At 43.9% G+C, this 57,671-nt stretch carries 48 protein-coding genes (2 of these 48 cut by a window edge); 31 read left to right on the top strand and 17 right to left on the bottom strand.

The window, feature by feature from the left end; translation table 11 throughout:
* On the top strand, positions 1–71 hold the final stretch of the coding sequence (gene ispD / locus WCM76_02715; protein MEI6764524.1) for a 2-C-methyl-D-erythritol 4-phosphate cytidylyltransferase. The gene continues 601 nt to the left of window position 1, outside the view; the window shows 71 of its 672 coding nt (coding positions 602–672); its start codon lies off the left edge, out of view; it ends in the stop codon at positions 69–71.
* On the opposite strand, the gene WCM76_02710 is transcribed toward ispD, so the two are convergent.
* Positions 66–1,217 (bottom strand): glycosyltransferase, encoded by a 1,152-nt coding sequence (locus WCM76_02710; GenBank protein MEI6764523.1) that lies wholly within the window; start codon positions 1,215–1,217, stop codon positions 66–68. The genes ispD and WCM76_02710 overlap by 6 nt on opposite strands.
* Positions 1,214–2,230, bottom strand: coding sequence for a lysylphosphatidylglycerol synthase domain-containing protein (locus WCM76_02705; protein ID MEI6764522.1), 1,017 nt, complete (start codon positions 2,228–2,230; stop codon positions 1,214–1,216). The genes WCM76_02710 and WCM76_02705 overlap by 4 nt, the downstream gene beginning before the upstream one ends.
* A 15-nt stretch (positions 2,231–2,245) precedes the next feature.
* Here WCM76_02705 and ruvC point away from each other — a divergent pair, with 15 nt between their 5' ends.
* Together ruvC and WCM76_02695 are read left to right on the top strand one after the other, a co-directional pair.
* The gene (ruvC, locus tag WCM76_02700) at positions 2,246–2,803 is read left to right on the top strand and encodes a crossover junction endodeoxyribonuclease RuvC (GenBank protein ID MEI6764521.1); all 558 of its coding nucleotides are present in this window, start codon (positions 2,246–2,248) and stop codon (positions 2,801–2,803) included.
* Positions 2,804–2,815: 12 nt separating this feature from the next.
* Positions 2,816–3,892 (top strand): phosphatidylserine/phosphatidylglycerophosphate/cardiolipin synthase family protein, encoded by a 1,077-nt coding sequence (locus WCM76_02695; protein MEI6764520.1) that lies wholly within the window; start codon positions 2,816–2,818, stop codon positions 3,890–3,892.
* Here WCM76_02695 and WCM76_02690 read toward each other — a convergent pair.
* From WCM76_02690 to WCM76_02680, 3 genes are all read right to left on the bottom strand, one after another.
* The gene (locus WCM76_02690) at positions 3,876–4,772 is read right to left on the bottom strand and encodes a DMT family transporter (GenBank protein MEI6764519.1); all 897 of its coding nucleotides are present in this window, start codon (positions 4,770–4,772) and stop codon (positions 3,876–3,878) included. The genes WCM76_02695 and WCM76_02690 overlap by 17 nt on opposite strands.
* An 87-nt stretch (positions 4,773–4,859) precedes the next feature.
* Positions 4,860–5,285, bottom strand: coding sequence for an Hsp20/alpha crystallin family protein (locus WCM76_02685; protein MEI6764518.1), 426 nt, complete (start codon positions 5,283–5,285; stop codon positions 4,860–4,862).
* Between the two features lie 375 nt (positions 5,286–5,660).
* Positions 5,661–6,263, bottom strand: a complete 603-nt coding sequence (locus WCM76_02680) for a hypothetical protein (GenBank protein MEI6764517.1) — start codon at positions 6,261–6,263, stop codon at positions 5,661–5,663.
* 168 nt (positions 6,264–6,431) lie between these two features.
* Here WCM76_02680 and WCM76_02675 point away from each other — a divergent pair, with 168 nt between their 5' ends.
* The 4 genes from WCM76_02675 (at position 6,432) to WCM76_02660 (ending at position 15,506) form a co-directional block, all read left to right on the top strand.
* Positions 6,432–7,445, top strand: coding sequence for a WYL domain-containing protein (locus WCM76_02675; GenBank protein ID MEI6764516.1), 1,014 nt, complete (start codon positions 6,432–6,434; stop codon positions 7,443–7,445).
* A 286-nt stretch (positions 7,446–7,731) separates the two neighbouring features.
* A complete protein-coding gene (locus WCM76_02670; GenBank protein MEI6764515.1) occupies positions 7,732–13,902 on the top strand; it encodes a gliding motility-associated C-terminal domain-containing protein in 6,171 nt (2,056 codons plus the stop codon).
* A 69-nt stretch (positions 13,903–13,971) separates the two neighbouring features.
* Positions 13,972–14,637 (top strand): HD domain-containing protein, encoded by a 666-nt coding sequence (locus WCM76_02665; GenBank protein MEI6764514.1) that lies wholly within the window; start codon positions 13,972–13,974, stop codon positions 14,635–14,637.
* Positions 14,638–14,759: 122 nt separating this feature from the next.
* Positions 14,760–15,506, top strand: coding sequence for an outer membrane beta-barrel protein (locus WCM76_02660; GenBank protein ID MEI6764513.1), 747 nt, complete (start codon positions 14,760–14,762; stop codon positions 15,504–15,506).
* Between the two features lie 87 nt (positions 15,507–15,593).
* Here the strand turns inward: WCM76_02660 and WCM76_02655 are convergent, their stop codons facing one another.
* The 3 genes from WCM76_02655 to asnS all read right to left on the bottom strand — a co-directional run bounded on the left by WCM76_02655 (position 15,594) and on the right by asnS (position 19,231).
* A complete protein-coding gene (locus WCM76_02655; GenBank protein ID MEI6764512.1) occupies positions 15,594–16,205 on the bottom strand; it encodes a hypothetical protein in 612 nt (203 codons plus the stop codon).
* Positions 16,206–16,226: 21 nt separating this feature from the next.
* Positions 16,227–17,738 carry an RNA polymerase factor sigma-54 gene (gene rpoN, locus WCM76_02650; GenBank protein MEI6764511.1) on the bottom strand — a complete coding sequence of 504 codons (1,512 nt, stop codon included), beginning with the start codon at positions 17,736–17,738 and terminating at the stop codon, positions 16,227–16,229.
* A 95-nt stretch (positions 17,739–17,833) separates the two neighbouring features.
* The gene (gene asnS / locus WCM76_02645; GenBank protein ID MEI6764510.1) at positions 17,834–19,231 is read right to left on the bottom strand and encodes an asparagine--tRNA ligase; all 1,398 of its coding nucleotides are present in this window, start codon (positions 19,229–19,231) and stop codon (positions 17,834–17,836) included.
* Between the two features lie 158 nt (positions 19,232–19,389).
* Between asnS and dxs the strand changes: the two genes are divergently transcribed.
* From dxs to WCM76_02630, 3 genes are all read left to right on the top strand, one after another.
* Positions 19,390–21,279 (top strand): 1-deoxy-D-xylulose-5-phosphate synthase, encoded by a 1,890-nt coding sequence (gene dxs / locus WCM76_02640; GenBank protein ID MEI6764509.1) that lies wholly within the window; start codon positions 19,390–19,392, stop codon positions 21,277–21,279.
* A 60-nt stretch (positions 21,280–21,339) separates the two neighbouring features.
* Positions 21,340–23,088 (top strand): amino acid permease, encoded by a 1,749-nt coding sequence (locus WCM76_02635; GenBank protein MEI6764508.1) that lies wholly within the window; start codon positions 21,340–21,342, stop codon positions 23,086–23,088.
* Positions 23,089–23,152: 64 nt separating this feature from the next.
* Positions 23,153–23,713, top strand: coding sequence for a C40 family peptidase (locus WCM76_02630; GenBank protein ID MEI6764507.1), 561 nt, complete (start codon positions 23,153–23,155; stop codon positions 23,711–23,713).
* A gap of 109 nt (positions 23,714–23,822) precedes the next feature.
* On the opposite strand, the gene WCM76_02625 is transcribed toward WCM76_02630, so the two are convergent.
* Complete coding sequence (locus WCM76_02625; protein ID MEI6764506.1) at positions 23,823–24,893, bottom strand: CapA family protein; 1,071 nt, start codon at positions 24,891–24,893, stop codon at positions 23,823–23,825.
* Positions 24,894–24,968: 75 nt separating this feature from the next.
* Positions 24,969–25,937, bottom strand: a complete 969-nt coding sequence (locus WCM76_02620) for a M23 family metallopeptidase (protein ID MEI6764505.1) — start codon at positions 25,935–25,937, stop codon at positions 24,969–24,971.
* 233 nt (positions 25,938–26,170) lie between these two features.
* Between WCM76_02620 and WCM76_02615 the strand changes: the two genes are divergently transcribed.
* The 13 genes from WCM76_02615 to WCM76_02555 all read left to right on the top strand — a co-directional run bounded on the left by WCM76_02615 (position 26,171) and on the right by WCM76_02555 (position 43,072).
* Positions 26,171–26,995 (top strand): KilA-N domain-containing protein, encoded by an 825-nt coding sequence (locus WCM76_02615; GenBank protein MEI6764504.1) that lies wholly within the window; start codon positions 26,171–26,173, stop codon positions 26,993–26,995.
* 68 nt (positions 26,996–27,063) lie between these two features.
* Positions 27,064–29,670 (top strand): alanine--tRNA ligase, encoded by a 2,607-nt coding sequence (alaS, locus tag WCM76_02610; GenBank protein ID MEI6764503.1) that lies wholly within the window; start codon positions 27,064–27,066, stop codon positions 29,668–29,670.
* A 45-nt stretch (positions 29,671–29,715) separates the two neighbouring features.
* Entirely contained in the window at positions 29,716–30,987 is a 1,272-nt protein-coding gene (gene serS / locus WCM76_02605; GenBank protein MEI6764502.1) for a serine--tRNA ligase, read from the top strand.
* Between the two features lie 10 nt (positions 30,988–30,997).
* Positions 30,998–31,603, top strand: coding sequence for a hypothetical protein (locus tag WCM76_02600; protein ID MEI6764501.1), 606 nt, complete (start codon positions 30,998–31,000; stop codon positions 31,601–31,603).
* Between the two features lie 150 nt (positions 31,604–31,753).
* Entirely contained in the window at positions 31,754–33,574 is a 1,821-nt protein-coding gene (locus WCM76_02595; protein MEI6764500.1) for a tetratricopeptide repeat protein, read from the top strand.
* Between the two features lie 3 nt (positions 33,575–33,577).
* Positions 33,578–34,372, top strand: a complete 795-nt coding sequence (gene rsmA / locus WCM76_02590; protein MEI6764499.1) for a 16S rRNA (adenine(1518)-N(6)/adenine(1519)-N(6))-dimethyltransferase RsmA — start codon at positions 33,578–33,580, stop codon at positions 34,370–34,372.
* A gap of 223 nt (positions 34,373–34,595) precedes the next feature.
* A complete protein-coding gene (gene yidC, locus WCM76_02585; protein MEI6764498.1) occupies positions 34,596–36,596 on the top strand; it encodes a membrane protein insertase YidC in 2,001 nt (666 codons plus the stop codon).
* Positions 36,597–36,666: 70 nt separating this feature from the next.
* Positions 36,667–37,572: a DMT family transporter gene (locus tag WCM76_02580; GenBank protein MEI6764497.1), complete on the top strand. Its 906-nt coding sequence runs from the start codon at positions 36,667–36,669 to the stop codon at positions 37,570–37,572.
* 98 nt (positions 37,573–37,670) lie between these two features.
* Positions 37,671–39,986, top strand: coding sequence for a two-component regulator propeller domain-containing protein (locus WCM76_02575; GenBank protein MEI6764496.1), 2,316 nt, complete (start codon positions 37,671–37,673; stop codon positions 39,984–39,986).
* Positions 39,987–40,043: 57 nt separating this feature from the next.
* Positions 40,044–40,769, top strand: coding sequence for a DNA repair protein RecO (gene recO / locus WCM76_02570; protein MEI6764495.1), 726 nt, complete (start codon positions 40,044–40,046; stop codon positions 40,767–40,769).
* Positions 40,770–40,806: 37 nt separating this feature from the next.
* The gene (nadD, locus tag WCM76_02565) at positions 40,807–41,412 is read left to right on the top strand and encodes a nicotinate (nicotinamide) nucleotide adenylyltransferase (protein MEI6764494.1); all 606 of its coding nucleotides are present in this window, start codon (positions 40,807–40,809) and stop codon (positions 41,410–41,412) included.
* Positions 41,413–41,529: 117 nt separating this feature from the next.
* On the top strand, positions 41,530–41,784 hold the full coding sequence (locus WCM76_02560) for a hypothetical protein (protein MEI6764493.1): 255 nt from the start codon (positions 41,530–41,532) through the stop codon (positions 41,782–41,784).
* A 64-nt stretch (positions 41,785–41,848) separates the two neighbouring features.
* Positions 41,849–43,072 (top strand): S-adenosylmethionine:tRNA ribosyltransferase-isomerase, encoded by a 1,224-nt coding sequence (locus tag WCM76_02555; protein ID MEI6764492.1) that lies wholly within the window; start codon positions 41,849–41,851, stop codon positions 43,070–43,072.
* 20 nt (positions 43,073–43,092) lie between these two features.
* On the opposite strand, the gene tgt is transcribed toward WCM76_02555, so the two are convergent.
* Positions 43,093–44,223: a tRNA guanosine(34) transglycosylase Tgt gene (gene tgt, locus WCM76_02550; protein ID MEI6764491.1), complete on the bottom strand. Its 1,131-nt coding sequence runs from the start codon at positions 44,221–44,223 to the stop codon at positions 43,093–43,095.
* A gap of 238 nt (positions 44,224–44,461) precedes the next feature.
* Here tgt and WCM76_02545 point away from each other — a divergent pair, with 238 nt between their 5' ends.
* The 5 genes from WCM76_02545 (at position 44,462) to WCM76_02525 (ending at position 50,137) form a co-directional block, all read left to right on the top strand.
* Positions 44,462–45,610, top strand: a complete 1,149-nt coding sequence (locus WCM76_02545) for a glycosyltransferase (GenBank protein MEI6764490.1) — start codon at positions 44,462–44,464, stop codon at positions 45,608–45,610.
* Entirely contained in the window at positions 45,601–46,209 is a 609-nt protein-coding gene (locus WCM76_02540; protein ID MEI6764489.1) for a sigma-70 family RNA polymerase sigma factor, read from the top strand. Before WCM76_02545 ends, WCM76_02540 begins: the two co-directional genes overlap by 10 nt.
* Before the next feature lie 62 nt (positions 46,210–46,271).
* Positions 46,272–47,657 carry an aldehyde dehydrogenase family protein gene (locus tag WCM76_02535; protein ID MEI6764488.1) on the top strand — a complete coding sequence of 462 codons (1,386 nt, stop codon included), beginning with the start codon at positions 46,272–46,274 and terminating at the stop codon, positions 47,655–47,657.
* A 75-nt stretch (positions 47,658–47,732) separates the two neighbouring features.
* Positions 47,733–48,962: a sigma-54 dependent transcriptional regulator gene (locus WCM76_02530; protein ID MEI6764487.1), complete on the top strand. Its 1,230-nt coding sequence runs from the start codon at positions 47,733–47,735 to the stop codon at positions 48,960–48,962.
* Between the two features lie 32 nt (positions 48,963–48,994).
* On the top strand, positions 48,995–50,137 hold the full coding sequence (locus WCM76_02525; protein ID MEI6764486.1) for a glycosyltransferase family 1 protein: 1,143 nt from the start codon (positions 48,995–48,997) through the stop codon (positions 50,135–50,137).
* On the opposite strand, the gene rlmH is transcribed toward WCM76_02525, so the two are convergent.
* Entirely contained in the window at positions 50,128–50,601 is a 474-nt protein-coding gene (rlmH, locus tag WCM76_02520; protein ID MEI6764485.1) for a 23S rRNA (pseudouridine(1915)-N(3))-methyltransferase RlmH, read from the bottom strand. The genes WCM76_02525 and rlmH overlap by 10 nt on opposite strands.
* Positions 50,602–50,872: 271 nt before the next feature.
* On the opposite strand from rlmH, the gene WCM76_02515 reads away from it, so the two are divergent.
* From WCM76_02515 to WCM76_02505, 3 genes are read left to right on the top strand one after another with little or no spacing between them, the layout of a single operon-like run.
* Positions 50,873–51,286 (top strand): DUF4783 domain-containing protein, encoded by a 414-nt coding sequence (locus WCM76_02515; protein MEI6764484.1) that lies wholly within the window; start codon positions 50,873–50,875, stop codon positions 51,284–51,286.
* A 49-nt stretch (positions 51,287–51,335) separates the two neighbouring features.
* The gene (gene nadC, locus WCM76_02510; GenBank protein ID MEI6764483.1) at positions 51,336–52,187 is read left to right on the top strand and encodes a carboxylating nicotinate-nucleotide diphosphorylase; all 852 of its coding nucleotides are present in this window, start codon (positions 51,336–51,338) and stop codon (positions 52,185–52,187) included.
* Positions 52,188–52,205: 18 nt separating this feature from the next.
* On the top strand, positions 52,206–53,162 hold the full coding sequence (locus tag WCM76_02505; GenBank protein MEI6764482.1) for a YihY/virulence factor BrkB family protein: 957 nt from the start codon (positions 52,206–52,208) through the stop codon (positions 53,160–53,162).
* 3 nt (positions 53,163–53,165) lie between these two features.
* Here the strand turns inward: WCM76_02505 and WCM76_02500 are convergent, their stop codons facing one another.
* From WCM76_02500 to WCM76_02480, 5 genes are all read right to left on the bottom strand, one after another.
* Positions 53,166–54,323 carry a hypothetical protein gene (locus WCM76_02500; GenBank protein MEI6764481.1) on the bottom strand — a complete coding sequence of 386 codons (1,158 nt, stop codon included), beginning with the start codon at positions 54,321–54,323 and terminating at the stop codon, positions 53,166–53,168.
* A gap of 1 nt (position 54,324) precedes the next feature.
* Positions 54,325–54,990, bottom strand: coding sequence for a hypothetical protein (locus WCM76_02495; GenBank protein MEI6764480.1), 666 nt, complete (start codon positions 54,988–54,990; stop codon positions 54,325–54,327).
* Positions 54,991–55,039: 49 nt separating this feature from the next.
* A complete protein-coding gene (locus WCM76_02490; protein MEI6764479.1) occupies positions 55,040–55,819 on the bottom strand; it encodes a hypothetical protein in 780 nt (259 codons plus the stop codon).
* Positions 55,820–55,955: 136 nt separating this feature from the next.
* Positions 55,956–57,008 carry a glycosyltransferase family 9 protein gene (locus WCM76_02485; protein MEI6764478.1) on the bottom strand — a complete coding sequence of 351 codons (1,053 nt, stop codon included), beginning with the start codon at positions 57,006–57,008 and terminating at the stop codon, positions 55,956–55,958.
* A protein-coding gene (locus WCM76_02480) for a glycosyltransferase family 2 protein (GenBank protein MEI6764477.1) crosses the window boundary here: on the bottom strand, positions 56,974–57,671 show its 3' portion. 64 nt of this gene lie beyond the right edge of the window; the window shows 698 of its 762 coding nt (coding positions 65–762); its start codon lies beyond the right edge, outside the window; its stop codon occupies positions 56,974–56,976. The genes WCM76_02485 and WCM76_02480 overlap by 35 nt, the downstream gene beginning before the upstream one ends.

Here is a 57,671-nt window from a genome sequence, read left to right as displayed (position 1 = left end):
CGCCCGAAAATATTAAAATTACCACTCCTTCCGATTTGAAATTTGCACAAGCTATTTTGGAGCAATTATAATTTTCGCCCCTTCCAGGAGTACCTTCCGAAAATGCCGCCCAATGCTACAACCACTATATATACGGGGTAAAGAAGCTGCATGGGCAGGTAGAACAAAAGTAATTTCTTTTGACCAAAATATGTTGTAATGCTTGCCATCAGCGGAATGTCAACAATTAATTTTAGTATGAATAACGCTGACGCAGCATAAAACAAGGGAGCGAAAAACATTCCGGCCGCAGCAAAGAGTAAAATTTCCAGCGAATACGCAAATACTGCAACACTTGTCAGCAGGCTGATAATATCATGATAGCCCTTTGATTTAGATGCCCAACGGACACGCTGATTGTAAAACGCTCTAAGGCTTGGTTGAGGCGCTGTTACTACAATGGCTTCTTTATTATTTGTAAATTGCACAGAAGAATTGCCGTATGCTTTTTTAATGTTGTGCAGCAAAAAAACGTCATCGCCCGATGCATAGCCATCTGAATCGGAATATGCGCCGGTTTTATAAAATGCCTCTTTTCTGAACGCCATGGATGCTCCGTTGCACATAAACGGAAAACCTGCGCCCGAGGCGCCTGCACCCGATGCAACAAGACTCATGAACTCCAGTGACTGAAGTTTGGAAAACCATTTTTTATCTGTTGAAAAACAAACCATCCCGCAAATCATCATTACTGTTCTTTCGCTAAAACCGTTTGCCATTGCTCTTATCCAGCCGGAAGCAGGAATACAATCAGCATCCGTAACTGCAATAATATCAAATTGAGTAAGCTGAATTCCTAAGCTGAGTGCTGCTTTTTTTGACGTTGCTGAACGGTATTTTTCCGGCAAGGAAAATAGTTGGGTCCTGATTTCCTTATGTGCTTTAATAAACTCATGAACAATTTGCACCGTATGATCTGTGGATGCATCATCAATAATAATAATTTCGAACTTATCGGTGGGATAACCTTGTGAAGCTAGTGCTGTAAGGCATGCAGAGATATTATTTTCTTCATCTCTTGCGGCAATAACAATTGAAATATTGCTTGATTGTGTCTGAGATGCTGTTCTGTTTTTATTTTTTCTGAACCATCCGAACGTAAAAAGGGAGATAATGAAAACATAGACCGTCCCTATCGTGCCAACAAAAAATACAAGGAAAATTATTGCTGGATTCATGATTCGTTTTTTCTAAAAAAGCGTAAGCGAAATACAAAGATACTGCCAACAAGCGCAGGAATAACAAGGTTTATAAGCCAGATAAAAGCGGCGGCCGAGCCTGCTCCTGCTGTAAGAGCATCAGACATCGATGAACCAGACCAGGCGGCAGTGGTTGCTATTGCCAGGCTGCCCCTGACGCCCAATTCACTCAGTGCAACCGTGGGAATGGCGGCCATAATAAAATAAATAACGGCGGTAACAATGAAGGAATCGACAAGTGGAATCGGCACCGAAAACAATCTGAACAGCATAAAAAATTGCAACGAAAACACCAGATAACGTGCTCCGCTGAGCAATATTACTACTCCAAGTTCCTTCCCTGAGTATGACGCAAAAACTTTTATATGCTGTTGCATACGGATGAAGCGCTTTTTGAAAAGCCTGCCAAGCAGCGGTGTGAGAATATGAATATTGAAAAAGAAAAAGATTGCCAGTGCATTGAGCAAAACAGTAAGAAAAATGAGTGAAGTAAACCACGGGCGACTCATATTCAGTATAAATCCCGGATGCGCTTCCATAAAAAATAATGTGGCGAATGAGCCTGCAACAAGGGTAACAAGCAGTTGTCCGAGACTTCCGGTGATGGTTGCAAAAGTGCCTTCCCACAGGCTTGCTTTTTTTAAAATAAACGAGCGCCCGAATAATTCACCAATTCTGTTGGGCGTAAAAGTGCTTACGGTAATTCCTGCCCACACAGCTTTGAATGCACTGAAAAAAGTAACGCTTTCAATCTTCCGGATTAGGTATTTCCACTTACAGGCTTCCAATGCCCAGTTGACAAGCATCAATATTACAACCGCGCATAAGCCTGCAATGAAGCTGCCACTGCCAATCGATGCGCGAAAAATGCGGTATCCTTCGCTTAAGGTGTTTCTATTTCCAATCTGCACATAAAGATATCCGTAAGACGCGATAACAATAGCGAATTTGATAAGCAGATTCAGAGTTTTCTTTACCTTTGTTACAGACATAATCAAAAAACAAAATTGGCAACAGACCGCATCATACTTGGCATCGACCCCGGAACAAACATTCTTGGTTACAGCGTGATTCATAACAAAGGAGCACAGCTGGAACTGATATTGATGGATGTATTACGGCTCGAAAAGATTACAGATCCGGCATTAAAACTAAAAAGAATTTTCGAGACTTCGCTCAGACTTATTGAAACCTACCGTCCCGATGAGCTTTCCATTGAAGCGCCTTTTTTCGGAAAAAATGTGCAGTCTATGCTGAAACTGGGGCGTGCACAGGGAGTTGCAATTGCTGCAGCCTTGTATAAATCAATTCCGGTATTTGAATATTCGCCGCGTAAAGTGAAGATGGCCATTACCGGAAAAGGCAGCGCCTCTAAAGAACAAGTGGCTGCTATGCTTCAACGATTGATGAAATTTGAAGAAATGCCGAAATATTTTGACGCTACGGATGCATTGGCAGTTGCCGTTTGTCACTATTTTCAGCGGAATTTGCCCCAGACAGGTACAGGAGCCACCAGCTGGAAAGCATTTCTGACCAGTAATCCGAAACGTGTTGTAAATAAATAATGGCCTTTTGCTATGGTAGAACCATCGCCGGTTAGTGCTGAAATTTTTGATGATCCGTTGCGCTATTTCAGTGCGATGCTTGGTGACATCGAAAAAGCAAAAAAGTACATTTATTTGGAGATTTACAAATTCTCCGATGAATCTGTGGGCACGAAATTCCGCGACCTGCTTACGAAAAAAGCGAAGCAGGGTGTTGAAGTCCGCTTGCTGATTGACTCCTGGGGTGCCTTGTTTTCTTCTTCGTTTTTTGCAGAGTTCACTAAGAATGGCGGGCAGTTGCTGTTTTTCAAAAAATTGAAGTGGACTTTCGATGCCTTTACCAAGCATCATCGGCGGAATCACCGTAAAATTCTCGTAATCGACGACCATATTTCATACATCGGCTCTGCTAACATTACCGATTATTCAATGAACTGGAGGGAGTTGGCAATCCGCCTCGAAGGAAATATAGCACGGATTTTCCGTCGGGCTTTTTTAGGCAGTTGGTTTATACACGACAAAGTTGTGTTCAATATCAAGAAACATACTAGAACGTTGGCATACGGCGATTTTAAATTAATACGCGACATTCCTTCAATCCGTAAACAGCGCATTAAAAAGAAATTTGAAGAACTTATTAAAAATGCCAAAAGAGAAATTATTATTGAAACGCCGTATTTTCTTCCGGGATTTTTACTGAGAAAACACCTTATGGATGCCGGGAAACGCGGTGTAGATGTTAAAATTCTTACTCCTGATAAGTCTGATGTGGCTATGGTTGATGTGCTTCGGAGTAAATACCTTGGCATGTTGTATCACAACAGTGTGAAGGTGATTTTTTACAAACCATACAACCTCCATGCAAAAATGCTGCTCGTTGACGGAGAAGTATTTTGCGTTGGTTCGGCAAATTTTGACTACCGGAGTTTTCGTTATATGCACGAGATAATGCTGATTGGACGCGATTCGCAGATTATTGCGGCCCTGCAGCAGCATGCCAAAGAAACGATTGCGGAATGTGTGGAATTTAATTACGAGAAGTGGCTTCGTCGTCCCGTAATTCATAAACTGTTTGAACAAATTCTGGTGCCGTTCAGGCACTTGCTTTAGGCCTTCGGTTAACAAGATATACGCCCGCAAAAATCATCACCGCAGCTATTATTTTTGCTGCGGTTAAATGTTGCTGGTACATGGTGATTCCGATGATGACCACAAGAATAGGCTGAAAGTAAGAGTAAAATCCTACAACGGTAGCGTCAAGAGACTTAAGGGCAATGCTTGTTAAAAGATATGCCAGAAATGTTGTTCCTGCCACGACATACAGCAACGAAAGCCACGCTGCCTGCGGTAAAGACTGCCATTGTATCTGCAGTACATCATGAAGAGTAAACGGGATTACCATCGCAAACCCAAATGTAAATACCCATGCCATGACCGTGGCTGTCGGATATTTTTTCAGCAATGGCTTCATAAGAACCATATACAGCGCATAAACCAGCGTGTTAATGACGATGAAAATATTTCCGGTAACGTGGTCGGAATCAAAGGCGGTATTGCTTCCGTAAAGCACAATAATTAGGGCACCGGCTGCACCTGTGAATACACCGAGAATTTTAAGCAGTCCAACTTTTTCGTGAATAATAATTGCTGCAAATACCATAACTGCCAGTGGATTCAGTACGCCAATAATTGAAACATCAACCGGTGAGCTGAGTGCAAGCCCATGAAAAAAGAACATTTGATTGAGCGTAACACCCAGCAATCCGCAAAGTATCATTTTATAAATATCGCGGCGTTCAATTTTTTGTTTGACTGAAAATGCATAAAACAGCCAAAAGAGTGCAACACTTCCGGTGAGTCTCAGAAAAACAATTTGGGAAGGCGAAAAATAATCGGGCATCATGCCTTTCGCTATCCAGTAATTGGCCCCGAAAAGCATGGTGGCGGCCGCCAAAGCGAAATGCGCATTCAGGTGTTGAAGTTTCCTCACGCGGCAAAGGTAAGCGAACAAAAAACGGTGCGCACCTGATGGAACGCACCGTTGTAAACAATAACATGTTAATTAAGCACCGCCGGATTATGCAACTGTGATTTCTTTTTTCGGTTGTGCTTTTGCTTCTTCTTTTTTAGGAAGCATAACATGCAACACTCCATTGGTGTAAGCTGCACTAATGGCATCCGTGTCGATACTGCGTGGTAATGTGAACGACCTGCTGAACGATCCGTAAACAAATTCCTTACGGGTGAAATTTTTCTCGGGTTGCTCTTTTGTTTCTTCTTTTTCAGATGAGACCGTCAGTACATTGTTCTCAACAGAAAGTTTGAAGTTGTCTTTGTCGATTCCGGGAACGGCGAGTTCGAGTTCAAATCCGTTTTCGGTTTCTGCAATGTTGGCTGCCGGGCTAAATCCACAGCGTGCAGGCAGAAAGTTGTAATTGTCGTCAAAGAAATTTTGCATCAGTCCTGAAAACACGGGTTCGTTGTTCCATTTAATAAGTTTCATAATTTGTTCCTCCTATTTTTTGTTTGTTAGTTTAAATTTGAGTGTACGGTCCGTTGTTTTCAAACGGAGTGCCATTTATGCATTAATTATTTTTATTATTTTTTGTAATATTTTACAAGAAGCTAAAAATCAGCGGTGTAAATGTGTTATTGCTCATTTTTTAGAATGCATAAACACATGACGAAATGGCTGGTTGTTAAATTTATAAATGACAAAATGGCGCATGTGGATATCTGCTGATGCAAAATAATGGCGTAAAAATAAGGGAGCAACAGTATGAAAATACTGTGCTCCCGGTTTCCGTCGTTGTTGCTATTGTGACAGAAAGTGTGTTTGATTTTTGACTTTGTACTAACTATTTTTTACAAAGTTTTTTCAAACAAATATCAGGCGTTGGTGTAATTTATCGGGTGCGGAAATCCACCTCAAATGTGAGTCGCTGAGTTTTTCAGGATTGATGCCAAAATCCCGTATAGCCGGCTTACCGCTTATTTTGTTGATGGTTCCCAAGGTGAGGCTCGTTGCTTTGAGTATTCTTAATGCATTTTTCAATTCTTTCATGGTATCAAAGGCAACGGGCACTTCAGCATTTTCCGGCTGAGCGGTGTTGCGTATAGTAACCTCATGTTTTTTGGAATGCGGGTACGTAAATATCCCGATTTGCTGCAGCACTACTTCACGCAGCCGGCGCATGATGTGTTCGGGCGAAAGCTCATTTGTGTCAAGCACCGGTATGTTTTTGAGGGTCTCGTCATTATGCATTATGCGGCTGAATTCCTGCCATTGCGATTGACCGGTATATTCTGTATCGACCACTACGCAGAAGCAGGGTACATTAAAAATATCGTTTGATCCGGGCTCGCTGTGGAAAATCTTTTTTCCGAAGATTGCACAGAATTCAATCATTTGGTTCTTTAGTTCCTCGTTGTAGGATGCGAAAAGAACAGTGTTACTCCAGGTATACATTTCAGGGCACATAGTTTTAAGTATTGATCAGAGTACAAAATAAAAACATCACTCCGTAATTTATTTACGGAGTAAATGATTATTTTTGAAAAAGAATAAAATTGAAGTATCCGCATGGTTGAGCTGAAGTAGTATTATTTATAATTTTTAATTATTCATTTTTAATTATTCATTCCTGGTATGCCCATTACAAAAAAGCAGTACCGCCGTTTTCTGGTTATCGATGCCTGCCTTCGAAGCGAAGCTTCACCATTTCCAACGCGAGAAGAAATCATTGATAAGATTGAACAGGCACTCGATGAAAAAATTTCCTTATCAACATTTGAAAAAGATTTGTATGCCATGCGCGAATTGCCTGAGCCCGGATTCTATGCGCCTATTGGCTTTGACCGTTATCATCATGGCTATTTTTATTCGGATAAAAACTATTCTATTGCCAACTTCAAATTAAAAGATGAAGATATTGATGCCATAGAAATTGCTACAGCCATGCTTTGCCGGTTCAGCAATGTGCCTGTGTTGAATAAATTTCCGGGCGCCATAGAAAAAATAATGAGTGTTGTGAATGCACGAAAAATTTTAAACGAAGAAGATTTCAACCGTTACCTGCAACTTGAGGAAATTCCTCCAACGCGCGGCAATGAATATATTGAGACCTTGCTTAAAGCCATTCGCGGTAACAATGTATTGAGGGTTCATTATCAGGCATACCGGGGCGAACAATCGGGTATTGATTATCTTGTGCATCCATACCTTTTAAAGGAGCACGATAATCGCTGGTATCTTGTGGGAATGGCCGAACATGCCAGGCAGATTCGCACGTTCGGACTGGACCGGATTCGCGGAACGGAAGTGCTGCATGATAAAAAGTACCAAAAAATATCGTTCGATCCCGGCGAATTTTTTTCTCATACTATCGGTATCAGCGTGCCGGGCAATGAAAAGCCGTGTACGGTGGTTTTGAAGTTTTCACGGAGTCAGGGGCAGTATCTGCTTTCGCAGCCGCTGCATGCTACGCAAAAATTAATACATGAAAATCATCATAGTTTAACCTTTACGTTTCGACTTGTAATCAATTACGAACTGTGTTCAAAAATTCTGGGCTGGCACCGCGATGTTGAAGTAATCCGTCCGGAAAAACTTAAATCTGAAGTTATCTCACTTCTGGAAGCAGCCTTAAAAAAATACGCATGAATTTTCTTACCATTAATCTACAACTATTGTATTCGTTTATCAGTTTAATGTTTTATTAACGCTTAGGTAATGTGGTAAAGACAAATGTCTAATGTTCCAAAAAGTGATATTTAAATACATCTATAAAGTCACGATATCAGCTCACTGGCTGATATTTTTTTGTAAATTAATTTGTGTATACGGGCATAATATTGTATCTTTAGTCCATATAATTAAAGAAATTGTATATAGTTAAAAGTTACTTTTAGGCGCATTTTACTTATTAATTTACAAATCTCTCCTGCTTATGAGGATCAGATTCTTACTCTATTGTATCACCATTCTTCTTTCATTTCAAGCGTTTCCGCAAACGGCCACGGTTACGATTTACTATACCGGAGCCCAGTCACGGGGCTGTTGCAGTGTTTGCGGCACTGACTATATGTGCATCGGTAGCAGTGGTTGTGGCTGTTGCCAGGCATCACAGCAAACTAAAACGTTTACCAATCCTGTTCCTGCAGGCAACATTGTTACTGCCATATCTGTAACATATTATGCTGCTGATTGCTCCGCTTCAAGTGTTCCAACCTCTATAAATGGCACATTGGTGTGTTCGGCTGTAAATTACGGGGCTCACAGTTGCTATTGCGGCAGTTGCAATGCCGCCAGCTGTACTGCTTCATTTCCCTGCGGTTTTCCCGGATATAATTATAGTGGTATCAATACTCTTTATGCTAATCCGCAACCTTATGGTACCGAAATTTGCACACAACGAGTGGTGCTTGTTTTTACGTATCAGCCGAGTTCATATGGCGGGCCACCGCAGCCGGGTTCTATCTCAGGTCCAACTACCATTTGTCCGGGACAAAGCTATACTTATTCCATTTCTTCTGTAACAGGTGCCACTTCATACAACTGGACTGTTCCTTCGGGTTCCACGATAACTTCGGGTCAGGGCACTACTTCAATCACCATTACAGCCGGCTCAAATGGGGGGAATGTATGTGTTACCGCTTCGAATAGCTGCGGAACCAGTTCCCCTACCTGTCTTGCCGTAAGTATTGCCCCGCCACCTGCACAGCCGGGAGCAATCAGCGGACCGACCTCATTGTGCGCAGGTCAGTCATATACGTATTCAATATCGCCGGTATCAGGTGCCACATCGTACAATTGGACTGTGCCTGCCGGATCAACCATTACATCGGGGCAAGGTACCACCTCCATCACAATTACAGCAGGCGCAACCAGCGGAAATATATGCGTTACCGCAGCTAATGGTTGTGGTACAAGTGCTTCAACATGCACTGCAATTTCTATTGCTGCACCTCCTGCCGCACCCGGCTCTATTACCGGCACAACGGCTGTCTGCCCCGGGCAAACATTTACTTATTCTATCTCGGCTGTACCCGGAGCGACTTCATACACATGGACAGTTCCATCGGGTTCAACAATTAATTCAGGGCAGGGAACCACCAGCATTTCTGTGACATTTGGCTCGAATACCGGAACCATTTGCGTTGGGGCCTCGAATACCTGCGGCAGCAGTTCTTCCACATGTATTACAATAAACATTGCACCGCCTCCGGCTGCTCCCGGTCCCATCTCGGGTACGACGGCAGTGTGTCCCGGGCAAACATTTACGTATTCCATAAGTGCCGTTACCGGTGCAACATCTTATACGTGGACGGTTCCGGGAGGAGCCACTATTAATTCAGGACAAGGAACAACAAGTCTTACTGTGACGTTTGGTTCTACAGGTGGGAATATTTGTGTTACAGCTTCAAATACTTGCGGAACAAGTTCGGCAACCTGCATTACAATTGTTATTTCACCTGCCCCTGCCGCACCGGGCGCAATTACCGGTCCGCTTACGGTGTGTGCGGGATCCACACAAACGTACAGTATAGCATCGGTTACCGGTGCAACATCATATACATGGACGATTCCCAACGGTTCTTTCATAAACTCCGGTCAGGGAAGTACGTCTATCAGTGTCATTTTCGGTACAGGCTCGGGGCAGGTTTGTGTGAATGCTTCAAATGTCTGTGGCGCCAGTACCTATACTTGTATCAATGTCACCGTTAACCCGAATCCGGTCATTACTATTTCTCCTTCCTCTGCTTCAATATGTGCAGGGGGCAGTGTTCAGCTTGTGGCGTCTGGAGCGGGCAGCTATTCCTGGTCGCCTGCGGGAGGATTAAGCGGTACCAATATTAGTAATCCGGTTGCCAATCCTTCAACAACCACAACGTATGTTGTAACCGGAACAACTTCGGGTTGCACCGGTACGGCCAGTGTTACCGTTACCGTTCATCCACTTCCGACGGCCAATGCCGGTCCGGGAGGAGGCGTGGGCGTTTGTGCATCCTCCGTATATCAGCTGAACGGCAGCGGTACCGGCAATGCTCCGCTCGGATATTCGTGGTCTCCTTCAACAGGATTGAATAATTCAACTATTTCAAATCCGACGGCGCATCCGACTTCAACAACTGTTTATACACTTACGGTTTCTGATTTGTATGGATGTACGGCAACAGATTCCGTTACTGTAACGGTAAATCCTTTGCCAACAGCGAGTGCCGGGAATGATGCGGCGATTGGAATTTGTTCAACATCCAATGCAGTTTTAAATGGAAGCGGGACGGGCTCGGGACCATTATCGTATTCATGGAATCCCACAACCGGTCTGAGTAATTCCAATATTGCGGCACCAACGGCACATCCAATGTCAACTACGACTTATACACTTACTGTTACAGATATTTTTGGATGTACTGCAACTGATAATGTCGTCATTACTGTAAGTCCGATGCCTACAGCCAATGCCGGAACGGATGCTTCAATAGGTAGCTGTGCATCTTCCATTGCGACGCTCAACGGAAGTGGCACAGGCACAGCACCTCTGACCTTTGTGTGGACGCCTTCAACGGGTTTGAGTAATCCAAATATTGCAACACCAACAGCGCATCCTTCAACCACAACAACCTATACGCTTACGGTAACAGATACCTACGGATGCAGTGCTTCCGATGATGTTGTCATTACGGTTGACGCCTTACCAACGGCAGGTGCCGGCACTGATATTACAATCGGAGCATGTTCGGGATCAAGTACAACCCTGAATGGTACGGCCACAGGCAGCAGTCCGCTCAGCTATTCATGGAGTCCGGCATCGAGTCTCAGCAACTCGGGAATATTGAATCCGGTGGCAACGCCCGGTCAAACCACAACTTATACGCTTACGGTTACGGATGTTTATGGTTGTACAGCTACCGATGCTGTCATAGTAACGGTAAATGTGAGTGTTACGGCAAGTGCCGGAAACAATGTAAATATTGGCACCTGCAATAGTTCAACTACAACCCTTAATGGAAGTGGTACGGGCGCAGGGCCCTTAGGATATTCATGGAGTCCGTCGTCGGGTTTGAGTAATCCGAATCTTGCGAATCCTGTAGCACACCCATCGACCACAACTACCTACACACTTACAGTGACCGATATTTATGGATGTACTGCAACTGATGATGTGGTTGTTACATTAGACCCATTGCCAACAGCCAATGCCGGTGCCAATGCGGGGATAGGCTCATGCAGCAGTTCCAGCACAACCCTGACCGGCAGCGGTACGGGTACAGCACCTCTTGGTTATTCATGGAGTCCTGCAGGTGGGTTAAGTAATCCGAATATTGCGAATCCGGTGGCACAGCCCGGCAGCACGACCACTTATTCGCTTACCGTAACAGATGCTTACGGATGCACAACTTCAGATGATGTGGTTATTACAGTGAATCCGCTTGCAGTTGTAAGTGCAGGTCAGGACACAACAATAGGAAGTTGCAACACGTCAATAGCGACCTTGCACGGTACAGCTTTTGGATCAGGACCATTTACCTATGCCTGGACACCTGCAGGTGGACTGAGCAATCCTTCAATAGATACTCCTACGGCACATCCGGCCAGTACCACAACATACACACTTACAGTGACAGATATCTATGGATGTACATCATCGGATGCTGTAATTGTTACTGTAAGCACTTTACCGGTTGTCAATGCCGGGAATGATGTGACAATAGGGAGCTGTTCAACTTCTACAACCACACTTAGCGGCAGTGCTGCCGGAGCCGGTCCGTTTACCTATTCGTGGTCTCCCGCAGGTGGACTTAGTAATCCTGCAATCAGCAATCCGTTGGCACATCCGGCAATCAGCACAACATATACGCTTACGGTGACTGATAAATATGGATGTACGGGTTCAGATAATGTTGTAATAACTCTTGATCCTTTACCAACAGCCAACGCCGGTCCTGATGGCACTATAGGTATGTGTGCATCATCAACATTTACGCTGAATGGCTCTGGTACCGGTACGGGTATTACCTATAGCTGGAACCCCACAACAGGCTTGAGCAATCCTAACCTTGCGGCACCTGTGGCACATCCTGTTATCACTACCAATTATTCGCTTGTTGTTTTAGATGCATATGGATGCATGGCTGTTGATGTGGCCACTGTTACTGTGGTGCCATTGCCGGTAATTACGGTATCACCGGCAAATCCGGCAATCTGTGCGAATGGGTCTGTTACACTTACTGCCGGTGGTGGACTGGGTTATACCTGGACGCCGGGCACCGGTCTTTCAGCAACGATAGGGACAAGCGTAAGTGCGAATCCTGCAACCACTACCATTTATACGGTTACCGGCTCAGATCAGTTTGGCTGCACGGCATCTGCTTCAGTTACAGTTGTGGTAAATCCGAATCCGGCAGTTGTAATTACGCCCGCAAATCCGTCAATTTGTTATAACAGTTCAGCTGGACTCACCGCATCAGGGGCAACAAGCTATTCATGGTCACCGGCCAATGGATTGTCGGCCGTTACCGGATCGCAGGTAACAGCAAGCCCGTTGTCAACAGCCACCTATATTGTTACCGGCACATTGGGTTCATGCACGTCAACAACAAGTGTAACCGTTACCGTGAATCCATTACCCGTGATGAATTTCCCTGCGATACCTGATATATGTGTGAACGCTCCGGTTTACACCTTGAGTAATGCCACTCCTGCAGGCGGAATCTATTCCGGAAGTGGAGTGAATGGCGGAAATTTCAATCCTGCACTGGCAGGAGCCGGTTCGCATGTTATCACCTACACATATACGGATGGTAATAACTGTACAAATTCTATAACCCAAAGCATTGCAGTTATTGCATTGCCCGTAATTCAGGTAACGCCTGCCAATCCGAATATTTGTATTGGCGGCTCCGGCGTTCTGACTGCTAGCGGGGCATCGTCTTATGTATGGAGTCCGGCAAGCGGTCTTTCATCAACAACGGGCAGCAGTGTGACATGCAGCCCGGCGGCGCCTGTTACTTATACGGTTACAGGAACCCTGAACGGTTGCAGCTCTAGCGCAACGGTTACGATTAATACTGCCAGCGGATTGCAGGTACAGGTCGTGCCGGCAAATCCGTTTATATGCCCTGGAACGTCGGTAAGTCTGACGGCAACCGGAGGCTTAAATTATTCGTGGTCACCGGGCAGCGGATTAAACACTGTAACAGCTGCCTCGGTAATTGCAACTCCACAATCTACGACAACTTATAATGTTATTGGCTCCGATGCCGGTGGTTGTACGGGTACCGCTTCAGTTACAGTGAACGTTTATCCCGGAGGTAATATAGCTTTTACGGCGCTTCCCAAACAAGGGTGTCTTCCGCTTACGGTAGATTTTGAATTTATTCCGGGTCCGGATATCATGGATTCATCATGGATCTGGAACTTTGGTGATTTCATGTTCAGCAATAACTCATCGGTTGATTTAAATCCTGAGCATACATACACTACTTCCGATGATTTCCCGGTGTCTATGACGGCACTTACTATTGATGGTTGTGTTGTTACGTTTACCGACACCATACACGCTTTTATTACCCCAACGGCTGAATTTGAAGCGCGTCCTGCTGTTACAACATCTGACTTTCCGAAAGTTGACTTTATAGATGAGTCGCAAAATGCGACAAATTGGAAATGGCGGTTCGGAGATCCCTTAACAGGCAATGATAATAAATCTGTACAGCAGAATCCATTCCACGTGTACAGCGATACCGGCACATTTGCTGTAATTCTGATTGCCAATTATCAGGGGCTTTGCTATGATACCGTGACGCATTATGTGAGAGTGAATGACGCCTATGCCTTCTTTATTCCCAATGCTTTTTCGCCAAACGATGACGGACGGAATGATGTTTTCCTTCCTTCGGGAATGGGAACCAATACCGGCGAATTTGAGATGTATATCTTTGACCGCTGGGGCAGGAAAATATTCAGCACAACCGACCAGAATGAAGGATGGGACGGGGCCGACAGCTATTCGGGAAATGTTTGCGCACAGGGAGTCTATACTTACGTAATCAGCATCAAGGAACTTTCAGGTGCAACACACCGCTACGTCGGGCTCATTACGCTTATCATTTAAATTCTGCGACTGCGCTTTCGGCGAAAGGAATGCATGGATTATCTTTGCAGCTGAAATCAACGGAGTACCATGAGTTTATTTGAGCGTATAAAACCCGGGATTGTATTCAGAGCTATAGAGTTTTCAGCCCGTGCGCATCGCGGACAGTATCGCAAAGGTACGCGATTGCCTTATTTTTCACATCCGATGAATGCCGCATCAATTCTAATCAGAGCGGGCGCTACCGATGAAATGGTTGCAGCCGCCATACTTCATGATACGGTTGAAGACACTCCGGTCACAATCATGGAAATAAAACGGGAATTTGGTTCTGATGTAGGCCGTATGGTGGCTGCCGCAACTGAAAAACCAAAGGTTTTTGCATCCTGGAAAGAACGAAAAAACGAGCATGTGGGGCATATTCCTAAACTTGCCGAAGATGAAGCTGCTGTGATTTGTGCCGACAAGCTTGATAATATTTTGAGCATACTTACGGATATCAATGAGAAGAAAGAGGAGTTCGCGCAACACAATCTGGAAGCGTATTCAGAAGGCTCCGAATCGTTGTTAAACCGCCGCCGCGACCATTATATGAGTGTGTTTGAGCGGTTCAGAGCACCTTACCACGAACTGGAATGGTATTACAGAAGTCTTGCAGAGGCATTTGCCGCTTATCCATTTTCAAACAGATTATATAAAAGGATTGCTGAACGGTTTGCGGATGCGGTGAATAATGTATTTATCCTGACCGATTAAAATATTTGCATTCCGGCATCGTTATTGACAGGATGCAGTCCCATAAATCAGTTGCATCGGACACATCAAATAGTATATCTGAAATTTATTTATCTTTACCCCGAAATTAAAAATTCCGACAAATGAAAAAGATAATGTTTTTGGTTGTTGCAATCATATTCGCAACCAACCTTGTAGCACAAGATAAAGAAGACCAGGGCAATAAAAAGAAAGAAGGAAAGCTGGAACAGGGTGACAGAATTGTTGTTGACCTTTTTACCGATTTATGGCAGAAGCTTCCGTCGAGTTCGCTCATGAGTACAACCTGGTTTAACAGGGGTGTCAATGTTTACGGCATGCGCGATCTGCCGCTTGGGAAAACAAATTTCAGCATTGGACTCGGAGCCGGTATCAGCTGTCATAATCTTTACAGCGACGGAATTCTTGCCAGACAAGTGGACACAAACCTGAACTACACGGGGAAAGTGGTATTTCAAAAGATACCGTCCAAATCCGTTAGCGGAACGGATGTAAGCTATAAAGTGAATAAGCTCACCGTAGTTTATGTTGATATTCCTCTTGAGTTCCGTTTCAGAACCAAGAACAGCCAGTTCAAATTTGCCATTGGTGCCAAAGGCGGTATGGCGATTGGCAGCCACAGTAAATACAGCGGCGACGATTTTTCGAATCCCATTGATCCTACGCTGAACATTAAAGAGAAACAGAACGGCATTCCGAACATCATGGGCTATCATTACGGTGCTATTGCACGCATTGGATGGAAGTACGTTTCTTTGTCAGCATTTTATTCACTGACACCGCTGTTCAAAAAAGACAAAGGTCCTGATATGTATCCTATAAGTGTTGGTATCACCATCACTCCAATGTAGGATTGCACAGATAATTGATACTACCGGTGGTTGGGCATGGCTCGGTCACCGGTTTTTTTTTATTCCCTGAAATTGTAATATTACCTGCTAATACATCAGATAGATGAGTATTATCGGAATCAAGCCTAAACAGTAACCGATATACACTTGTGCCGGTTTGTGTGCGTCCAGATGCAGTCGCGCATAAGCGGTAAGACCTGACGCTAAAATTAACGGAATGATGAATGACTGCAGGTTCAGTCCAAGACGGTATCCCAGTCCGATAAACACGCCGGTTGCGCCGCCCAGTGCAACCATGTGGACACTTATTTTCCACCAGATATTTATTATAAGAACAATCAATACCAGCAGGGTTATGTTCAGCAGATAAAATGAATAGAGTGGTTGCAGTCCGGTATAGCGGAACATTGTAAATGCAGCATAGTAAATTATGGCAACCGTTCCGTAAGGATAGATGCGTTCTTCGCGTGTTTCCATCTGGAATGAACGGATTATTCCTTTGCGGCGGAATAATGAAAACAACACGACCGGCAGCAGCACGGTGGCAGAAATCATCAATGACAGAACAAGAAATTTGGTAGTTGTGTTAAGTGAGGGGTAGCCCGGAATATTCAGATTTATCAGGACAATGAATACCAGTGTCGGGACAAACAAAGGATGACAGATGTAAGAAATAATTTTTGCAATTTTAGTTTCCATCAGCAGTACGGCGTCGGCGATTTACAGTTCTTTGCGTAATCGGGCTACCGGAATGCCTAGTATTTCACGGTATTTGGCAACCGTGCGACGTGCAATGTTATAACCCTTTTCTTTCAGGATATTCATTAACTGTTCATCGGTAACGGGTTTCCGTTTGTTTTCGGCGGCAACGCAGTCGGTCAGTATTTTTTTAACTTCTCGTGTTGAAACTTCTTCGCCTTCCTGATTTTGAAGTGATTCGGAAAAGAAACTTTTAAGTAGAAAGGTGCCGTAAGGTGTTTGTACGTATTTGCTGTTGGCAACGCGTGAGATGGTTGAAATATCAAGCGAAACAACTTCTGCAATATCTTTCAGAATCATCGGTCTGAGCTTGGTTTCGTCGCCCAGCAGGAAATATTCTTTCTGGTACTGCATGATAGCGCTCATGGTTTTATACAGCGTATCCTGCCGTTGTTTGATCATGTCAATGAACCATTTTGCCGAATCCAGTTTCTGTTTTACAAAAACCAGTACGTCGCGCTGACGCGCATCGGTTTTGGCTTTGTCTTTACCATAGGTTTCAATCATTTCGGCGAAGGTGCGATTGATGCGGAGGTCGGGCATGTTGCGTGAGTTCAGCGTGAGCTCCAGCTTGCCATTTTCAACATTTATCTGGAAATCGGGAACAATATACTGGTCGGGCTTGGTTGAATCTACCAGAGAGTTTCCCGGTTTTGGATTCAGCTTCAATATTTCATTAATCGCGTCTTTCAGTTCATCGGGACTGAGCTCTGCTTTTTTCGCGATTTTATCATAGTGTTTTTTTGTAAACTCCTTGAAATGTCTGCTCAGAATACCTAAAGCTGTCGTAATGGCCGGTGTCTGTTCTTCTTTGCGTTCCAGCTGTATCATCAGGCACTCGCGCAGGTCGCGTGCACCAACGCCATAAGGTTCGAATTCCTGGATTAACATGAGGATTTCGAGCAATTCTTCTTTGTTTGTGAAAATATTCTGGCTGAAGGCCAGATCATCAACAATGGCCGTAAGTTCACGGCTAAGATAGCCGGAGTCGTCGAGGTTGCCTATGATGTAAGCAGCAATAGCAAACTGCCGTTCGTCAAGCTTCCGCATTCCCAGTTGCTGGAACAGCAATTCCTGAAAAGAAATGCTCGATGTAAACCTGTTTTCGCGGTGGTCATCTTCCTCGTCCGGGCTGGTGTTATTTGTCTGGAGTTTGTAATAGGGGATATCATCATCGTCGATATAATCTTCGATACTTATTTCTTCCCTCGCCAGTTCTTCTTCTCTTTTTTCTTCATCAATTTCAGACTGTTCGTCCGATTTTTCAACATCACTGTCACCGAATTCATCATTAATTTCCTGTTCTTCGGCTACAGGTTCTTCATCGTCCATCTCAAGAGCCGGGTTTTCTTCCAGTTCCTGCTTTACACGCTGCTCCAATGCAATAGCGGGCAATTGCAGCAGTTTCATCAGTTGAATCTGTTGAGGAGATAATTTCTGAAGCAGCCGAAGCTGCATTTTCTGGTCTAACATAATCTATAAAAAATAACTTCACAATCCTTTTAAAACAACTGCAAAATAAGAAAAACTAAGCCAAAAAGCCCTGTTTTTTTTAATTTTTTTGTTTGTCAGAATTCTGCATTGCCCGGTGTTCTGGGGAAAGGTATCACATCGCGAATGTTCGCCATGCCTGTTACAAACAGTATCAGTCGTTCAAACCCGAGTCCGAAGCCGCTGTGTGGCGCCGTTCCGTATTTACGTGTTTCGAGGTACCACTCAACATCTTTCACCGGAATGTGCAATTCGTCAACGCGCGCAAGCAGTTTTTCATAATTTTCTTCACGCTGTGATCCGCCAATAATTTCACCGATACGCGGAAACAATACATCCATGGCGCGCACCGTTTTCCCGTCATCGTTCATCTTCATGTAAAACGCTTTGATCTCTTTCGGATATCCCGTAAGGATGACGGGTTTTTGATAATGTTTTTCCACCAGGTAACGTTCATGTTCAGCCTGAAGGTCGCATCCCCAGCTTACCGGAAATTCAAACTTCTGATCTGACTTCAGCAACACCTCAACGGCTTCTGTATATTCAACACGGGCAAAAGCGTTGTCAACTACAAAATTAAGGCGTTCAATAAGTTCGTTATCATACATTTTCTGCAGGAACTCCAGATCGTCTTTACAGTTTTCAAGAGCATAACGAACCAGATATTTCAGAAAATCTTCGGCGAGATCCTGATCATCGTTGATATCGTAGAAAGCCATTTCGGGTTCTATCATCCAGAACTCGGCAAGGTGCCTTGGTGTGTTCGAGTTCTCTGCTCTGAATGTCGGACCGAAGGTATAAACCAGTCCCAGTGCAAGCGCTCCCAGTTCAGCTTCAAGCTGACCGGAAACGGTAAGGTTGGTCATCTTGCCAAAGAAATCTTTTGAATAATCGATGCTGCCTTCTTCGGTTTTGGGCGGGTTGTTTACATCGAGGGTGGTTACCTGAAACATGGCACCGGCGCCTTCGGCATCAGAACCTGTGATGACGGGTGTATGCAGGTAATAAAATCCATTATCATTAAAATATTTGTGAATGGCGTATGCCATGGCATGCCTGATGCGCAGCACGGCACCAAACGTATTGGTGCGGGGCCTTAAATGGGCTATTTCACGCAGAAATTCAAGGGTGTGCCCTTTTTTCTGCAGCGGATAGGTGGTAGCGTCGGCAGTACCATATACTTCAATTTCATTCGCCTGTATTTCGGCACTTTGTCCCTGTCCGAGCGACTCAACCAGCGTTCCGTTTACCGAGATGCATGAACCCGTAGTGATGAGCTTCATGATTTCTTCATCAAACTTTGCCACATCGGCAACAATTTGAATCGTGTGAATGGTTGTCCCGTCGTTGAGTGCAATAAAGGCAACTTTGTTGTTTCCCCTTTTTGTTCTTACCCAACCTTTAACATTTACCTGCCTGTTGTATCCGGTACTTTTGAGCAGATCGCTGATTTTCGACTTTTTTAATAGTTCCATGAACATAAATTTTATGCAAAAAAAGCACAAATTCGGGTACCTGCCATTGAAATTCTTAAATAAATGATATCGTGCAGTAGTATATGAGTTGAGAATATCCGTTCACAAATTATTGTACCTTTGCATACTTTTTTAAGAAAACTGATGTTATCCTGACCATGACCATTAAACAGGGAGATCTTCTTTCTACTATTAATTCTACCGCCGACCTTCGCCGTCTGGAGCCAAGTCAGCTGCCCCGGCTTTGCGATGAAATCAGGCAGTTTATTATTGATGTGGTTTGTATTAATCCGGGTCATCTGGGTGCCAGCCTGGGCACGGTAGAAATGGCCGTAGCCATTCATTATGTTTTTGATACGCCTTCCGATAAACTTATCTGGGACGTGGGACATCAGGCATATGCTCATAAAATTCTCACTGGCCGCAAAGATGATTTTCACACCTATCGTACCTATAAAGGGCTGAGCGGTTTTCCGCGTATGGCCGAAAGTGAGTACGATTCATTTGGAACAGGGCATTCAAGCACATCTATTTCGGCAGCCCTTGGAATGGCCGTTGGCTCGGCAGTAAAACATGAAGACGAGCGCAAACACATTGCCGTTATCGGCGACGGAAGCATGACCGCCGGACTTGCGTTCGAAGGTCTGAACCATGCAGGCTCCACCAACGCCGATATTCTTGTTATTCTCAATGATAACGGTATTGCCATTGATAACAATGTCGGGGCACTCAAAGATTATCTCATCAGCATCACTACATCACAATTTTATAACCGCCTGAAGGGTAAAGTGTGGAAAGTGCTGCCATGGCGCAGAATCCGCCGCTTCATCAATAAAATTCTGGCATCTACCAAGCTGGCGATTGTAAAACAAAGTAACCTGTTTGAAGCACTGAACTTTCGCTATTTCGGTCCCGTTGACGGACATGATGTAGTGAAGCTGGTAAAGCTGCTGAAAGGGTTGAAACAGATAAAAGGGCCGAAACTGCTTCATTGCATCACCGTGAAGGGTAAAGGCTTCGACCGTGCCGAAAAAGAACAGACACGCTATCATGCACCGGGCGTATTCGATAAATATACAGGCGACATCATTGAACCCAACGGAAACAGTAAGTTTCAGAAATATCAGACTGTATTTGGCGAAACCATTACCGAGCTTGCCGCGATGAATCCGCGCATTTGCGGAATCACTCCGGCCATGCTTTCAGGATGTTCACTGAATATTATGATGGAAAAATATCCCGAAAGAGTTTTTGATGTGGGCATTGCGGAGCAGCATGCCGTCACCTTCTCGGCAGGGATGGCAACACAGGGAATTGTACCGTTCTGTAACGTTTATTCAAGCTTTTTGCAGCGTTCATACGACCAGATTATTCATGATGTGGCGCTGCAGAAACTTCCCGTGATATTCTGTATCGACCGGGGCGGACTTGTGGGCGAAGACGGTGCCACCCACCACGGCTCATTTGATCTGGCATTTCTGGTTTCCATACCCAACATGATTATTTCCGCTCCTATGAACGAAGAAGAGCTGCGCAACCTGATGTTCACGGCGCAGGAATCCAATCACGGACCTTTTTCTATCCGTTATCCGAAAGGCGCGGGCGTGATGGAAAACTGGAGAACGGAATTCAAATCGCTGGAAATAGGTAAAGGGCGCAAGCTTCGTGATGGGAATGACTTAGCGATATTAAGTATCGGTCACCCCGGAAATTATGCTGCCGATGCCATTATAGAAGCAGAAAAACTGGGCATCAGCGTTGCACATTATGACATGCGGTTCTTAAAACCTATGGACGAAAACCTGCTTCACGAAGTGTTCGCCACCCACAAAAAAGTAATCACCGTTGAAGACGGCACCATCATCGGCGGCCTGGGCAGCGCGGTACTTGGCTTCATGTCGGAACATAATTATAATGCGAAGCTTGTGCGTCTCGGCATTCCCGACCGTTTTATTGAACACGGCTCCAATTCTATTCTGCATCGCGAATGCGGGTATGATGCCAAAGGAATACTGCGCAGCATCCGTTCCATCATGAAAGTGCAGTAGTCGCGTTTTCTCTTATTACCGCTCAGCGGAATTTTATACTTTTACAGAAATAAGCAACAGGTGGCAAGTAAGCTGTTCCGTAAAAAGACGATTGCCGATATCGTGCAACATGCCAACGAGCATACGGGCGATACGCATGAAATGAAGCGGAACCTCAACGTGAGGGATCTTACCGCTTTTGGAATTGCTGCTATTATTGGTGCCGGGATATTCAGCACCATTGGAGGTGCTGCCGCAAGCGGCGGCCCGGCCGTTTCATTACTGTTCGTTTTTACAGCCATTGCCTGTGGCTTTTCTGCCCTGTGTTATGCCCGTTTTGCCTCGGCCATTCCCATCAGCGGAAGCGCCTATACATATGCATATGCCAGCTTTGGCGAACTCATTGCATGGATTATAGGCTGGGACCTGATTATGGAATATGCGGTGGGCAATATCGCGGTTGCCATTTCATGGTCCGATTATTTTACCGGCTTTTTCAACGGACTGGGTCTTCATATTCCCGAATACCTTTCGGTAGATTACCTCACTGCTTCCCGCGGATATGAAACAGTGATGAACCTTATGCAGCACGGGACAGGCTTCGATCAGATAAGCGGAACTTTGCGCGAAGCATTTCTGGCATGGAAAAATGCTCCCGAGATATTCGGTCTCCGCATTATTGCAGATATTCCGGCCTTTGCGGTGGTAGTGTTCATTACCATTCTGGTGTATCGGGGCATCCGCGAAAGCAAAATTGCAAGTAATATAATGGTACTGCTCAAGGTGAGTATTTTGCTGGTAGTGATTGCCGTGGGTGCCTTCTGGGTAAATCCTGCTAACTGGAGTCCGTTCGCACCCAACGGTATTGCGGGTGTGCTGAAAGGCGTTTCGGGGGTGTTCTTCGCTTACATCGGATTTGATGCTATCTCTACAACTGCCGAGGAATGCAAGAATCCGCAGCGCGATATTCCGCGTTCCATCTTTTATGCACTCATTATAACTACCGTTCTTTATATCGTAATCAGCCTTGTGCTCACCGGTATGGTGCATTACAGCGAACTTGCCGTGGGCGACCCACTGGCCTATGTTTTCGGAAAGCTGCATCTTACCCGGCTTTCGGGTATTATAGCCATAAGCGCCATTGTTGCCATGGCAAGTGTACTATTGGTATTTCAGATGGGGCAGCCGCGCATCTGGATGAGTATGAGCCGCGACGGACTGCTGCCGAAACGCTTTTCCAGATTGCATCGCAAATATAAAACGCCTGCCTTCTCAACAATACTTACCGGGATTCTGGTTGCGGTACCGTCATTGTTCCTGAATATAACCGAGGTTACCGACCTTACCAGTATAGGAACGCTCTTTGCTTTTGTGCTGGTGTCGGGTGGGGTGCTCGTGCTCGATGCAAAAGACGGCCGGCAGCATGAGACCGACAAACGCGTTTTTCGCATACCTTACTTCAACAGCCGCTGGTTTCTGCCGCCACTGTGGATAGTCACACTCATCCTTGTTTTTTATCTGAACACTAACGGCATCCTGCGTTTCTTCTCGGCAATCGACCTGCTGAAACCGGATGCAGGCTGGTGGGAAGTATTCCGTCATAAAATTCCGATGATACTTTTTATAATTGTTTCAAGTGCACTGACGGTTGCTGCGGTAATTAAGAATTTTTCGCTCATACCGGTTCTGGGTCTGCTTACCAACCTCTTTCTGATGACCGAACTGGGCATCACCAACTGGCTGCGTTTCCTGATCTGGCTCGTGATAGGGCTATCCCTGTACTTTACATACGGATTCAAACACAGTAAGTTGCGCTCAAACAGCCGCTGATATTTGCTGTTTCGGAAATTTTTCCTATCTTTGTTCTGACAGACAATATAACGTATTGATACATATGGGTTTCAGAAATAGTTTTCTCTGCACGTTACTTCTTACATTGTTTTTTGTTACGGCAATTGTAGTATCTGATATTTTCAGCCGTCCGGGCTATGTTATTTACGAACAATACAATGATTCCATCAGTAAGGATTCACTGAACAAGAAGGATACGCTTGTTTACAAAGAAACGATGATAGACAGCGCCATTGCTTTCGGGAAGAAATTTCTTGGATTGAAATACCGTTACGGAGGAACTACCGAAGCCGGGTTCGACTGTTCGGGTTATGTTTCATATCTGTTTTCCAAATTTGGTTATAAACTCCCGCATTCTTCTGCAGGAATGGGAACGGTAGGATATCCGATTGATATGAAGGAAGCGCGCAAAGGCGACCTTATTCTTTTCAAAGGCCGCAGCACCAAAAGCAGCAGAGTGGGCCACGTGGCGCTTATTATTGCTGTGGATTCGGGCAATATCACCATGATGCACTCCTGCCACCGGGGTGTGCTTATTGAAAAATACAACAACAGCGCGTATTACAAAGCCCGCTATCTGATGTGCCGCCGTTATAATTTTTAGCAGTATTTTTTAGCTTTTACCCTTCACCCTTAAGCCTTAGCCTGTTTTTTCGATTTACGACTCCAGTCTTTTATCTTTTGTCTATTGTCTTTTGTCTGTTATCTTTTGTCTATCTTCTAACTTCTATTTTCCCTTGCAGTGATATGGTTAAGGGTGATTCGGGGAAATCGGACGCGGTAAGTTCTATCAGTTCTTTGATTGCTGTGTATTCATCATCCGGAACGGGACCGCCTTCGCCGGTTTGTTTAATGGAAAACACCTGAGCTTTCAGGAATTCGCCTTTTAAATTTGTATATATTTTTATGGCGGGAGCTACGCCGTTGCTGCCTTTTAAATTAAAACGGGCATAGGTGCAGAAATTACCCAGGCTGTATGCAATGAACCGGTTCTTATATAATTCAACGGCTCTGGTAACATGGGGGCCGTGGCCGAGAATAACATCCGCACCGGCATCAATCATGGCGTGCGAAAATTGATACATATTGCCTCTGTCTTCGTCGTAAAACAGCTCCGTTTGTCGGGTAACATGACGGTAGGCAGCTCCTTCTGCTCCGGCATGAATGGAAACAATCACAATATCGCAGAGCGAATCAAGGTGTGCGACTATGGCTCTGGCGGTGTCGGTCTGCAGAATATCCATTGTCCCCGTAAAGGGAGAGAAGGCACAGAAACCATAGGTCAGCCCATCCTTCTTGAAGATTACCGAAGGGCAGGAGCGGAGTCCCGCATAATATATTCCGGCGGCGTCCAGCACTTTCATGGTAGAAGCACGGCCGGTATTGCCAAAGTCGCCGGAGTGGTTATTGGCAATGTTGAGCAGGTCAAATCCCGCCTCGGTAAAATAGTTGATGTAGTGCTCAGGGATGCGGAATGCATAGCATTTATTCATGTCCTGGCATTTCTTGACCGTGCCGCCGCTGTCGAGCAGTGCGCCTTCGAGATTCCCGAAGGTGAGGTCGGCATTTTGAAGCAGTTCTTTCACGGGATTAAAAATGCTTTTTCCGTTGTCGGGCGGAAGATAGTCGGCCGAAGGGAAATTGGTTCCGGGCATGATGTCGCCGACTGCCATGATGCTGATGGTGTCGTGAGAAGCAGGCGAAATTTTCTGCGCCATGGAATTATTGAAGAAAACGCTGAGGCAGAAAACACAGATTATGATAGTTTGGCAATACCTTTTCATACACGGGAATTATCATCACAAATATCACAAAAAAAGCCGGCAATGTACCGGCTTTCCATATTTTTCGGAAGAATATTACGACAGCGACTGGCTGGGTCTGGATGCCGCTTCTATCACCTTCATGTATTCTTCGGGCGTAAGATCGTTGTAGAAGAAATTAACAGGGTCTATCTTTTTGCCGTTCTTGATAACTTCGTAATGACAGTGGGGTGCAACAGAAAGACCGGTGCTTCCCACATAGCCGATAATCTGACCGCGTTTTACAACATCGCCGGGATTTACAATTTTGCGGCTCATGTGTCCGTACAGCGTTTGATAGCCATAGCCGTGGTCGATTATCACCACGTTTCCATATCCGCTTTCGTTGCCTTTGGGGTCTATTACTTTTCCGTTGCCGGTGGCATAGATAGGTGTGCCTATTTTGGCGGCGAAATCAATGCCTGTGTGCATACGAAGTGTTTTGTAGATAGGGTGCACGCGGTATCCGAAACCTGAAACAATGGTTGATAGTTTCTTAGAAACGGGCTGTATGGCAGGAAGGCAGACAAGCATCTGTTCTTTATTCCGCGCGAGCTGAATTACTTCGTCGAATGATTTTGACTGAATATACAATTGCCGTGAGATAACATCCAGACGCTGGGCGGTTGCCTTCATCAGGTCGCTTGATTCAAAACCTTCCAGTGCGGAATATCTGTCGGTACCGCCATAGCCTGCTTTGCGCACGGCATCGGAAATAGGTTCAGCTTCGAAAATGGTACGATACACATTGTCGTCGCGGTTCTCGATATCGGCCAGTACGCCCTGAATCTTGTCGAGGCGGTTATTGAGCATGGTGTACTGAAGTTTCAGTTTCTCATTCTCGCGGCGCAGTAATTTTTCTTTCGGTGAATCAATAAAACTATACAGCACCAGCATGATGGCTGCTGATATAACCATACCGGAGGTGATAATGGAAATAAACTTCCAGAATTTACTCTTGATGGAAACTTTTATTTCCTCAACTCTGAGTGTTTTAGTGTTAAAATGGTAACGTGTCTTTGACATAATTTTCTTCTCCCATAATCCGGCCCGAAAAGGCACTGTCGTATAACGCTGATTGGTGAAAATATATTATCCTGACTGCAAAACTAAGAAAAAAACCTAAATTTGCAGGGTGTTAGCGGTCTTAAAAAATGTTAAATATCAATTAATTGAGTCCTAAAACACTAAATTTCAAGCATTGTGCTGATGTGGAAAAATGGCAGTATTTTGCCGATTTCAATAAAAAAAATATGGGAATGAGCAGAAAAAAAATTATCAATGTCAAAGGAACAGAAATCACACTGTTAAGTCAGGATACGAATGACTATATCTCATTGACTGATATCGCTAAATCGAGAAATAATACGGAGCCGTTTGCGGTAATAAACAACTGGATGCGAAACCGAAGTACGATTGAATTCATAGGTTTATGGGAGAAATTGTGCAATCCTGATTTTAAACCTCTCGATTTCGAGAGGTTTAAAAATGAATCCGGAAGTAATTACTTTGTACTATCACCTCAAAAGTGGATTGAATCAACAAATGCAATTGGAATTATTTCTAAATCTGGAAGATATGGCGGCACTTTTGCGCATAAAGATATAGCTTTTGAATTCGCATCATGGATATCATCTGAGTTTAAACTGTATCTGATAATTGAATTTCAGAGACTCAAAGAGGATGAAAACGACCGGCTGAAACTGGAATGGAATCTGCAAAGAACACTGGCAAAAGTGAATTATCAGATACATACGGATGCAATTAGAGATAATTTGATTCCAAAAGCGTTGAGTAGCTCCCAGATGACCACTGTATATTCTTCTGAAGCAGATTTGCTCAATATGGCGTTATTTGGTAAAACTGCCAAACAATGGAGAATAGAAAACCCGGAAGCCGAAGGTAATATCCGCGATCAGGCTAGTCTTGAACAACTGGTCATATTATCTAATCTTGAAAGCATTAATGCTGTGTTGATTCATCAGGGCATTTCTCAGAATGACAGATTGTTGCAATTAAATACCACAGCAATTAACCAAATGAAATCCTTGTTAGGTAACAGAAGTTTTCTAAAAATTAAATGAATATAAACAGCTATATTTGAACGATTCAAGCATACATATAATAATATAAAAATCGATAAAACACACTCATGGATTCTCAAACAGTACGCAGGACATTTCTGGATTTTTTTGCTTCAAAAACCCATCAGATAGTGGCTTCGGCGCCCATGGTAATTAAAAACGACCCTACGCTGATGTTCACCAATGCCGGCATGAACCAGTTCAAGGATATTTTTCTGGGAAATACACAGGCAAAGTATGCACGTATTGCCGATACACAGAAGTGCCTGCGCGTTTCGGGCAAGCACAACGACCTTGAAGAGGTTGGGCACGATACCTACCATCATACCATGTTTGAGATGCTTGGCAACTGGTCGTTTGGCGATTATTTCAAAAAAGAAGCCATTGAATGGGCCTGGGAACTGCTTACCGAAGTTTATAAGATAAATAAAGACAATCTGTATGTTACCGTGTTTGGCGGTGATGAAAAAGAAGGTCTTGAGCCCGATAACGAAGCCTTTGAGTTCTGGAGTAAAATCATTTCAAAAGACAGAATCATTTACGGCTCCAAAAAGGATAACTTCTGGGAAATGGGTGATACCGGTCCCTGCGGTCCCTGTTCTGAGATTCATGTCGATATTCGTGACGAGGCAGCCAAAAAGCTCATTCCCGGCAAGGAACTTGTGAATCAAAGCGACCCGCATGTTATTGAGATATGGAACCTCGTTTTTATTGAATTCAACCGTAAATCAGACAATAGTTTATCGCCGCTTCCGGCAAAACACATAGATACCGGTATGGGCTTCGAGCGTCTGTGCATGGTCATGCAGGGCGTGAAGTCCAATTATGATACCGACGTATTTCAGCCCGTTATCCGGGAACTCGCAAAAATTGCAGGCAAAACCTATGGCGAAGAAACAAAAACTGACGTAGCCATGCGTGTTATTGCCGACCATTTGCGCGCCGTTTCCTTTGCTATTGCCGACGGTCAGCTTCCGTCGAACAACAAAGCCGGTTACGTGATACGCCGGATATTGCGTCGTGCCGTCCGTTATGGCTATACCTTCCTGGGATTCAGCGAACCCTTTATGTTCCGGCTGGTGCCGCTGCTGGCATTGCAGATGGGCGAAGCCTTCCCTGAACTTGAATCGCAAAAGGATTTAGTGATGAAGGTGATGCAGGAAGAAGAACAGGCTTTTCTGCGTACGCTTTCGGTCGGTTTGCAGAAATTTGAACATTATAAACCGGCAAAGAATATCGTTGAAGGCGCTTTTGCATTCGAACTGTTCGACACCTTCGGCTTTCCGATAGACCTTACACAGCTTATTGCCCGCGAAAAAGGATTTGACGTGGATATGCCGGCATTTGCCGCCTGCATGGAAGAGCAGAAAAAACGTTCGCGCCAGGCGGCCACCGTTGATAAAGAAGACTGGACAGAATTGATTGCCGGCGATGAAACCGAATTCTTAGGGTACGATACCCTGGAAACCAGCAGCAGAATTGCAAAATTCCGCAAAGTAAAAGCCAAGGATAAGGAATTCTTTCAGGTGGTGCTCGATAAAACACCCTTTTATGCAGAGTCAGGCGGACAGGCAGGCGACAAAGGATTATTTCTTATTGGTGATGAGAAAATTGGTGTTGACAATACCATCAAAGAGAACAACCTCATTATACATCTGGTTAAAAAACTGCCTTCCGATACGGCAAAAGAGATTATTGCCAGAGTAGATCCTTCAAAAAGGAATATGACCGCCAATAATCATTCGGCAACCCATCTGCTGCACTCGGCGCTTAAGATGGTGCTGGGCACTCATGTGGAGCAAAAAGGCTCCATGGTTGACGACGAGCGTCTGCGTTTCGACTTTTCGCATTTTGCAAAAATGAGCGACGAGGAAATACGTCAGGTGGAAGCCATTGTAAATCAGAAAATACGTGAGAATATTGTCCTTACGGAGATGCGCAACCTTCCCATGAAAGAGGCGCAGGAACTGGGCGCTGTGGCTCTGTTCGGCGAAAAATACGGCGATAACGTCCGCGTAATAGTATTTGACAAAGCATTCTCAATGGAGCTTTGCGGAGGTACGCATGTAAAGGCAACCGGGCAGATTGGTCTGTTCCGCATTGTTTCAGAATCGGCCATTGCCGCCGGTGTAAGGCGTATAGAAGCCATTACATCCGCGAAAGCTGAAGCTTGGATAAACGAACAGCTGGAGCAGCTTGCAAAGATAAAGGCGGTGCTTAAAGGTTCACAGGATCCGGCATCAGCCATAGAATCGCTGCTTGGACAGAATGCCGACCTGCAGAAGAAGATTGAACAATTTCAGAAAGAAAAAGCTTCGGGGCTGAAACAGGAACTCATTGCTAAAATAAGTGTGGTAAATGGTCTGAACTTCATTGCCGAGAAAGTGGATTTAGATGCAGCGGTAATTAAAAATCTGGCTTTTGAACTGAAAGCGGATGTTGAAAATCTCTTTCTGGTGCTTGGTGCAGAAGCCGAAGGCAAGGCAAATCTTACCATCATCATGTCAGAGCATCTGGTGAAGGACCGCGGGCTGAACGCTTCAAAAATTATCCGTGAGCTCGGAAAAGAGATACAGGGTGGCGGCGGCGGCCAGGATTACTATGCTACGGCCGGCGGAAAGAATCCTGCAGGTCTGGAATCAGCACTTAAAAAAGCCGTGGAATTCATCAGTTAAAACGGCATCAGTAATAAAATGTATTTTTGCATAAAATAATCGAACATGCTATTATTATCCTATATCAGAACCAGTCCCGATGAAGTGATACGCAGACTTGCAGTGAAGAATTTTGACGCTGCTGAAATTGTCAAAGGGATTATTGCGGCCGACGAAGAGCGCCGCAACACACAAAAACTATTAGACGACGGTCTTGCCGAAGCTAACCTTGCCGCCAAAGAAATCGGCAAACTGTTTCAGGAAGGGAAAGCCGGAGATGCGGCGAAACTCAAAGAACGTACTGCCGAGCTCAAAATTCAATCGAAAGAACTTGATGAGCGCCTGAAAGCCGCTGAAGAGAAAATGAACGGGCTGTTGGTACTTCTTCCGAACACGCCTCATGAATCGGTTCCGGCCGGGAAATCAGCCGAGGATAATGAAATTGTGGCAAGCTGGGGTGATATTCCCGCAGCCGACGAAAATATTGTTCCGCACTGGGAGCTCACCACGAAATACAACATCATAGATTTTGAAACCGGCGTAAAACTTACCGGCGCAGGTTTCCCGGTTTACCGGGATAAAGGCGCAAAACTACAGCGCTCACTTATCAATTTCTTTTTAGACAATGCGGTTGCGGCAGGATACATGGAAATTCAGCCTCCGCTGATGGTAAACGAAGCATCGGCTTATGCAACGGGGCAGCTTCCCGATAAGGACGGACAGATGTATTATATCGGTATCGACAAATTTTACATGATACCCACGGCAGAAGTTCCGGTAACGAATATTTACCGCGACATGATTCTGAAAGAAAAAGATATGCCGATTAAAAATGCGGCGTATTCCTCCTGCTTCAGGCGTGAAGCCGGTTCATACGGAAAAGATGTCCGCGGGCTGAACCGCCTGCATCAGTTCGATAAGGTAGAAATCGTGCAGATAGCCCATCCCGATAATTCATACAGTGTTCTGGAAGAAATGAAAGAACATGTGGCAGGTCTGCTTCGCAAGCTGGAACTGCCGTTCCGCATAGTAAAACTGTGCGGAGGTGATATGAGCTTCACATCCGCGCTCACATTCGATTTTGAAGTGTTTGCGGCCGGTCAGCAGAAATGGCTTGAGGTAAGTTCTGTTTCAAACTTTGAGAATTTCCAGAGCAACCGCATGAAGCTGCGCTATAAAAATGCCGATGGAAAGATAAATCTTACACATACACTAAACGGCAGCGCGCTTGCGTTACCCAGAATAGTTGCCGCGCTGCTTGAGAATAATCAAACCCCTGACGGTATAAAGATTCCTGCCGCGCTGGCTTCCTACACAGGCTTTGATTTATTGAAATAACATTATTGTTATGATGCGAAAATTGAAATTCTATTTTATGAGTGCGCTGGCACTGTTGCTGGTACAGAGCTGCGGCAGTAAAGCGGACAAAGCTGATATTGCACGTATTGACAGCGTTTATGCTGTGGTTGAAACAACCGGGCAGGAACTGAATAAACTCAATTTTGATACGCTCAATACAAAAAATGAAATGTATAAGGCAAATGCAAAGGTACTTACCGAGAATATTTACGAATTAAAAAATGATGAAACATGGCCGTGGATATGTGCATATGGTAATGTACGCAAACCATTCAAGACCATGGTCGCGGAATATCCGAAGTATAAATCGGAACTTGATACCTGCCGAAAGCAATTGAATGATATGAAGCACGACTTAGACAATGGCGCCTTATCGAAAAGTGATTTTGAAACAAACTTTTTGATTGAATGCAGTGCCGTAAATGACCTTACGGGCAGGATTATAAAAAATCTGAACAGCGTAAAGGCGCAGCTTAAAAGCTTTGATACGGTGCATCCTGCTATTTGCAGGATTATTAAGGAATTTCAGGAAAATGAAGCGAAGCATCCCGGCAAAGGAAAGAAAGAACAGGGTGCTCCTGAAGAAACGGATTGATGAATTGTACCCTTCGACAAGCTCAGGGTACAGCGTGGTTCACGACATTAGGCTGGCGGACATTGAGCCTGTCGAAATGTCCGGTGATAAAAGTTCGACGAAATAGTTTTGAATGTTAATTTAACCCGTTTACACATGATATCCGGCACTTTGAAAAATATATTTTTTTGTATTGCCTTGCTCTGCTGCATTTCAGCAGCGGCTCAGCCGGAAACCGATGAGCAGCTCGCTGTACAGTATTTTCAGAACAAAGAATACGATAAGGCGCTTTCTATTTTCGAAACGCTTTACACGAACAATCCTACGCCGCTGTATTATAACTACTATCTGGACTGTCTCATCGAATCGGGTAATTTTAAAAAGGCCGAGAAGTTTCTGGGCAGGCAGATAAAAAAATACGCGGGTGAACAGAAATACCTTGTGGATCTGGGATATGCCTATCAGCGAGAAGGACAGGGCGACGATGCGCGCAAGCAATATGAGCTGGCGCTGAAGCAGCTGCAGCCCGATCAGCAGGCGGTCATCGACCTTGCCAATGCCTTTCTGACCCGCGACCTTGCCGATTACGCCGTAATGGCCTATCAGAAAGGCAAGAAACTATTGAAAGGCGGATATCCTTTTTGTATGGAAATGGCGGCCATTTACCAAAAGAAAGGGGACTGGGCGTCTGTATTTGAAGAATATCTGAACCTCTGTGACTTTATTGCTGCTTCATCGGAAGATGTGCAAAATAAAATGCAGGACATTATTGCCGATGATGCCGACGGAAAACGCGGTGAACTGTTCAGAACCATGTTGCTTGACCGCATTAAAAAGGAACCGCAAAAAACCTGGTATTCTGAGCTGCTGATGTGGTATTTTATACAGCAGAAAGATTTCGCCTCGGCGCTGATGCAGGCTAAATCGCTGGATAAGCGACTGGGCGAAGATGGCAACCGGGTGTTTAAGCTCGGAGGTGTGGCGGCATCCAACAAAGATTATGAGACTGCTGCCGAATGTTATGACTATATCATTACCAAAAAGGGGAATACAAACCCTTATTATTTCCAGTGCCGCCTCGATAAAATAAACGTAAAATATCTTAAGATATCTTCATCGATAAGTCCTGCGAAAGAAGAACTGCTGGCACTTGAGAAAGAATATCAGGCCATGCTGAGCGAGCTGGGAACCAGTGCGCAAACCATTGTACTGATGAAAAACCTGGCACATCTTCAGGCATTCTATCTTGATAAAATGGAGGATGCAAAAGCGCTGCTCAATCAGGCCATTGAAACGCAGGGCTCATCACCCGACCTGATTGCCCAATGCAAAATTGAACTGGCGGATATCATGCTGATGAGTGGTGAGGTGTGGGACGCGTCCCTTCTGTATTCTCAGGTTGAAAAAGCGTTCAAGTATGATCCTATTGGTTTTGAGGCCAAATTCAAAAATGCAAAACTGTACTATTACAACGGCGAATTCGATTATGCCAAAGCGCAGCTTGATGTACTGAAAGCCGCTACAGCCAAGCTTATCGCAAATGATGCCATGGAGCTGGCTTTATTGATAGGCGATAATATGGACCCTGATGACAGTACCTACGTGGGACTTATGCTGTATTCCAAAGCCGATATGTATGTTTTTCAGAATAAATACCAGCTTGCACTGACAACGCTCGACAGCATCAATATGCTGGGCACCTACCATCCTTTATTTGACGAGGTGCTGTACAAAAAAGCACAAATCATGATCAGAACAGGCGATTTTGCCATGGCTGATACATTGCTTCAGAAACTGATTGATTTTTACCCGTCGGATATCCTTGCCGATGACGCCCTGCTTATGCTTGCCAAACTGAATGAGGAACAGTTCAAAAATAAAGAAAAAGCCATGGAGCTTTACCAGAAACTGCTTACGGAATATCCGGGAAGCATCAATGCTGTTGAAGCCCGTATGCGTTTCCGTTCCCTTCGCGGGGATAAAGTGAACTAATCAATGACTCAACCCGTACAACCCAAAAAAAGCCTCGGGCAACACTTTTTGCGCGATGAAAATATTGCACGAAAAATAGCAGACAGCCTCAGTCTGCACGGAGATTATAAGTATGTAGTTGAGGTAGGTCCCGGCATGGGAATGCTTACCAAATACCTGCTTGAGCGAAGTGAATTTGAAACGGGGGTTGTTGAGATTGACCGCGACAGTGTGGCATATCTCAAAGAAAATTATCCTACACTTGAACCACGGATTATTGAAGGTGACTTCATGAAAGTGAGACTTGACGGCATTCCTGCACCATTTGCGGTGATTGGGAATTTTCCGTACAACGTCTCGAGCCAGATATTGTTCCGGGTGCTGGAGCTCAGAAACAGCGTTCCCGAAGTAGTCGGAATGTTTCAGAAAGAAGTAGCACGCCGGATTGCCACACCACCGGGTTCAAAGGAATACGGAATTCTGAGCGTACTGCTGCAGGCATATTACACCATTGAGTATCTGTTTACCGTCAATGAAAATGTGTTTTTTCCGCCTCCCAAGGTCAAATCGGCAGTAATCCGCTTAAAGCGGAACCAAGTAATGGCTCTTGACTGCAATGAAAAGCTGTTTTTTCAGGTGGTAAAAACAGCATTCAACCAAAGGCGAAAAACACTCAGAAATGCGCTGCTTTCTATGGTTTCGGGTAAGGATGTATTACAGGAACCAATATTTGAAAAACGCGCCGAGCAATTACAGGTATCTGATTTTGTTTGGATTACACGGCATGTTGAGCAAATGAACCTCATTATTGAGGCGTGAAGCGCTTCGGTGTTTTTGCCTTTATCGGGGTTTCCGATATCAATTCAACTACTGCCGGCACAGCTGCTTATTTTGCTTTTTACATTCACCGTTTTACATTATCTTTGCCCGCCCGAATACGTTTTCCTTTTCTAAGCATATGCGTTTAAGGCATCAAACACAAAAACAGGAATTGAATTCGTAATTCGGCAACATCATCTGAACCTAACATCGTTTTATTACCATGAACAAGAACACAATCAATACAATCATAGGTATTGTAATCATTTTCGGAATACTGGTCGGATACAGCATTTTTACTGCTCCTTCTAAAGAAGAAAAAGCAAAAATGCAGCATCAGCGCGATTCTGTTTTCAAAGCTGCAAAAGCCCGTTACATCAGTGATTCTATTGCAAAAGCTACTGCAAAGAACATCCCTGCGGCCGATTCAGTAAAAGACACTGCAAAGGCCGGTAAAGCTGGAATTAGCGGCAACGGCAATGTAAAAGATTCCAATGCTCTTAAAGCAAGTGCTAACCAGTATGGTTCTTTTTCTGTGGCGTCCAAAGGAACACAGAAATATTTCATCATTGAAAATGATTTGTATAAAATCAAGATTTCGAAATTAGGCGGCGGTATTGCTGAAGTTACGCTGAAAACATACCTTACCGGAGAAGAGGATAAATCAAAGAAAAGGCCTATTGTGCTCTTTTCTTCCGACAAGAGTACTTATGGAATCAGCTTCTTTTCAAATAATAAATTGATTAATTCTGCAGACCTTTACTTCGAACCCTATGTTGCGTCTTCGACATATGCGGGCAAAGATTCTATCGTCATTGGTAAGACAGACAGCCTCGCCTTTGGCATGCGTCTGTATCCGAATGCTACCGATTCTACTTTTGATAAATCGAGGTTTATTGAGTTCTCGTACGCGCTGAAAGGCGGAAGGTATGTGCTGGGATATACGGTGAACATAGAGAATATGCAGGATGTTATTGCGAATAATACCGGCTATATTGGTCTGGATTGGGCCGTCATACTGAAGCAGCAGGAGCGCAGTCTTAAAAACGAAGAAATGGTTTCTACGGTGTATTATAAGCCTGAAGGCGATGCCGTAGATTATCTTTCGGAAACCAAAGACAGCGAAAAGCCTTATAAAGCTCAGGTAAAATGGGTTTCTTTCAAACAGCAGTTTTTTTCATCAACCCTGATATCGAAGACATCCTTCAAGGAAGCCAACATGAAATGTACGACTTTGAAGAAGGTTGCCGATGCTAAATCAACGGTGCTTGCTGATAGCATGAAAGCCATGTCTGTAGGACTTACACTGAATTATAATTCGGCACCGAAGGTCAGCTACCCCATGGAATTTTACTTCGGTCCCAACCAGTATAAGATACTGAGCAACATGAACCTTGATCTGGAGCGTCAGATTCCTTTGGGCTGGAGCTTTGCGCCTCTTGCATGGATCAACCGTTTTGTGGTCATTCCGGTATTTAATTTCCTCGATGGTTTCAATATGAACTATGGTATCATTATTCTGCTGCTTACCATATTGTTGAAAATTGTGTTGCTGCCTATCGCGTATAAGACATATATGTCGTCGGCTAAAATGCGCGTTCTGAAACCTGAAGTAGAAGACATTAATAAGAAATTTCCGAAAAAAGAAGATGCGCTCAAGAAACAGCAGGCAACTATGGCATTGTATAAAAAAGCCGGAGTGAACCCGATGTCGGGTTGTATTCCATTGTTGCTTCAGATGCCTATCCTTATTGCGCTGTACCGCTTTTTCCCTGCATCCATAGAGCTCAGGCAGAAGTCGTTTTTATGGGCCGACGACCTTTCAACATACGACTCCATAGCAAAGCTTCCTTTTGATATTCCCTTCTATGGTGCGCATATCAGTTTGTTTACGCTGCTGATGACTGTTACCACCATTATCTACACCAAAATCAACAACCAGATGATGGGAACCACCTCGCAGCCCGGCATGAAATTCCTGATGTATGCCATGCCTGTGATGTTCCTCGGATTCTTTAATAATTTTGCAGCCGGTCTCAGCTATTATTACTTTCTGGCAAACGTTATCACCTTCCTGCAGATGTATCTCTTCCGCAAATTTGTGAATGAAGATAAAGTTCATGAGCGCATTCAGGAAAATAAAAAGAAGCCGACAAAGACCTCCGGTTTTCAGAAAAGACTTGAGGATATGGCCAAAAAAAGAGGCTATAATACTAAAAAATAATGCATAAAAATTGACTGAAAAGGGTTCCGTTTCTCATAAAGATGGAACCTTTTTTATAACAAACAATGAATTGAAAAAGTCCGGCATATCGCATTGGTTATTGCTGTTTGTTCTGGTCCTTATCTGGGGCAGTTCCTTTATTTTGATGAAGCGGGGTCTCGACAGCTATGCATCGTCGCAGGTGGCGGCAATCCGCATTATGCTTACTTCACTCGTGCTAATGCCGGTAGCATTCATGCGCATGAAACGCATCACGCTTAAAGAGTTCGGATTGATTACGCTGACAGGCATTACCGGAAACGGCATTCCGGCATTTCTTTTTACCTACGCCCAAACAGGCATTGATAGTTCTACTGCGGGCATTCTGAATTCATTAACACCATTATCAACCATGGTGCTTGGTTTGATTTTTTTTAAATATAAGATGAAATGGTACAATGCAGCAGGTGTTTTTATTGGTCTGGCGGGCACTGCCGGATTGCTGAGTATGAGTGGGGGCAAAGACTTTATTTTTAACTTTCACTACGGTATTTTCATACTGCTTGCAACAATTTTGTACGCGCTTAACCTGAATATCATCAAGCGCTATCTTAAGAACACCGATTCGCTTACCATTGCCTCATTTGCATTTTTTGCCATCGGCCCTTTTGCCGCCATGTATCTTTTTGGTTTTACTCCGTTTATACCCGTTTTAATCTCCGGTAGCGCAGCACTTGTCAGCTTCGGTTATATAGCAATTCTTGCAATTGTGGGCACTGCCCTTGCGACTGTGTTGTATAACATGATGATTAAACGCACCAATGTTGTATTTGCGGCAAGCGTCACGTATCTGATGCCGGTCGTATCGCTGATGTGGGGAATCGGCGATGGTGAAGTGTTCGAAGTGGTATACCTGGTCTGGATATTCCTGATTCTGTTTGGCGTTTATCTGGTCAATAAAAAGCATGAAAATCTAAAAAAAAACAGCAAAAATTGATTGTTATTGTGCCTGCCAATCTGCAATAAATTCTCTTTTTTGCAGTTATCCTGAATTATTCGGGTTAAATTTGCACTTAAGTATCCCAGCAAGCTAAAATGAGAAAAAATATCCTGATTCTGTTTGTCTCGGTAATATTGTTACCTATTGTCGGTATCGCTCAAGAAGTGAGTCTTGGCAACTGGCGCGTACACCTTCCTTATAAAAAATGCATCAATGTGGCGCAGATTGGTAAGCATATCTATTGTGCTACACCCTATTCTCTTTTTTACTACAATAAGGAAGATAACAGCGTCAACATGCTGAACCGTGTGAATGGTCTTTCTGACGTTGAATTGAGCACAATTGAATATAGCGCGTCAAACAAAACGCTGGTAATAGCTTATAAAAATGCCAATATTGACCTTTTAAGAGAGGGCAGCGGTATCACCAATATTTCGGACATAAAACGTAAACAGCTATACGGAAATAAAACCATCAATAATGTTATTTTTATTGGCGATTACGCATATTTTGCTTGTGGTTTTGGCATTGTAGTTCTTGACTTAACCCGTGATGAGATTCGCGAAACATGGTATATTGGTCCGGGAGGGAATGCTATAGACGTGCTGGATCTGGCTTTCGACGGTTCAAAGTTGTACGCGGCTACAGAAAAAGGCATTTATGTTGCGAACTTCAATAGTCCCAATCTTGCGAATTATGCAAATTGGACAAAAGATACAACACTTAACAGTCCTGACGCTTCCTACAATTCAATTGCATCCTTTCAAGGAACTGTTTTTGCAAACAGGGTTGTGCCGGGTTACGGACTGGATACGCTTTTTAAAAACAATGGAAGCGGATGGACCCGTGCTGATATAACCCGTATTGATGATGTGAGCAATATGCGGGTTTCTCAGAATCGTCTGCATGTTTGTTACAATACCAATGCGGTAATCTATTTTAATCCCGATTCCATTATGGATATCGTCTGGTCTTACAATCCGGGCGATCCACAGCCAAGTGCTGCTCTTACCGATGAAGAAGACAAGGTTTGGATTGCCGACGGAAATCGCGGGCTTATGGTTCATAAAGGATGGGACAATGAAGAAATACAACTCAACGGACCCGGAAGTACCGACGTTTTTAGTATGGACTGTAAAGACGGTGCTCTGTATGTCGCTCCCGGCAGCATAGGCTCATCGTGGGGAAATGCCTATAACGTCCGCGGACCTTATGCCTTTATCGGAGAAAAGTGGTTCACCCTCAAAGATGCTAATCCATCACTCGATACCATTTTTGATATTCTTTCAGTTGCAATTGACCCATCGAACACGAATAGAATGTATGCCGGATCATGGGGTAACGGGCTATGCGAATTTAATGGTGGAATTCTTACGCAGGTTTACACTTACACAAACAGCCCGCTTCAAAGACCGGGTGCAGGGACATGGCTTGGCGTTGGCGGTTTATGTTTTGATAAAGACAATAATCTGTGGATGTCAAATTCGCAAAGCGACAAGCTGTTAAAAGTGCTTAAACCGAACGGAACCTGGGATTCGTATAATGTGGGAGTTGCCAGCAGCGATGCCCGGGCAAGTACCGTAATGATTGATAAAAATAACTTCAAATGGGTGCTGCTTACGCGATACAATGGGCTCGTGGTATTTTCTGATAATAATACACTCAGCGATAAATCAGACGACCATTCAAAAGTCTTGCATACAGGGCTTGGTAACGGTAACCTGCCCAGCGATAATGTGACAGCCATTGCCTGTGACAGGGATGGTGAGGTCTGGATTGGAACCGACAAAGGAATTGCTGTTTTTTATAGCCCCGAAAATATGTTCAGCGGTCAGAATTTCGATGCTCAGGTAATTACTCTTGTTCAGGACAGCACCGCACAGCACCTGTTGGAATTCGAAACAGTTACTGCCATTACCGTTGACGGCTCAAATAAAAAATGGATAGGCACCGAAAAGGCCGGCGTATTTCTGATGAGTGCCGACGGTACAGAGGAGTTGCAGCACTTTACCGTTGAAAACAGTCCGCTGCTTTCAAATACCATCACTAGCATTGTTATCAATGAACAAACCGGTGAAGTGTACTTTGGAACTGCAAAAGGAATTATTTCATACCGTGGATTTGCAACGGCCGGAAGTGAAAAGTTTGAAGGCGTTTATGCCTACCCGAATCCTGTTCGTGAAGGCTATACCGGCTCTATCGGAATTAAGGGATTGGTTACCGATGCCATTGTAAAGATTACAGATATTACCGGAACGCTAATCTATGAAACGAAAGCCGAGGGCGGGCAGGCCATCTGGAACGGTTGTAACTACGATGGTAAAAAAGCAAAATCAGGGGTGTACCTCGTTTTCTGCAGCAGCGAAGATGCCAAAGAAAAAATGGTGACCAAGATATTGATCATAAATTAACGCCGCAGTTGTCATCGCCTTTCCTTGCGAAATAAGCATTTTCAAAAAATATTCTTCATGCTTCAAACCAGCCGCGGCATTGTTCTTCAGCAGATAAAATACTCTGAAACGGCACTTATCGTTAAAATTTACACTGCCGGCGCGGGACTTAAATCGTTCATGATTCACGGTGCCCGGAAAAAAAATGCAAAGATCAGATCAATACATTTGCAGCACCTGAGTCTGGTTGAAATTGTTTTTAATAATCGTGATAATGCCGGTCTGCAGCATTTGCGGGAATTGTCGCCTGTCTGTTCTTTCACCGGCATTCCTTTCGATATCCGCAAAAGCTCGGTAGCATTGTTCATCAATGAGCTTATCCTTAAATCTGTCCGCGAAGAAGAGCCCAACCAACACCTGTTTGATTTTCTGTTCCATTCCATACAGTTACTGGATACCACAAATGATAACACGGCTAATTTTCATCTGCTCTTTGCCGTTAAACTCTCCCGATATTTAGGATTTTACCCTTCCGGAGAATATTCCGAAACTACACCGCTCTTTAATCTTGGTGAAGGCGTGTTCTGCAGTTTGAATTCGCAGCCCGAAAGTTCTCTTGATGGAATTTCCGCAAAGCATCTCAATATGCTAATACATTGCGATTACAGCAGTTTCGGCACCTTGAATATAGGGAAAAACCAGCGACAGGAATTGCTTGCCGGTATTGTAAGTTATTATAAAATGCATATTGCAGGATTTGGCGAAATGAAATCCTTGTCAGTGCTTACAGAAGTGATGAGCTAGCAGGATTTTTTTTATATTTGACCACAAGTATTTATTCATGGCATTGCAAAAAATCATAAAAACCGGTCTGTTTTGCGGATCATTTAATCCTATCCACACAGGGCATATGGTAATCGCAAGTTACATGGCCGGATTTACTGATTTGGATGAAGTTTGGTTTGTGGTTTCGCCACAAAATCCGCTTAAGAAAAAAGAGTCATTATTGGGCGATTTGCATCGTCTGGCCATGGTTAATATTGCTATTGAAGACGACCGCCGCTTCAAATCTTCCGGCATAGAATTTAAACTTCCTCGCCCAAGTTACACTGTGAATACACTGGCGGCACTGATGGAGAAATATCCCAACAGACAATTTGCGCTTATTATGGGTTCCGACAACCTTCAAACCTTTAATAAATGGAGGAATTATGAAAAGATACTCAGCGAACATACGCTATATATATATCCGCGTCCCGGTTTTGATGGAGGCGAATTTCGTACACATCCATCCGTACTATGGACGGAGGCTCCACTGATGGAAATCTCCTCAACCTTTATCCGGCATGCCATTGCCGGGAAAAAAGATGTCAGTTATATGCTGCAGCCCACGGTATATAAGTATATCAAAGAAATGCATTTTTATTCTGAGCGTTTTGGTGAATAATCTTGCATCACTCAATTATCACATAATGAGTGTTTTGCGAAATATTTAGAAAAAAATAACCTTTCGATGCTTGTTTTCCTCTTCTTTTATCGTTTATATTTACCCAAAATTTACTGAATGACGCTGGAAGAATTTGACAGGCTGCCCATGACCGAAAAGGTTCATAAAACCTTTGAATTGGGCGATGACCTTGGTCGGCGGAATTATCTGTACTACCAGGTACGGCTTTATATGATTGATGATTTCTACGTTGAGATATGGTATCATCCTAATCTTACCAAGATTGAAAGGGTGGAAATTATTTCATCAGAAGATGTATTTGCTCATTACTACGAGCAAATCGACATCTCGGATGCGCTGAGCGTGATATAATATCCCGTTTCTTTAGTACTTTCGCATCCTGAAATTTCTACCGATTACTTTTATCAAGGATACCATGATGCTTCCCGATATTGCAATAGCGGATTATGACTACGGTTTGCCCGATGAAAAAATTGCCCGTCAAGGTCTTGAAAAGCGCGATTGTTCAAAATTGCTTATCCTGAATCAAGATACTGTTTCAGAAGATGTTTTTATAAATATCAGCAATCATCTTCCATCTGAAAGTATCCTTATTTTTAATGATACCAAAGTCATTCACGCACGTTTGTTGTTTACAAAACCCAGCGGTGCGGCCATTGAAATATTTTGCATTGAGCCTCACGGGCCGGAACGTGAGATTCAGCATGCCATGCAGCAAAAAGGCTGGTGCGAATGGAAATGCATGGTTGGAAATGCGCGCAAATGGAAATCGGGAGCCCTTACCATGAGTTTCAGTATTGATGGCTCGGAATATTTACTGCATGCCGAAATGCTGGGTACTGAAGCTGAAACCCGCATCATTCGCTTAAGCTGGGAACCGGACAATCTTACTTTTGCCGAAGTGTTGCAGAACACGGGGCAGGTTCCCTTGCCTCCATACATGACACGCGCTGCAACCGCGGATGATGTTTCGCGTTACCAAACGGTATATGCAGCCCATGATGGCTCTGTTGCTGCGCCAACTGCCGGGTTGCATTTTACGGAAAGTGTTTTTAAATCTCTTGCTGAAAAAGATATTCAAACAGCTGCGGTTACGCTTCATGTGGGTGCCGGCACGTTCAAACCTGTATCGTCTGATATGGTGAGTGGACACAGTATGCATAATGAGCAAATAATAATTCGCCGTGAATTGCTCAACGCTATTGCAACAAAAGGCTCACGAAAAATTATTGCCGTAGGAACTACCACACTGCGTTCGCTCGAAACTATTTACCATCTTGGCTGTGGTTGCATCATAAACGGCAATCCGGTGAATCATTTGGAACAATGGGATGCTTATAAAGATAAGGATACTGTTGAAGTGGAAATGACGCAGGCAGCATCGGCACTGCTGCATTATATGGACAAATCGGGAATCGAAACCTTTCATGCAAGCACACAGCTTATGATTGTTCCTGGCTATCAGATTCGTTCTGCCGATGTACTTATAACTAATTTTCATCAGCCCAAAAGCACCTTACTGCTGCTCATTGCCGCATTTGTGGGTGAGGCATGGCGCGAGGCATATGCCTATGCTTTATCACACGATTTCCGGTTTTTAAGCTACGGCGATTCCTGCCTTTTTTTCAAAAAAGCATAAAAAATTCACTTCGGATTTCATTAAACTTTGCTGCTTACTTTCTTTACCATCGCATCTTTCCATGATGAGAATGTCCCGTCAAGGATGTGCTTTCGGGCTTCACGAACGAGCCAGAGATAAAAAGCGAGGTTGTGCTGACTGGCTATCATAGCACCCAGCATTTCGCCGGCAACAAACAGGTGACGCAGATAAGCCTTGGTATAATGGACATCCACGTATGAGTTTGCATTTGCATCAATCGGAGAGAAGTCATCTTTCCATTTTTCATTGCGGATGTTTATTACGCCTTCGCTTGTGAAAAGCCAGCCGTTACGGCCGTTTCGTGTGGGCATCACACAATCAAACATATCGATTCCCAATGCAATGCCTTCAAGAATATTTGCCGGAGTGCCTACGCCCATAAGGTAACGCGGCTTATCAGCCGGAAGAATGCCGCAAACGAGTTCCGTCATTTCATACATTACTTCGGCCGGTTCGCCTACAGACAAGCCTCCGATAGCATTTCCCTCGCGACATTGAGCTGCAATGGCTTCTGCCGATTGTATTCTAAGATCGCGGTACACACTTCCTTGCACTATGGGAAATAGTGTTTGACTATGACCGTAAAGCGGTTCTGTTTTATCAAAATGATCACAGCAGCGCTGTAACCATTTATGCGTTACTTCCATTGATTTTCGTGCATAGTCGTATTCGCATGGAAAGGGAGTGCACTCGTCGAAAGCCATCATGATATCGGCACCAATAATGCGCTGCACATCCATCACACTTTCGGGTGTAAAGGTGTGTTTTGAGCCGTCGATATGAGAGCGGAACTCAACACCGTCTTTCTGAATTTTGCGCATTTCAGTGAGAGAATATACCTGATATCCGCCGCTGTCGGTGAGAATTGGTCCCGTCCAGCCTGCGAAGCCATGCAATCCACCTGCCCGTTTCAGAATATCAAGACCTGGACGAAGAAAAAGGTGGTAGGTATTTCCTAATATTATTTGCGCGTGGATGTCGTCACTAAGGTCTCTGCGATGTATTGCTTTCACTGTGCCGGCTGTTCCCACCGGCATGAAAATGGGCGTTTCAATAGAGCCATGTGAGGTTTCCATCACGCCGGCTCGTGCCGACGATTTTGTATCAGTTCCCGTAAGAGAGAATTTCATGCAATAAAATTTTGGCAAAGATAATTCAAATGATGGTAGTGTTAACTATGCGAAGCAGCAGGCCGCACTACCTCATCCCGATTTTACAGACACACAGCTTTGTTCGAATAGAAGTCTTACAGGGAGGCTTATTTTGATAATGCTACATTTTAACATTTACAGGTTTATAAGTTTTTTAATTAAGGGTGTAATATGTGTACTATAAAAATACTTTTGCATCGGAAAAGATAATGTGCAGATGTTTACTCCCCTTATTACCAATGATTATCGCATAGAGCTGTTATTGTACGGTTATATGCTGGCTGCTGCAATCCAGTTTATTTATATCTGGTTTGTGTTTGGCCGATTCGCCTTTTTCAAAAAAAAAACGGAAGCATCTGCTGTATTGCCCCCTGTATCGGTAGTTATTGCTGCTAAAAATGAGTACTTCAATTTAAACCGTAATCTCCCATTGATTTTAGCGCAGGACTATCCCAACTTTGAAGTTGTGGTAGTGAATGATGCTTCTGATGACGACAGCCCTGAGCTGTTGAAGAATTTTTCGAGGGAGCACGAAAACCTGAATGTGCTTACGATTCAAGAGAATCTGAATTTTTTTCGTGGTAAGAAATTCCCGCTTGCGCTGGGTATCAAAGCAGCAAAAAATGATTTGTTGTTATTGACTGATGCGGATTGCAGGCCTTCGGGCAATTTCTGGATCAGGGAAATGATGACAAATTTTGGAGATAAGAATACGCAGATAGTTATTGGATTTGGAGGCTACGAGCGTAAAAGCGGATTGCTGAATAAACTGATTCGTTTTGATACACTTCAAATCGCAATGCAGTATTTTTCGATGACACTGAATGGAAATCCATACATGGGAGTTGGTCGTAATCTCGCTTACCGCAAATCTTTCTTCAACGAAAAAAAAGGCTTTATTTCTCATTATCAGGTTCCATCGGGCGACGACGACTTGTTTATTAACAGCAATGCAACGAAACAAAATACTACCATAGAATGGCGACCCGACAGCCAAACTGTATCTTATCCAAAAACAAGTTTTTCATCATGGTGGACGCAGAAAAGGCGGCACTTGAGAACCGGTAAGTTCTATAAGTTCAAACATAAGTCGATACTTGGAATACATTATCTGTCGCAATTATCATACTTCGCGTTACTGGCGGTAATACTTATTTTTGCAAGAGATATCATAACGCTCGGAATTGTACTTGGTATTCTGGTATTGCGTATTTTAAGTCAAATGCTGGTGGTAAAAAAAACGATGAATAAAGTGAAAGAAAAGAATTTATTACTATTTTCGCCAGTGTTTGAATTGTTTTTCATGATTATAAATCCGTTGTTAGCATTATCAAACATCTTCGACAAGGAAAGTAGATGGAAATAGCAATCAATCTTACGGATAAAGCCCAGCGCGATCTCAGGCTCGTGCAGCGCGCCATTGACCATGGCGACCAGAAGGCATATGCCGAACTGATGAATCATTACAAAGATACCATCTACTTCATGTTGCTTAAAATGACGAATAACCCTGACGATGCTGATGATCTCACCATCGAAGCATTTGGTAAGGCTTTTAAAAAACTTCATCAGTACACTCCCGATTACGCATTCAGCACATGGCTGTTTAAAATTGCTTCAAATAACTGCATCGATTTTATCCGCAAAAAGAAAAAAGATTTACTTTCCATTGACAAATCTTACGGAAATGAAGAAGGCGTTGAGCTTTCGCAGATGCTTCCTTCCAACACTCCCGACCCGGAAGAAAAATTTATTGAAGCTCAGAAAATAAAAACAATGCGCGAAGTGGTGGAAAAATTGAAACCGCACTACAGAAAATTAGTGGAGCTCAGGTATTTTGAAGAACTTTCGTATGAAGAAATTTCAGATGAACTTAAACTGCCCTTGGGTACTGTTAAAGCGCAACTGTTCAGAGCGCGGGAATTTCTTTACAATATCATGAAAAATTCTGAAGGCAAGATCTGACGAAGCTTTCATCGACCACATTCCATCAATATTTATTCCATCGTAATTTATATCCTGAAGCAATGAAGGAAGAAATAATCATATCACTGGTGAATGCTCAGCGGGCATTTTTTAATTCGGGAACGACAAGAAGCCTTGAATGGCGAAGACTTCAGCTTAAAGCACTTAAAAAGATGCTGCAGGAAAATGAAGAGCAGATTGTTGAGGCGCTGCATCTTGATATGGGAAAACCTTTGTTTGAAGCGGAGTTCAGTGAGGTGCAGGTACTTTTTCACGAAGTAGATACGGTACTCAAAAACCTGTATGCATGGATGCAGCCTGAGGCGGCAGCCACACCATCGCTCCATTTTCCGGGCAGTAGTATGGTAGTGAAAGAGCCATTTGGAATAGTGCTGATTATGGCGCCATGGAATTATCCTTTTCAGTTGCTTATCGCGCCGCTTATTGGTGCTCTCGCTGCCGGTAATACTGCGATACTTAAACCTTCGAGTGTAACAGTTAATACTTCCGGTATAATCGCACAGCTTATTCCGAAGTACTTTAGGCCTGAATGTGTTTCTGTTGTTGAGTGCAGCGGCGATGAGGCCAACATACTGCTGCTTCAGAAATACGATTATATCTTTTACACCGGAAGTGCCTATGCAGGGCGCATTGTAATGGAAGCCGCGGCAAAACATCTAACGCCTGTAACGCTGGAATTGGGAGGCAAAAGCCCATGCATTGTGGATAAGCACACAAACATCCGTCAAACGGCCAGAAAAATTTGCTGGGGTAAATTCTTCAATGCCGGGCAAACCTGTATTGCACCTGATTATATTTTAGTACATCGTGATATTAAAGAAGCACTGCTTGCCGAAATGAAAAAAGTGCTCATCGGATTCTATGGCACTGAGCCTTCGCAAAGCAAAAGCTATGCACGCATTTGTAATGAAAAACACTTCGACCGCCTCGTAACACTGCTTAACGAAGGAGACATTATTGCAGGCGGTCAGCATCAGCGAACAGAAAAATATATTGCACCTACAATCATTGACAGCATCAGTTGGGAATCGGCAATCATGGCCGATGAGATATTCGGCCCAATTATGCCGGTTATCACTTATTCGGATCTTGATGCTGTTCTTCAAATGATAAATGCCCGCCCCAAGCCATTAGCATTATACATCTTTTCGCGTTCAGGCACGTTTAAAAATAAAATAATATCGGGTACTTCATCAGGGGGCGTTTGTATTAATGATACCCTCAGCCATTTTACAACTAACCTGCTTCCCTTTGGCGGCGTAGGAGAGAGCGGAATGGGGCAATACCACGGAAAGTATAGCTTCAGCGCCTTTTCGCATTCCAAGCCCGTGCTGAGTAAATCATTTTTCTTTGATATTCCTTTGAGATATCCGCCTTATCGCAAAATCGGAGGTTTGATGAAAAAGATTATCCGAAGCATCAGCTGAACCTGATGAGCCGGTTTTGAGTGTGGATTTTTAACCGCGTTTTCGTATCTTTGCAACCTATTTGCAAGCCATATCATGGAAATTCAATCAATAAAACAGCGCTTCGGGATTATTGGTAATTCACCATTACTCGAAAATGCAATTAATATTGCACGGCAGGTAGCACCCACCGATATCAGCGTGCTGATAACCGGCGAAAGCGGTACCGGGAAGGAGTTTTTTCCTCAGATTATTCACCAGCTTAGTGCGCGCAAACACGGGCAGTATATTGCTGTGAATTGCGGCGCTATTCCCGAAGGTACCATTGACTCCGAATTGTTCGGTCATGAAAAAGGTTCGTTTACCGGGGCACATGAGGCACGCAAGGGCTATTTTGAAGTGGCTAACGGCGGCACCATCTTTCTTGATGAGGTTGCCGAACTTCCGCTGCAAACGCAGGTAAGGCTGCTGCGCGTGCTCGAATCGGGCGAGTTTCTGAAAGTGGGCTCGTCGAAGGTAATAAAAACAAATGTCCGCATCATTGCGGCGACAAATATCAATATTCCTATTGCTATTCAACAGGGGAAATTCAGAGAAGACCTGTATTACAGGCTGAACTCTGTGCCCATCTTCATGCCGCCATTGCGTGAACGCAAAGAAGACATCATTTTGTTGTTCCGCAAATTTGCTTCTGACTTCGCAGAAAAATATAAAATGCCATCGCTACAGCTGGAAGAAGATGGTCAGGGACTGCTGTTAAACTACCGTTGGCCGGGAAATATCAGGCAGTTGAAGAACATCACCGAGCAAATATCAATCATCGAAAAAACAAGGCTCGTAACAGCTTCAACGTTGGTTAGATATCTTCCGGAAATACAGGAGTCGAAATTGCCGGTGCCTTTTAAAAAGGATCATGAAGGAGAAATCTCGGAACGTGATATTTTGTACCGCGTGCTTTTTGAGATGCGCAAAGATATCAGCGACCTGAAGCAACTGGTGGGCGAAATTATCAAAACCGAAGGTCTGTCACTTGATGTGAACGATAACGATACTCAGGTGATGAAGAAGTTTACTGCCGAATACGATTCGTATATGCGCGATAATAATTCCGTTACCATCCACCATTCGTCTCCCGAAAGTGCATCGGAGCCGCTTGATGACTCAGTTGTGCTGGAAGAATCGCTTTCCCTTACCGATCGCGAAAAAGACCTGATTAAACGGGCACTTGAAAAATATAAAGGCAAACGCAAAAATGCGGCAGCGGAACTTGGAATTTCTGAACGCACCTTGTATCGCAAAATTAAGGAATACGACATCGACCAGTAGATTAATCCCAATAATGTCCTTACCGGGATAACATGATAATAGCCGTCAACACCCGCTTATTGCTTAAAGACCGTCTCGAAGGGATTGGCTGGTTTACGTTTGAAACACTCAAGCGAATAACCAGTGCTCACAAAGAACATCAATTTTATTTTATCTTCGACCGCCCGTACAGCAAGGATTTTATATTTTCTGAGAATGTCAGACCGGTCATTATCGGTCCACAGGCAAGGCATCCGTTTCTGTTTTATCTCTGGTTTGAATATTCATTACCACGCATGCTTCGTAAGGTTAATGCCGATCTTTTTATTTCGCCCGACGGCTATTGTTCGCTGTCAACAAAAGTTCCGTCAGTTGCGGTAATGCACGATTTAAATTTCGAACATTATCCGAACGACCTGCCATGGCTGGTTCGCAAATATTATCGTTATTTTTTTCCCCGCTTTGCGCGGAAAGCTGCACGAATTGCAACTGTTTCAGAATTTTCGAAAAACGATATTTGTAAAACATACAATGTTCCGGAATCACTGATTGACGTGGTTTATAACGGCGCCGGAGCCCATTTTCACCCGATTTCAGAATCGGAAAAACAAAGAACGAAGCAAAAATTTGCCGGTGGTCATGATTATTTCATTTTTGTGGGCGCGCTGCATCCACGCAAAAATCTGAAAAATCTTTTTCTGGCTTATGAACTATTCAGAAAATCTAGTCCGCAAGAGGTAAAGCTATTAATTGCCGGTGCCAAGAAATGGTGGACTTCTGAAATTGAGCGTATTTACAGCAATATGCACTACCGTGATGATGTCATTTTTGCGGGTCGCCTTTCAGCCCATGAATTAAATGAAGCCATCGGTGCTTCCTCTGCAATGACGTATGTTTCATGCTTCGAAGGATTCGGCATTCCTATCCTGGAAGCGTTTCACTGCGGGGTACCGGTAATCACGTCAAATATTACATCTATGCCTGAAGTGGCGGGCGATGCCGCTCTACTCATCGATCCGTTCTCACCTGCCTCTATTGCAGATGCCATGAACAGGATTGTTTCAGAGAATGGACTTGCCGCTGAGCTGATTCAAAAAGGAAATCAGCGAAAAACATTTTTCAGCTGGGATAAAACCGCGGAAAATCTTTGGAAATCGATTGAAAAATGTTTGCCTTCCGAAACAAATCAGTCGTGATGATATTTTTCGTTTTTCAGAATGGTCATGGCACGGTATAATTGCTCTGCAAATACCAGACGCACCATCTGATGCGGAAACGTCATTTTTGAAAGCGCGATTTTAGCATGTGCCTTTTTATAAACACTTTCCGAAAAACCGAACGCACCGCCCACTACAAACATCAGATGGCGTGTGCCTGCATTCATCTTTGACTGCACAAATTCTGCAAATTCTGTGGAGGTAAATTCGCGGCCACGCTCATCGAGCAGCACCGCAGCGTCTGCTTTTTCCATGTGCTGCGATATTGCAATGCCTTCTTTTTCCTTAATCTGCGCATGGCTGAGCGCCCCTATATTTTTAAGCGCGGGAATCACAATCGTTTCAAACGGAACGTAGAATTTCAACCGCTTTTCATATTCGGCAATTGCTTTTTGAATGTTTGCATCATCGGTCTTGCCGGTCAGCAGCAGCGATATTTTCATTATTGCAATTCTTATGTTGAGGCAATCAAAAATACACAGAATTTTCGTGGACAGCGTCGCACTTTTTGTTATTCAGGTGAGCCTGATGCAAAGAAAGGTCAGTGAACCTGTCGAATGGCCCTGCCCAAACTGGAATTGAACTAACGATGAAGTAAATCTGCCGCACAAAGTCATATTCCAATTTCTTTTCGTATTTTTGACCATTCAGCATGCTGTTTTTGTTGTTTAAGTGGCTTGATTATTGCTTTATCTGCAAACAAAATCATCAAAAATGAAATATTTAGCATTCATATCGCTCCTTTTCGCCGGACTTCATTTATCGGCAACGCCCATTGATTCCACTATAAATATTGACCAACAGGATATTAACGGAAGCATTGCCTCCTATATCCGTAGTGGTGATTCAAAGTCCTTAGCCAATTACTTCAGTGCCACGCTCGACCTCACTGTTCCCGGCAACGAAGGTACCTACAGCAAATCACAGGCTGAGATTATCGTTAAAAATTTCTTTTCACAATACGCACCGGTTACCTTTACGGTAAATCAGCAGGGTTCATCGGGCGAAGGCTCACAGTTTGCCATTGGCACATTAAAAACAGCATCCGGCAGCTTCAGGGCATATTACCTGTTGAAGAAATCGGCCGGGCAACAATTAATCGTAGTGCTGCAATTTGAAGAGGAATAATCCGTTTTAGGATGAATGAGTTTTATCTTTTTCTGAAGATTCAATAGATATTATGATGGAACAAATGACGGTCGATAACCTGATAGCAATCGCGCTGAAGGAAGATATTGGCGATGGTGACCATACTACACTTGCCACGATTCCCGATGGAGTAAGAGGCGCAGTAAGGCTGCTTGTGAAAGAAGACGGAATACTTGCCGGGGTTGAAGTTGCACAATTGATTTACAGACAGTTCGACCCGTCTATGGTTATGAACATTCTGATTCAGGATGGCACGGCCGTTAAGAAGGGCGATATTGCATTTATTGTTGAAGGTCCGGAGCGCTCATTGCTCACAACAGAGCGCCTGGTGCTTAATTTTATGCAGCGCATGAGTGGTATAGCCACCGAAACCCATAAATACGTGGAATGCCTTCAGGGTTTAAATACGAAAATTCTGGATACACGAAAAACAACACCCAATATGCGTTGGTTTGAGAAAATGGCTGTACGTATCGGGGGCGGAGAGAACCACCGCATGGGGCTGTATGATATGATTATGATTAAGGATAATCACGTTGATTTTAGCGGAGGCATTGCAAATGCCATTCATACAACAAAAAAATATCTTGAAGCGATTGGCAAGGATCTTAAAATTGAGATTGAAGTAAGAAATTTCACAGAACTGGACGAAGTCATTGCTACGGGCGGCGTTGATCGAATCATGCTGGATAATTTTAATCCGCGGGATTTGAAAAAAGCTGTTGCGGTTATTGGTGAGTGCTACGAAACCGAAGCATCCGGAGGCATCACCTATTCCAATATCAGAGAATATGCTGAGTGCGGTGTAGATTATATTTCTGTCGGTGCCCTTACGCATCAAATCAAAAGTCTTGACCTGAGCCTGAAGGCTGTGGTGTAACCATTATAAGATTTATTGATGGCTGAGAAATTCCTGGAAAAAGTTAAGCGCTGGACGCCTGTGGCATCCTTATTAAAACTCTCGCGAACCATCGTATTGCCGGGTTTTGATAAAATGCCGCTTTATGATGTAGCCGCATTTTTTGTGCGTGGCTTGCTGAATGGCTCCATTACAACCCGTGCATCTTCCATTGCATTTAAATTTTTTGTAGCGTTGTTTCCTGCAATCATCTTTTTCTTTACACTGATTCCTTATATTCCTGTTGCGGGTTTTCACGATACGTTGCTCGCCACTATTCAGGATTTGCTTCCGCAGAATGTTTATGTTATCGTAAAATCAACAATTGAAGATATTGTAATGCGGCAGCACGGCGGGTTGCTCTCAGTGGGTTTTGTAATGGCATTGTATTTTTCACTGACAGGTGTACTGGGCGTTATAACCGCGTTCAACGCTACTTATCACAGCATTGAAACACGTAAAATGTGGCAGCAGTATCTGGTTTCATTGGTACTTGTTATCATACTTCTGGTCATTACTTCCATTGCAATTTCGCTCATTATTATAGGAACAGCGGGGTTAAAATACTTTGTTATTCACGGCTTTCTTACCAGCAACCTGGTCATTTATCTCATCACGGCGGGCAAATGGATTGTGGCAATTCTGATGGTCTTTTTCGGGATATCATTTCTTTATTATCTTGCCCCGGCGCGTAAAGAGCGCTTTCGGTTTATTTCTGCAGGCTCAACACTCGCAACAATACTTTGTATTGCTACTATCATCGGGTTCAATTTCTACGTAAATAATTTCGGAAAATACAATGCCGTTTACGGTTCTATCGGAACGCTGCTTGTAATTCTGATGTGGTTCTACCTGAATGCACTGGCACTACTGATAGGCTTTGAGCTCAATGCCAGTATCTCCGAGGCGCGTGAGCAGCGCGGTCAAAATGAAGAACTGGATTTCAAGGAGCAGTAGGTGCTATTCTTTATCGGCATACTGACCTATCATTTCATCATATTTTGCTTTGCCAAAAACCTTCATAAATTTCTGTTTCCCTTCGTCACTCATTTGAAAACAATGGGGTCGTTTAAAGCGTTTATCGCGATGTATGCTTTCGGCCTCTTTTATAATTTCAGATGTGGGCGCATTTCCCGGAACGCAGTATTGATAGGCTTTTCGCATCAGTTCGATGGAGTCATCGGAATGCCACATATGTCCGTATGATAACTCTTCAAGATAAAGTGCATCTTTGAAAACATCGTCCCAGTTCATACCGAAATATTCACCAAGAATTTTTTCCCGGTAACGGAAGAATCCGGGATTGCATTCTTTGGTACGTCTTATATTTTTCATAGTGTATTCCATGCCTCGTACATCGGCCCAACGATCGTCGTGAGGAGCAAAATCACAATGCGCATCCACCCAGTCGTTCATCAGCTCAAGCAATTTATCCCACAGCCTGATTTTCAGACTTCGCATTGCATCTTCGGGTGCATATTCCCAATCGGTAAGTATGCGATGCAATCCAAGCAGAAAAGAATCGGGCATTCCGAAAGGCGATTTTGCTGCGAGTTCTTTATAATATGCAATCATGACATTCGCTTTTTTCAAATAAACAGGCAATGGGAACATCTCGCCAATTTCACGTTCCGTCTCAAGTGCATCAAGCGTGAGCGCACTTCCGTCCATGGCACGGTAAATTCCTTTTTCTTCGCAGGTGCGTAAAAATACAGGATAAGAAATTCCGGATCGTCCGAGGGCGATTACTTCCTGCAAAAGCGGTATTATTTTTTCTCCCGCGGGAGTGTCTTTAAGGCTGACAATTGAATCTTGGTACGACTTTATAGTCATCTCAAGCAATTCGCTGTCGTCTGTAACTTTCGAATATTTTTTTCTTCCTTCCTCGGCTAATACCTCACCGTATGCCGTGCTGAAACCAACATACAGACCTTCGGTATTGAGTCTGGTCGAGAACGATGTCATATCGTCCATTTCTGCTGCATATTGTTCCATTTTATCCAGTGCGGCCTTCATGCGGTCAAACGCTTCACCCGAAAGGTTTTGAGCCGCCAGGTCGTTGTACATGGTTCTGAAAGTGCCGAGAATAGCATCGGCCATGGTTTTTTCTATAGGCATATTAAATCCCTTTCAGCTTTTTGAATTGTTCAATTCGTTTAATAATCATGGCATCGGGCACCGGAATAAGGCGTCGGTGGCGGTCTTCCCATATCAGGTCAACATCAAATTCCCAATCGGGTTTCCATTCCCGTGCCCGGAACAGATACTGCTCTTTCCAGATTCTTCGGTCTTCTTCAACGCGTTCTTGCGCCCAGTCAGTAAATTCTTTTCTCCATTCGGAAGGTATTTCGGCATTTTCCCACACTTCAAGATTTTCGAGCATCATAAAATCCGAATAAAAAACGGAGGTAAACAGATCAACGGAAATCTCGATATTCGTTTTTGTCTCTATTTCGTTGACTTTGCTGATGATGTCCATGTCGGATGTAGCGGAATCCAACATGTCCAGAATGCGTTCCGACGATTTTACTCTTATCTTTTCAAGGAGCTCGTCATTCAGCTTTTTTCGGGCGGTTTCTTTATCGCGTACTTGTGCTTTCGCATTGTTCAGTGCAAGCTGTCCGCGCTCCATTTTCTCTTTAAATTCCTCCAGTGTTGATGAGGATTCAAGCGCTTCGCAAATAGCTTTTTCAGCTTGAAAGCTGTTTGTAAACACCGGGTCATTCCGGTATTTTTCCATGCGTACACGGTAGTACTCCAGGTATTCCTGTTGCCTTTGTTCCATGATAAAAAATTTAAATTCGCAATTATGCTGAAGGCAAACGCCTTTTAACTCATTTTTTGGTGAAATTTACAGACTTGTTGTCGTAGTTGAGCCAGTATTTGCCCTTTTCAAAGTCTTGCACTTCAATTTCCTTGCCGTAACCTTCACTGATGAAATTTCCTGTAAGGTCAAAAATCTCCCACATGGTTTCAGCCGAGAATACAATTTTATCAACCACTTTCAGCGATTCAATTGTTATCTCCGGATTTTTAGAAGTGTATTTTATGGATTTGGAGTAAACGGGATTTCCGGTATTATCGGTATGTACAATCCGAAACGTATTTATACCTGAGTGCGGATGAGTTTCAAAACTGAATTGTTCTTTTTTTACGGTATCCTGTGTAGGCACTTCGCTTATCTGCATCCATTTGTTCCACCGATACTGTTCAACAATAAAAGCATCTTCGCCAATATCGCCTTTGATGGTCCAGTTAAGTTTGGCTGTTTTATCTGCTTTTGCAGATAAAAACGAAAATTGCTGCTTTACTGCAAGTGCTTTTGGGTTGATGACAGTGGGAGTGCAGCCTGCCGTATGTTTTATCACCACAGTTACAGGCTCACCGGTCTTGAGTTCCAGCAACGACAGATCTATTTCAAACGAGTTAGAACGGAGCTCGTCGCTGGTCGGTTTGTTATTTACCAGCACCTGAGTTACACAAAAACCGGCACCGACGGATGGATTCATTACATAAAGGTTGAATCCGTAATAATTCCCTTTAACCACAACATCATCCTGTGCCATGGCAAATAAAGGAAGGCAAAGTATCAGGAGTAAAAATGATTTCCGCATAACAGTATTTTTATATACAAACCTACACAATTCTGACGATTTGGTCAATAATTATTCGGTAAGGTTTTCAGCAAAATTATGAACGGGATTAATTGTTTTTTTTATCTTTCATCTTATGTCTGAGCTCTATAATCATTTACTTAAACACTTCCATCAGGCGCTCCTTAACCTGCTCCGGCCTTATGCTGCGTATGCACTCACAATCCTTTGTTTTCCTGCATTTGCTGCATTTTTTATCCACTACGAAAACGGATGCATTGATTCCGACCGGGGCCCATCTTCCGGGATGCATGGGCCGTATCGGAGGAAAGATTCCCATAGCGTATTTTCCTACCGCTGCGGCTATATGCAGCGGCCCGGTGCTGCATGCAACCATGCCATCGGCAACAGCAATAAACGAAATCAACTCATCCAGTGTCAGCTTGCCGGTGAGGTCATGAACATGTTTGTATGGGGCAATTAAAGCGTCGTTCACTGATTCGCCTTCTTCTTTAGTACCCGTTATAAAAATGTTGAATTTTTCTGGTGGCAGTATTTCAATAAGCGAAGCAAAGTTTGAAACGCCCCATTCACGGGCACTTCCTTTCGACCCGGGATGTAGTATAAGATTGAATTGTTCGGCCTTCAGCAATTTTTTTGTTTCGGGTTTTGGAAGTCCGGGCTCTTGCAATCCGTAATAGGCGGGAATCTCATGTATGGGATATGTCGAAATGGCTCCGAATGGTATCAGTAACTTAAGGTTAAGTTGCGATTCGTGCCAGGGCGAATTTTTACGCGAGAGCCGGGTAAGTAAATTGCATGTGTGCCAGTGCCACAGCCGGTTTGTGGTGCCAAGACGAATTTTAATATGTGCTTTTTTGGCAGCGACCGCAATCGCTTTTACCGGGAAAACATGAATAATTACATCAGCATTTAATTGACGAAAAGCTTCGGCCTGCCCTGATTTATCGAGTCTCTTTATCTCATCCCAGTTGACAAATTCATCAACATTACTGCAGTGTTCAATAAGTGTTTTAGTATAGGTTTTTCCAAGAAAAATTATGGTGCATTCAGGATAGAGTTCTTTCAGAACGCCTGCCACGGGAAGGCTGAGCACAACATCGCCAATGCTGTCGGTACGGCTGATGATTACACGCTTCCCGTTAAGGTTGCGCTTACGCCTTTTTATAAAGATGCCTGAGCTTCGCATATTTTAAATAGGTTGCATAAGCCGAAATCCGGCAAATCGTGAATCCTGCACTACCGTCTAAAAATCCCAGACGGAACACATACATTCCTAAAAATTTGGCTATTGTCCGGATAAGCATTCCGGCAACAGTAATCTTTTTTTTCTTTGCGAAAAGAGCTGTCGATGCAATGTCTGTGAACTTAATGACTTGTTTGTGATGATCGTCGCGTGTGTAATATGAATAATGCAGAATGTCGCCTTTCAATAACTCCGTACCTGATCCGGCATCCATTTCATACTTGTCATGCGGATTGATTCCGCCCCAACGACCTTTGGTGCTGTCCCACAGCCGTAGTTTAGTGTCTGGATACCATCCGCAATGATGAATCCATTTACCGCAATAATTCGTAATTCGGCTCATCGAATAGCCGTCTGCATGCTTGTCGTTTTTTACTTCCTGAATAGATTGCCTCAACTCGTCAGAGAGTGCTTCATCAGCATCAAGCGAAAGGATAAATGGAAATTTTGCATGGGTGATGGCAAGGTTCTTTTGTTCAATATGCCCGTCGAACACATGTTGCACAACCCGTGCACCTAGCATTGCGGCAATTTCGCATGTGCGGTCTTTTGAAAATGAATCAAGGATTACTACATCATCGGCAATTCCTTCGACCGAGCGGATAC

The sequence above is a fragment of the Bacteroidota bacterium genome, from assembly GCA_037133915.1.
Classification (GTDB): domain Bacteria; phylum Bacteroidota; class Bacteroidia; order Bacteroidales; family CAIWKO01; genus JBAXND01.
This window is presented reverse-complemented; position numbering and strand designations above follow the sequence as displayed.

Bases quoted from the DNA above. Each gene is read 5' to 3' on its own strand.
- WCM76_02685 (MEI6764518.1), bottom strand. From the start codon at position 5,285: ATGAAACTTATTAAATGGAACAACGAACCCGTGTTTTCAGGACTGATG.
- yidC (MEI6764498.1), top strand. From the start codon at position 34,596: ATGAACAAGAACACAATCAATACAATCATAGGTATTGTAATCATTTTC.
- WCM76_02630 (MEI6764507.1), top strand. From the start codon at position 23,153: ATGGGTTTCAGAAATAGTTTTCTCTGCACGTTACTTCTTACATTGTTT.
- recO (MEI6764495.1), top strand. From the start codon at position 40,044: ATGCTTCAAACCAGCCGCGGCATTGTTCTTCAGCAGATAAAATACTCT.
- rpoN (MEI6764511.1), bottom strand. From the start codon at position 17,738: ATGTTAGACCAGAAAATGCAGCTTCGGCTGCTTCAGAAATTATCTCCT.
- WCM76_02675 (MEI6764516.1), top strand. From the start codon at position 6,432: ATGCCCATTACAAAAAAGCAGTACCGCCGTTTTCTGGTTATCGATGCC.
- WCM76_02680 (MEI6764517.1), bottom strand. From the start codon at position 6,263: ATGTGCCCTGAAATGTATACCTGGAGTAACACTGTTCTTTTCGCATCC.
- WCM76_02540 (MEI6764489.1), top strand. From the start codon at position 45,601: ATGGAAATAGCAATCAATCTTACGGATAAAGCCCAGCGCGATCTCAGG.
- WCM76_02670 (MEI6764515.1), top strand. From the start codon at position 7,732: ATGAGGATCAGATTCTTACTCTATTGTATCACCATTCTTCTTTCATTT.
- WCM76_02495 (MEI6764480.1), bottom strand. From the start codon at position 54,990: ATGGAACAAAGGCAACAGGAATACCTGGAGTACTACCGTGTACGCATG.
- WCM76_02525 (MEI6764486.1), top strand. From the start codon at position 48,995: ATGATAATAGCCGTCAACACCCGCTTATTGCTTAAAGACCGTCTCGAA.
- WCM76_02555 (MEI6764492.1), top strand. From the start codon at position 41,849: ATGATGCTTCCCGATATTGCAATAGCGGATTATGACTACGGTTTGCCC.
- WCM76_02710 (MEI6764523.1), bottom strand. From the start codon at position 1,217: ATGAATCCAGCAATAATTTTCCTTGTATTTTTTGTTGGCACGATAGGG.
- WCM76_02500 (MEI6764481.1), bottom strand. From the start codon at position 54,323: ATGCCTATAGAAAAAACCATGGCCGATGCTATTCTCGGCACTTTCAGA.
- WCM76_02545 (MEI6764490.1), top strand. From the start codon at position 44,462: ATGTTTACTCCCCTTATTACCAATGATTATCGCATAGAGCTGTTATTG.
- nadD (MEI6764494.1), top strand. From the start codon at position 40,807: ATGGCATTGCAAAAAATCATAAAAACCGGTCTGTTTTGCGGATCATTT.
- WCM76_02530 (MEI6764487.1), top strand. From the start codon at position 47,733: ATGGAAATTCAATCAATAAAACAGCGCTTCGGGATTATTGGTAATTCA.
- WCM76_02665 (MEI6764514.1), top strand. From the start codon at position 13,972: ATGAGTTTATTTGAGCGTATAAAACCCGGGATTGTATTCAGAGCTATA.
- dxs (MEI6764509.1), top strand. From the start codon at position 19,390: ATGACCATTAAACAGGGAGATCTTCTTTCTACTATTAATTCTACCGCC.
- rsmA (MEI6764499.1), top strand. From the start codon at position 33,578: ATGACTCAACCCGTACAACCCAAAAAAAGCCTCGGGCAACACTTTTTG.
- alaS (MEI6764503.1), top strand. From the start codon at position 27,064: ATGGATTCTCAAACAGTACGCAGGACATTTCTGGATTTTTTTGCTTCA.
- WCM76_02560 (MEI6764493.1), top strand. From the start codon at position 41,530: ATGACGCTGGAAGAATTTGACAGGCTGCCCATGACCGAAAAGGTTCAT.
- WCM76_02655 (MEI6764512.1), bottom strand. From the start codon at position 16,205: ATGGAAACTAAAATTGCAAAAATTATTTCTTACATCTGTCATCCTTTG.
- rlmH (MEI6764485.1), bottom strand. From the start codon at position 50,601: ATGAAAATATCGCTGCTGCTGACCGGCAAGACCGATGATGCAAACATT.
- WCM76_02575 (MEI6764496.1), top strand. From the start codon at position 37,671: ATGAGAAAAAATATCCTGATTCTGTTTGTCTCGGTAATATTGTTACCT.
- WCM76_02600 (MEI6764501.1), top strand. From the start codon at position 30,998: ATGATGCGAAAATTGAAATTCTATTTTATGAGTGCGCTGGCACTGTTG.
- WCM76_02615 (MEI6764504.1), top strand. From the start codon at position 26,171: ATGAGCAGAAAAAAAATTATCAATGTCAAAGGAACAGAAATCACACTG.
- WCM76_02625 (MEI6764506.1), bottom strand. From the start codon at position 24,893: ATGAAAAGGTATTGCCAAACTATCATAATCTGTGTTTTCTGCCTCAGC.
- WCM76_02485 (MEI6764478.1), bottom strand. From the start codon at position 57,008: ATGCGAAGCTCAGGCATCTTTATAAAAAGGCGTAAGCGCAACCTTAAC.
- WCM76_02620 (MEI6764505.1), bottom strand. From the start codon at position 25,937: ATGTCAAAGACACGTTACCATTTTAACACTAAAACACTCAGAGTTGAG.
- WCM76_02660 (MEI6764513.1), top strand. From the start codon at position 14,760: ATGAAAAAGATAATGTTTTTGGTTGTTGCAATCATATTCGCAACCAAC.
- serS (MEI6764502.1), top strand. From the start codon at position 29,716: ATGCTATTATTATCCTATATCAGAACCAGTCCCGATGAAGTGATACGC.
- tgt (MEI6764491.1), bottom strand. From the start codon at position 44,223: ATGAAATTCTCTCTTACGGGAACTGATACAAAATCGTCGGCACGAGCC.
- asnS (MEI6764510.1), bottom strand. From the start codon at position 19,231: ATGGAACTATTAAAAAAGTCGAAAATCAGCGATCTGCTCAAAAGTACC.
- WCM76_02490 (MEI6764479.1), bottom strand. From the start codon at position 55,819: ATGCGGAAATCATTTTTACTCCTGATACTTTGCCTTCCTTTATTTGCC.
- WCM76_02515 (MEI6764484.1), top strand. From the start codon at position 50,873: ATGAAATATTTAGCATTCATATCGCTCCTTTTCGCCGGACTTCATTTA.
- WCM76_02535 (MEI6764488.1), top strand. From the start codon at position 46,272: ATGAAGGAAGAAATAATCATATCACTGGTGAATGCTCAGCGGGCATTT.
- WCM76_02695 (MEI6764520.1), top strand. From the start codon at position 2,816: ATGGTAGAACCATCGCCGGTTAGTGCTGAAATTTTTGATGATCCGTTG.
- WCM76_02505 (MEI6764482.1), top strand. From the start codon at position 52,206: ATGGCTGAGAAATTCCTGGAAAAAGTTAAGCGCTGGACGCCTGTGGCA.
- WCM76_02705 (MEI6764522.1), bottom strand. From the start codon at position 2,230: ATGTCTGTAACAAAGGTAAAGAAAACTCTGAATCTGCTTATCAAATTC.